The 55,967-nt window shown below is 64.5% G+C and carries 56 protein-coding genes (1 of these 56 running past the window's edge); 32 read left to right on the top strand and 24 right to left on the bottom strand.

What is annotated here, in order from left to right:
• Positions 1-306 carry the 5' end (the start) of an FAD-binding oxidoreductase gene (locus FFS45_RS22965; RefSeq protein WP_137956924.1) on the bottom strand. Its footprint begins 1,017 nt before the window's first position, so 306 of the gene's 1,323 nt are visible here — the first part of the coding sequence; it begins with the start codon at positions 304-306; the stop codon falls past the left edge of the window.
• A 139-nt stretch (positions 307-445) separates the two neighbouring features.
• Here FFS45_RS22965 and FFS45_RS22960 point away from each other — a divergent pair, with 139 nt between their 5' ends.
• The gene (locus tag FFS45_RS22960; protein ID WP_137956923.1) at positions 446-1,348 is read left to right on the top strand and encodes a LysR substrate-binding domain-containing protein; all 903 of its coding nucleotides are present in this window, start codon (positions 446-448) and stop codon (positions 1,346-1,348) included.
• Between the two features lie 5 nt (positions 1,349-1,353).
• Here FFS45_RS22960 and FFS45_RS22955 read toward each other — a convergent pair whose 3' ends face one another.
• The 3 genes from FFS45_RS22955 to FFS45_RS22945 are packed head-to-tail and all read right to left on the bottom strand — an operon-like array spanning position 1,354 to position 4,491.
• Positions 1,354-2,397, bottom strand: a complete 1,044-nt coding sequence (locus FFS45_RS22955) for an alpha/beta hydrolase (protein ID WP_137956922.1) — start codon at positions 2,395-2,397, stop codon at positions 1,354-1,356.
• A 37-nt stretch (positions 2,398-2,434) separates the two neighbouring features.
• Entirely contained in the window at positions 2,435-3,754 is a 1,320-nt protein-coding gene (locus tag FFS45_RS22950; protein ID WP_137956921.1) for a HAMP domain-containing sensor histidine kinase, read from the bottom strand.
• Positions 3,751-4,491, bottom strand: coding sequence for a response regulator (locus FFS45_RS22945; protein WP_137956920.1), 741 nt, complete (start codon positions 4,489-4,491; stop codon positions 3,751-3,753). Before FFS45_RS22945 ends, FFS45_RS22950 begins: the two co-directional genes overlap by 4 nt.
• A 381-nt stretch (positions 4,492-4,872) precedes the next feature.
• Here FFS45_RS22945 and FFS45_RS22940 point away from each other — a divergent pair, with 381 nt between their 5' ends.
• The 3 genes from FFS45_RS22940 (at position 4,873) to FFS45_RS22930 (ending at position 6,435) form a co-directional block, all read left to right on the top strand.
• Positions 4,873-5,454, top strand: coding sequence for a thioredoxin family protein (locus tag FFS45_RS22940; protein WP_137956919.1), 582 nt, complete (start codon positions 4,873-4,875; stop codon positions 5,452-5,454).
• A 208-nt stretch (positions 5,455-5,662) separates the two neighbouring features.
• The gene (locus FFS45_RS22935) at positions 5,663-5,899 is read left to right on the top strand and encodes a DUF4148 domain-containing protein (protein ID WP_137956918.1); all 237 of its coding nucleotides are present in this window, start codon (positions 5,663-5,665) and stop codon (positions 5,897-5,899) included.
• 119 nt (positions 5,900-6,018) lie between these two features.
• The gene (locus FFS45_RS22930) at positions 6,019-6,435 is read left to right on the top strand and encodes an organic hydroperoxide resistance protein (RefSeq protein WP_137956917.1); all 417 of its coding nucleotides are present in this window, start codon (positions 6,019-6,021) and stop codon (positions 6,433-6,435) included.
• Here FFS45_RS22930 and FFS45_RS22925 read toward each other — a convergent pair.
• Positions 6,428-7,246 (bottom strand): DUF2182 domain-containing protein, encoded by an 819-nt coding sequence (locus FFS45_RS22925; RefSeq protein WP_137956916.1) that lies wholly within the window; start codon positions 7,244-7,246, stop codon positions 6,428-6,430. The genes FFS45_RS22930 and FFS45_RS22925 overlap by 8 nt on opposite strands.
• Positions 7,247-7,254: 8 nt before the next feature.
• Complete coding sequence (locus tag FFS45_RS22920; RefSeq protein WP_137956915.1) at positions 7,255-8,022, bottom strand: DUF899 domain-containing protein; 768 nt, start codon at positions 8,020-8,022, stop codon at positions 7,255-7,257.
• A 130-nt stretch (positions 8,023-8,152) separates the two neighbouring features.
• Here FFS45_RS22920 and FFS45_RS22915 point away from each other — a divergent pair, with 130 nt between their 5' ends.
• From FFS45_RS22915 to FFS45_RS22905, 3 genes are all read left to right on the top strand, one after another.
• Positions 8,153-9,373 (top strand): helix-turn-helix domain-containing protein, encoded by a 1,221-nt coding sequence (locus FFS45_RS22915; protein ID WP_137956914.1) that lies wholly within the window; start codon positions 8,153-8,155, stop codon positions 9,371-9,373.
• Positions 9,374-9,405: 32 nt separating this feature from the next.
• Complete coding sequence (locus FFS45_RS22910) at positions 9,406-10,044, top strand: PQQ-binding-like beta-propeller repeat protein (protein ID WP_137956913.1); 639 nt, start codon at positions 9,406-9,408, stop codon at positions 10,042-10,044.
• 67 nt (positions 10,045-10,111) lie between these two features.
• Positions 10,112-11,359 carry an SGNH/GDSL hydrolase family protein gene (locus tag FFS45_RS22905; protein ID WP_249362896.1) on the top strand — a complete coding sequence of 416 codons (1,248 nt, stop codon included), beginning with the start codon at positions 10,112-10,114 and terminating at the stop codon, positions 11,357-11,359.
• Positions 11,360-11,423: 64 nt separating this feature from the next.
• On the opposite strand, the gene FFS45_RS22900 is transcribed toward FFS45_RS22905, so the two are convergent.
• Genes FFS45_RS22900 through FFS45_RS22890 form a run of 3 tightly spaced genes read right to left on the bottom strand, consistent with a single transcriptional unit; the run spans position 11,424 to position 15,078 of the window.
• On the bottom strand, positions 11,424-12,485 hold the full coding sequence (locus FFS45_RS22900; protein WP_137956912.1) for a glycosyltransferase: 1,062 nt from the start codon (positions 12,483-12,485) through the stop codon (positions 11,424-11,426).
• 41 nt (positions 12,486-12,526) lie between these two features.
• Positions 12,527-13,840, bottom strand: a complete 1,314-nt coding sequence (locus FFS45_RS22895; protein ID WP_137956911.1) for a glycosyltransferase family 87 protein — start codon at positions 13,838-13,840, stop codon at positions 12,527-12,529.
• Entirely contained in the window at positions 13,837-15,078 is a 1,242-nt protein-coding gene (locus FFS45_RS22890) for a glycosyltransferase family 87 protein (protein ID WP_137956966.1), read from the bottom strand. Before FFS45_RS22890 ends, FFS45_RS22895 begins: the two co-directional genes overlap by 4 nt.
• 627 nt (positions 15,079-15,705) lie before the next feature.
• Here FFS45_RS22890 and FFS45_RS22885 point away from each other — a divergent pair.
• The 14 genes from FFS45_RS22885 to FFS45_RS22820 all read left to right on the top strand — a co-directional run bounded on the left by FFS45_RS22885 (position 15,706) and on the right by FFS45_RS22820 (position 27,381).
• Positions 15,706-15,981: a hypothetical protein gene (locus FFS45_RS22885; protein WP_137956910.1), complete on the top strand. Its 276-nt coding sequence runs from the start codon at positions 15,706-15,708 to the stop codon at positions 15,979-15,981.
• A 106-nt stretch (positions 15,982-16,087) separates the two neighbouring features.
• Positions 16,088-16,258 (top strand): Flp family type IVb pilin, encoded by a 171-nt coding sequence (locus tag FFS45_RS22880; RefSeq protein WP_137956909.1) that lies wholly within the window; start codon positions 16,088-16,090, stop codon positions 16,256-16,258.
• 167 nt (positions 16,259-16,425) lie between these two features.
• Complete coding sequence (locus FFS45_RS22875; protein WP_137956965.1) at positions 16,426-16,584, top strand: Flp family type IVb pilin; 159 nt, start codon at positions 16,426-16,428, stop codon at positions 16,582-16,584.
• A 17-nt stretch (positions 16,585-16,601) separates the two neighbouring features.
• Positions 16,602-17,147 (top strand): prepilin peptidase, encoded by a 546-nt coding sequence (locus FFS45_RS22870; RefSeq protein ID WP_137956908.1) that lies wholly within the window; start codon positions 16,602-16,604, stop codon positions 17,145-17,147.
• Positions 17,148-17,210: 63 nt separating this feature from the next.
• Positions 17,211-18,041, top strand: a complete 831-nt coding sequence (gene cpaB / locus FFS45_RS22865) for a Flp pilus assembly protein CpaB (RefSeq protein WP_137956907.1) — start codon at positions 17,211-17,213, stop codon at positions 18,039-18,041.
• Between the two features lie 120 nt (positions 18,042-18,161).
• Complete coding sequence (locus FFS45_RS22860; protein WP_137956906.1) at positions 18,162-19,943, top strand: type II and III secretion system protein family protein; 1,782 nt, start codon at positions 18,162-18,164, stop codon at positions 19,941-19,943.
• A 21-nt stretch (positions 19,944-19,964) separates the two neighbouring features.
• Entirely contained in the window at positions 19,965-20,282 is a 318-nt protein-coding gene (locus FFS45_RS22855; RefSeq protein WP_137956905.1) for a hypothetical protein, read from the top strand.
• Positions 20,283-20,308: 26 nt separating this feature from the next.
• Entirely contained in the window at positions 20,309-21,550 is a 1,242-nt protein-coding gene (locus FFS45_RS22850; RefSeq protein ID WP_137956904.1) for an AAA family ATPase, read from the top strand.
• Positions 21,537-22,904 carry a CpaF family protein gene (locus tag FFS45_RS22845; protein ID WP_137956903.1) on the top strand — a complete coding sequence of 456 codons (1,368 nt, stop codon included), beginning with the start codon at positions 21,537-21,539 and terminating at the stop codon, positions 22,902-22,904. The genes FFS45_RS22850 and FFS45_RS22845 overlap by 14 nt, the downstream gene beginning before the upstream one ends.
• 49 nt (positions 22,905-22,953) lie before the next feature.
• Positions 22,954-23,931, top strand: a complete 978-nt coding sequence (locus FFS45_RS22840) for a type II secretion system F family protein (protein ID WP_137956902.1) — start codon at positions 22,954-22,956, stop codon at positions 23,929-23,931.
• 59 nt (positions 23,932-23,990) lie between these two features.
• Entirely contained in the window at positions 23,991-24,962 is a 972-nt protein-coding gene (locus FFS45_RS22835; RefSeq protein WP_137956901.1) for a type II secretion system F family protein, read from the top strand.
• Positions 24,963-25,013: 51 nt separating this feature from the next.
• Positions 25,014-25,490 (top strand): TadE/TadG family type IV pilus assembly protein, encoded by a 477-nt coding sequence (locus FFS45_RS22830; protein WP_171029722.1) that lies wholly within the window; start codon positions 25,014-25,016, stop codon positions 25,488-25,490.
• Positions 25,487-26,008, top strand: coding sequence for a TadE/TadG family type IV pilus assembly protein (locus FFS45_RS22825; RefSeq protein WP_137956899.1), 522 nt, complete (start codon positions 25,487-25,489; stop codon positions 26,006-26,008). The genes FFS45_RS22830 and FFS45_RS22825 overlap by 4 nt, the downstream gene beginning before the upstream one ends.
• A gap of 35 nt (positions 26,009-26,043) precedes the next feature.
• A complete protein-coding gene (locus FFS45_RS22820) occupies positions 26,044-27,381 on the top strand; it encodes a vWA domain-containing protein (RefSeq protein WP_171029721.1) in 1,338 nt (445 codons plus the stop codon).
• On the opposite strand, the gene FFS45_RS22815 is transcribed toward FFS45_RS22820, so the two are convergent.
• Both FFS45_RS22815 and FFS45_RS22810 read right to left on the bottom strand, forming a co-directional pair.
• The gene (locus FFS45_RS22815; RefSeq protein ID WP_137956897.1) at positions 27,361-28,710 is read right to left on the bottom strand and encodes a hypothetical protein; all 1,350 of its coding nucleotides are present in this window, start codon (positions 28,708-28,710) and stop codon (positions 27,361-27,363) included. The two genes, FFS45_RS22820 and FFS45_RS22815, sit on opposite strands and share 21 nt — an antisense overlap.
• Before the next feature lie 67 nt (positions 28,711-28,777).
• On the bottom strand, positions 28,778-29,776 hold the full coding sequence (locus FFS45_RS22810) for a glycosyltransferase family 9 protein (protein ID WP_249362895.1): 999 nt from the start codon (positions 29,774-29,776) through the stop codon (positions 28,778-28,780).
• A gap of 321 nt (positions 29,777-30,097) precedes the next feature.
• Between FFS45_RS22810 and FFS45_RS22805 the strand changes: the two genes are divergently transcribed.
• Complete coding sequence (locus tag FFS45_RS22805) at positions 30,098-30,433, top strand: transposase (protein ID WP_249362894.1); 336 nt, start codon at positions 30,098-30,100, stop codon at positions 30,431-30,433.
• Between the two features lie 93 nt (positions 30,434-30,526).
• On the opposite strand, the gene FFS45_RS22800 is transcribed toward FFS45_RS22805, so the two are convergent.
• Entirely contained in the window at positions 30,527-30,847 is a 321-nt protein-coding gene (locus tag FFS45_RS22800; protein ID WP_137956896.1) for a hypothetical protein, read from the bottom strand.
• Between the two features lie 703 nt (positions 30,848-31,550).
• Here FFS45_RS22800 and FFS45_RS22795 point away from each other — a divergent pair.
• Complete coding sequence (locus tag FFS45_RS22795; RefSeq protein ID WP_137956895.1) at positions 31,551-31,748, top strand: DUF3311 domain-containing protein; 198 nt, start codon at positions 31,551-31,553, stop codon at positions 31,746-31,748.
• Positions 31,745-33,223, top strand: a complete 1,479-nt coding sequence (locus FFS45_RS22790; RefSeq protein WP_137956894.1) for a monocarboxylate uptake permease MctP — start codon at positions 31,745-31,747, stop codon at positions 33,221-33,223. The genes FFS45_RS22795 and FFS45_RS22790 overlap by 4 nt, the downstream gene beginning before the upstream one ends.
• Before the next feature lie 134 nt (positions 33,224-33,357).
• Here FFS45_RS22790 and FFS45_RS22785 read toward each other — a convergent pair whose 3' ends face one another.
• The 4 genes from FFS45_RS22785 to FFS45_RS22775 all read right to left on the bottom strand — a co-directional run bounded on the left by FFS45_RS22785 (position 33,358) and on the right by FFS45_RS22775 (position 38,829).
• Positions 33,358-35,544 (bottom strand): prolyl oligopeptidase family serine peptidase, encoded by a 2,187-nt coding sequence (locus FFS45_RS22785; protein WP_137956893.1) that lies wholly within the window; start codon positions 35,542-35,544, stop codon positions 33,358-33,360.
• A gap of 86 nt (positions 35,545-35,630) precedes the next feature.
• Entirely contained in the window at positions 35,631-37,829 is a 2,199-nt protein-coding gene (locus tag FFS45_RS22780) for a prolyl oligopeptidase family serine peptidase (RefSeq protein ID WP_171029720.1), read from the bottom strand.
• Between the two features lie 87 nt (positions 37,830-37,916).
• Positions 37,917-38,081 carry a hypothetical protein gene (locus tag FFS45_RS41815; RefSeq protein WP_171029719.1) on the bottom strand — a complete coding sequence of 55 codons (165 nt, stop codon included), beginning with the start codon at positions 38,079-38,081 and terminating at the stop codon, positions 37,917-37,919.
• 100 nt (positions 38,082-38,181) lie between these two features.
• Entirely contained in the window at positions 38,182-38,829 is a 648-nt protein-coding gene (locus tag FFS45_RS22775) for a glutathione S-transferase family protein (protein WP_137956891.1), read from the bottom strand.
• A 291-nt stretch (positions 38,830-39,120) separates the two neighbouring features.
• Here FFS45_RS22775 and FFS45_RS22770 point away from each other — a divergent pair, with 291 nt between their 5' ends.
• Entirely contained in the window at positions 39,121-40,344 is a 1,224-nt protein-coding gene (locus FFS45_RS22770) for a LanC-like protein (RefSeq protein WP_137956890.1), read from the top strand.
• Between the two features lie 103 nt (positions 40,345-40,447).
• Here FFS45_RS22770 and FFS45_RS22765 read toward each other — a convergent pair whose 3' ends face one another.
• The gene (locus FFS45_RS22765) at positions 40,448-41,386 is read right to left on the bottom strand and encodes a DMT family transporter (protein WP_137956889.1); all 939 of its coding nucleotides are present in this window, start codon (positions 41,384-41,386) and stop codon (positions 40,448-40,450) included.
• A 102-nt stretch (positions 41,387-41,488) separates the two neighbouring features.
• Between FFS45_RS22765 and FFS45_RS22760 the strand changes: the two genes are divergently transcribed.
• On the top strand, positions 41,489-42,397 hold the full coding sequence (locus tag FFS45_RS22760; protein WP_137956888.1) for a LysR substrate-binding domain-containing protein: 909 nt from the start codon (positions 41,489-41,491) through the stop codon (positions 42,395-42,397).
• Positions 42,398-42,711: 314 nt separating this feature from the next.
• A complete protein-coding gene (locus FFS45_RS22755) occupies positions 42,712-42,939 on the top strand; it encodes a hypothetical protein (protein WP_137956887.1) in 228 nt (75 codons plus the stop codon).
• A 187-nt stretch (positions 42,940-43,126) separates the two neighbouring features.
• On the opposite strand, the gene FFS45_RS22750 is transcribed toward FFS45_RS22755, so the two are convergent.
• The 4 genes from FFS45_RS22750 to FFS45_RS22735 all read right to left on the bottom strand — a co-directional run bounded on the left by FFS45_RS22750 (position 43,127) and on the right by FFS45_RS22735 (position 49,179).
• Positions 43,127-45,355, bottom strand: a complete 2,229-nt coding sequence (locus FFS45_RS22750) for an NADP-dependent isocitrate dehydrogenase (protein ID WP_137956886.1) — start codon at positions 45,353-45,355, stop codon at positions 43,127-43,129.
• A gap of 693 nt (positions 45,356-46,048) precedes the next feature.
• Positions 46,049-48,112: a M3 family metallopeptidase gene (locus FFS45_RS22745; RefSeq protein WP_137956885.1), complete on the bottom strand. Its 2,064-nt coding sequence runs from the start codon at positions 48,110-48,112 to the stop codon at positions 46,049-46,051.
• A 30-nt stretch (positions 48,113-48,142) separates the two neighbouring features.
• Complete coding sequence (locus FFS45_RS22740) at positions 48,143-48,643, bottom strand: GNAT family N-acetyltransferase (RefSeq protein ID WP_137956884.1); 501 nt, start codon at positions 48,641-48,643, stop codon at positions 48,143-48,145.
• Between the two features lie 29 nt (positions 48,644-48,672).
• A complete protein-coding gene (locus FFS45_RS22735) occupies positions 48,673-49,179 on the bottom strand; it encodes a cupin domain-containing protein (protein WP_137956883.1) in 507 nt (168 codons plus the stop codon).
• A 361-nt stretch (positions 49,180-49,540) separates the two neighbouring features.
• Between FFS45_RS22735 and FFS45_RS22730 the strand changes: the two genes are divergently transcribed.
• From FFS45_RS22730 to FFS45_RS22720, 3 genes are all read left to right on the top strand, one after another.
• Entirely contained in the window at positions 49,541-49,855 is a 315-nt protein-coding gene (locus FFS45_RS22730) for a hypothetical protein (protein WP_249362898.1), read from the top strand.
• Positions 49,856-49,878: 23 nt separating this feature from the next.
• Entirely contained in the window at positions 49,879-50,229 is a 351-nt protein-coding gene (locus FFS45_RS22725) for a hypothetical protein (protein ID WP_137956881.1), read from the top strand.
• Between the two features lie 202 nt (positions 50,230-50,431).
• Positions 50,432-50,944 (top strand): lytic transglycosylase domain-containing protein, encoded by a 513-nt coding sequence (locus tag FFS45_RS22720; RefSeq protein WP_249362892.1) that lies wholly within the window; start codon positions 50,432-50,434, stop codon positions 50,942-50,944.
• A gap of 111 nt (positions 50,945-51,055) precedes the next feature.
• On the opposite strand, the gene FFS45_RS22715 is transcribed toward FFS45_RS22720, so the two are convergent.
• Complete coding sequence (locus tag FFS45_RS22715; protein ID WP_137956879.1) at positions 51,056-52,462, bottom strand: hypothetical protein; 1,407 nt, start codon at positions 52,460-52,462, stop codon at positions 51,056-51,058.
• Positions 52,463-52,826: 364 nt separating this feature from the next.
• On the opposite strand from FFS45_RS22715, the gene FFS45_RS22710 reads away from it, so the two are divergent.
• Both FFS45_RS22710 and FFS45_RS22705 read left to right on the top strand, forming a co-directional pair.
• Positions 52,827-53,462, top strand: coding sequence for a LysE family transporter (locus FFS45_RS22710; protein ID WP_137956878.1), 636 nt, complete (start codon positions 52,827-52,829; stop codon positions 53,460-53,462).
• 183 nt (positions 53,463-53,645) lie between these two features.
• Complete coding sequence (locus tag FFS45_RS22705) at positions 53,646-54,434, top strand: sulfite exporter TauE/SafE family protein (RefSeq protein WP_137956877.1); 789 nt, start codon at positions 53,646-53,648, stop codon at positions 54,432-54,434.
• Positions 54,435-54,543: 109 nt separating this feature from the next.
• Here FFS45_RS22705 and FFS45_RS22700 read toward each other — a convergent pair whose 3' ends face one another.
• Both FFS45_RS22700 and FFS45_RS22695 read right to left on the bottom strand, forming a co-directional pair.
• Complete coding sequence (locus tag FFS45_RS22700; RefSeq protein WP_137956876.1) at positions 54,544-54,798, bottom strand: hypothetical protein; 255 nt, start codon at positions 54,796-54,798, stop codon at positions 54,544-54,546.
• Positions 54,799-55,172: 374 nt separating this feature from the next.
• Complete coding sequence (locus FFS45_RS22695; protein ID WP_137956875.1) at positions 55,173-55,529, bottom strand: BON domain-containing protein; 357 nt, start codon at positions 55,527-55,529, stop codon at positions 55,173-55,175.
• Positions 55,530-55,967: the final 438 nt, after the last annotated feature.

Here is a 55,967-nt window from a genome sequence, read left to right as displayed (position 1 = left end):
CCGTTCCAGTCTTTCTGCCGGGACACCACGGATCGCGTTGGTCAGCGCCAGCTTTTGGCCGCTCGACACCATGCCGCCGCTGCGCGTGCTGCCGCCCGCGCCAATTTCCGCGGCATCGAGCACGGCGACGCTCGCGCCGAGCCGCGCTGCTTCCGCGGCCGCCGACAAGCCGCAATAACCGCTGCCGACAATCACCACATCGGCGCGGGCAGGCAGCGCGTCGCGCACCGTCTCGGGCGGCGCGGCGTCCCACCAGTATGGGGCCACGCGGAAATCGTCATGAAACAGCAGGGTATCGGAACGCATCGTGCACCGCCGGTGACAGGATGCAAGCCAGTCTAGGTTTTTGCCGCCCATCCGGTCAAATACGACCAAAAACGCCTGCCATTCAATTTTGATATGGCAAGCTGAGACTCGGAGCAACGAAATCACGCGAGGCGGGCGGATGAATCAACGGCAAATCGAAGCGTTCCGGCTGGTCATGTTGCGCGGCTCGATGACCGCTGCGGCCGAGGAGCTCGGCACGTCGCAGCCGAGCGTGAGCCGCCTGATTGCGGAGCTGGAGACGTCGACCGGACTGGCGCTCTTCACGCGCAACGGCGGGCGCATTCAGGCCACCGACGCAGGCAGCGCGTTCTATCGCGAAGTCGACCGGAGTTTTGTGGGCCTCGAAAAACTCGCCCATTCCGCGCGGGAAATCCGCCAGTTCGGCAGTGGCCGTCTGCGGCTCGTCGCCGCGCCCGTGCTGGCATTGTCGTTCGTGCCGATGGTGATCGAGCGCTTTCTCGCTGCGTATCCGCGCATTGCGATATCGCTGGAGATGCGCAGCGAAGGCACCATCCAGCGCTGGGCTTCGTCGGCCTATTGCGATATCGGCTTCGCTACGACGACGCCTGATGCATTCGGTGTGACGAGTACCGAGCTATACCGCTTGCCCGGCGTTTGTGCGCTGCCGGCCGGACACCGGCTGGCAGCGCACAAACGCATCCATGCACGCGATCTGCGCGGCGAAAACCTGATCCTGCCGTCGTATGCGGACGACACCCGTTCATCGCTGGATCGCGTGTTGCGCCAGGCGGAAGTCAAGCAGGTGCCGGCTATCGAAACGCCCTACGGCGCAACCATCTGCGCGATTGTGTCGCGCGGCCTGGGCGTCGGCATCGTCAATCCCCTTGCGACTTTCGATGCCAATCCGGCGAAGATCCAGTTCCGGCCGTTTTCGCCGGATATCCTGTTTCGCGGCTTCACGGTATGTCCTCAGCAGCAACATACGACGCCGATCGTCGACAGCTTTCTGGAGATCGCTAACGACACGATGGCGCTTGAGGCGAAACGCTGGGGGAAATAGCCGCTTTAGAGGCGGACCACATCGACGATAGCATCGGCAAACGCCTTCGGCGCCTCTTGCGGCAGGTTATGCCCAATGCCCCCGTCGATATTCCGGTGTTGATACTTGCCGGTAAACTTCTTCGCATAGGCCGCCGGTTCGGGATGTGGTGCGCCGTTGGCATCGCCCTCCATGGTGATGGTCGGAACCGAAATGGCCGGCGCCGTCGCCAGACGCGCTTCGAGCCCGTCGTATTGCGGCTCACCCTTTACGAGGCCTAGCCGCCAGCGGTAGTTGTGAATCACCACCGCGACATGATCCGGATTGTCGAACGTCTGGGCCGAACGCTCGTACGTCGCGTCATCGAAATTCCATTTAGGCGAAGCGAGACGCCAGATCAGCTTGTTGAAGTCGTGGCGGTTCGCCGCATAGCCGGCCTCGCCGCGCTCGGTGGCGAAATAGAACTGATACCACCACGCCAGTTCGGCCTTCGGCGGCAGCGGCGCCTTGTTAGCCTGCTGGCTGCCGATCAGATACCCGCTTACCGACACCATCGCCTTGCAGCGCTGCGGCCACAGCGCCGCAATGATATTGGCCGTGCGCGCGCCCCAATCGAAAGCGCCAAAGATCGCCTGATCGATCTTCAGGGCGTCCATCAACGCAATGATGTCGACCGCAACCACGGCCTGCTGGCCATTGCGCGGCGTATCCGCGGACAGGAAGCGCGTCGAACCATACCCTCGCAGATACGGCACGATCACCCGATAACCGGCGGACACCAGCAAGGGCGTCACTTCGGCGAAGCTATAGATATCGTAAGGCCATCCATGCAGCAGGATGACGACCGGCCCGTTCTGCGGACCGGCTTCCGCATAGCCGACATTGAGGGTTCCGGCGTCTATCTGGCGAATGGTATCGAACGAAGCAACCCGCGCCGCAGGCTGCGAGCCAGTTGTCGCGCCATTCGACTGCGCCTGTGCAAGTCCGCTCAGACCCAGCTCCATCAAGCTAAGGCCAGCCACAGTCGTGCCAAGCAGACGGCGGCGTCGAATATTGATCTGGTCCGGCATTGAAAACTCCTTGAATACATTGATTAGCTATCCGAATCTAACTGCTCACCTTTAACGACAATCGGGCTTCCAGACCGCCACCTGGGCGGTTATGCAACGACAATGTCGCGTCCATCGCCAGCGCAAGTTGCCGCGCAATTGCAAGGCCCAGCCCGGTGCCGCCCGTTCCGCGATTGCGCGACCCTTCCAGCCGGTAGAACGGCTCGAACACCGCTTCCAGCGATTCAGCCGGAATCCCGGGCCCGCGATCGAGCACGCAGACCGAAACCTGCCCGTCGTGCGCGGCGGCAACCTGTATCTCAGCCGACCCGCCAAACTTCAGCGCGTTATCCACGAGATTGCCGACGATGCGCCGCAACGCCTGCGGGCGCGTCACCAGCGCCGCGCCGATTCGCCCGTGCAGCGAGACGTCCTTGTCCGCATCCACATAGTCGAGCACGAGGCTGTCGAACAGCGCGTCCGGATCGATCCGCAGCGGCGCCTCGCTGGCGCCGTGCATGGTGCGCGCGTAGGTGACGCCTTCCTTGACCATGGTTTCCATTTCCCGCAGATCCTGTTGCAGTTTTGCGCCCTGGGCGCTGTCGTCCATCACGTCGACGCGCAGACGCATGCGGGTGATCGGCGTTTGCAGATCGTGCGAGATCGCCGCGAGAATCTGCAGGCGCTCGGTCATGTACATCCGGATGCGGTCCTGCATGGCGTTGAAAGCACGTGCGGCCCGCGCCACTTCATCCGGCCCGTCCTCGGGCAAGCGCTCCGCCTTCAGGTCAGGGCCCAGCGTGTCGGCCGCCCGCGCCAACTGGCTCAACGGGCGCGTGGCGAGCCGCACCGCCACCCAGCAGCACGCGGCCAGCACGACCAGTTGCAGCACCAGCACGCACGACAGCCACGGCGAGAGCGGCGCGCCCGGCATGGGGTGGTAATCGATCGTCAGCGGTGTGCCGTCGCTCAGCTGCAAATGCACCTGCAGCCGGTCCGGGTCGCCCGGCACCGCGTTGGCCGTGAGCGGATAGCGCTTGCCGATGCCATCTGCGATGGACTGCGCCACCCGTGCCGAGAGCTTCGCATCCGGTGGCATGCCGGCGACACCCGGGCCCAGAACAAACGTGTAGGTGCGCCGCGCGAGCCGCGGCAGCCACTCGGCACGTTCGTCGGCCGGCAGATGGTCGAGCAGCGCGACAGAACTGCTGACCTCACGCTCGATGTAGCCCATCATCACGTTCGCCATGGTCTGGTCCCGTTCGGTCATGGTGAGCCATACCGACAGCGTTTGCACCAGCGCGAGGCTGACAAAGAGAATCAGGGCAAGCCTCGCGAACAGCGTGCGCGGCCAATGCAGCAATGCATTCTGTTTCATGAGTCGCCTTCAATCATGGTGACGGCCGCGGAAAATACATAGCCTTCGCTGCGCAGCGTCTTGATGTAACGGGGCTCGCGCGCCACATCCTGAAGGCGCTGCCGCAAGCGGCTCACCAGCAGATCGATCGAGCGGTCGAACGGATCGGCCTGGCGGCCCTGGGTCAGATTGAGCAGTTGATCCCGTGTCAGCACGCGCTGCGGATGATCGAGGAACACCCGCAGCAAGCGGTACTCCGCGCCGCTCAAGGCCACCATGGTGCCCTCGGCGTCGAGCAGATGGCGCGCCGTGGTGTCGAGGCGCCAGTCGCCGAAGCCGATCATCGACGCGGTTTCCGTCACCTGCATGCCCGGCGGCAGCATGCGGGTGCGGCGCAGCACGGAACGGATGCGCGCCAGCAGCTCGCGCACGGCAAACGGCTTGGCGAGGTAGTCGTCAGCACCCATTTCCAGCCCGACGATGCGATCCGTCTCCTCGCTGCGGGCCGTCAGCATCAAGACCGGCACCGTACGAAACTTGCTCGCGCGCAGTTCGCGGCACAGCACAAGACCGTCTTCGCCGGGCAGCATCAGGTCGAGCACGATCAGATCGGGCGCGCCCTGTTCGAGGACGCTGCGCATCTGGCGGCCGTTGGCGGCCAGCGACACGCGCATGCCATTCTTCTCGAGGTAGGTGGCAATCAGTTCGCGAATGCCGCGATCGTCATCGACGATCAGCACGTGATCGGTGTTTTCCATCAACGGTTCAATCCTTCCGACGATTCACGCGCACCCGGTTCACGTTGAGCAGCGAACAGTGCACCGGGTGCGCCATTTCCGCGGCCAGCCCGCCTGCGAGGAAGGCGAGGATCGACATGAGCCGTCTCATGCGTCCTCCACGAGGGACAGGACTTGCAGCAGTTCCGGTACTCATAGCGCTCTCCGCGTTAGCAATGGCTGCTTTATAGCCCAGTACGCGCGGCGCTTTGTATCTCAGTGTATCTGGGCGCGCCCGTGACACAAAACATTGCACCCGGCCGCCCCGGGGACACAAGCCAGATACGAACGGGCGTTCCAATACGGCCATGCGCGGCGATCAGACGCCCGCTCTCCTCCCCTCTCCTTCGAAAGGACGCTGACATGCCATCCCGACTCAAAACCACTACCTCCGTCGCCCTGCTTGCCGCAGTCATAGCAGGCAGCGCGGCGGCCATCGCCAGTCTCGTTGCATTGCCTGCGGCCGGCGCCGACACGGCTCCGGTTGCAAACCCGGTCAGCGGCGGCAACAGCGCGCCGGAGTTCACCGGCATCGACAAATGGCTCAATAGCGATCCGCTCACCATGCAGCAGTTGCGCGGCAAGGTCGTGCTGGTCGATTTCTGGACCTACACCTGTATCAACTGCATCCATGTGCTGCCCTACGTCAAGACATGGAACCAGAAATACAAGGACCAGGGCCTGGTGGTGGTCGGGGTCCACACGCCCGAGTATCCGTTCGAGCGCAACACGGACAACGTCAAGGCCGCCATCAAGCGCTTCGACATTACCTTCCCCGTTGCGCAGGACAACCGTTATGCCACCTGGGGGGCCTACAACAACCAGTACTGGCCCGCGTTCTATCTGGTCGACAAGAAGGGGCACGTGGTCTACACGCACTTCGGCGAAGGCGATTACGACGAGACCGAGGCGAAGATCAAGGCCTTGCTCGCGGAAAACCCGTGATTTGTATCGCCATGTATCTGGATCTCGAGGCGATACACAACATTGCAAACAACCGCTCTTTCGACACAAGCCAGATACGTTCGCCGGTTTAAATGCATCAACGCCGGATGCCGGAGGCAAGCAACACCGCAGAGCACGATTGATTGGCCTGCCTTGCACCCCGATACGCCGACGCCTTTTTCCATTTTTCTAGTACACGGAGAATCACATGAAAACCTCAATGATCGCTTTGGCCTTCGCTGCTTTCGCCACGACTGGCTTCGCCCACGCCGCCGACGCTCCCGCAACCAGCGGCACGCAACTGAGCCCCGCGCAAATCCAGCAATGGAATCCGGGCACGGCTGGCGCGGCACAGAAGACGCGCGCTGAAGTGCGCCATGAACTGGTGCAGGCCGAGCACGATGGCCAGATCGCTTACCTGAACAAGCTGTATCGCGGCGGCTGATCGTCCAGACGCCACAGGATTGCTTGCCGATTTCAATACCTTAAGCAATCCTTTTTATTAAACACTGTGCCATTTCGACAAACGAATCTTCCACAACCGAATTCATACAGGCTGACATCATGACCCAACTGGAAAAAGTGCTGTACACGGGCAAGACCCATACCACCGGCGGACGCAACGGAGCCTCGCGCAGTTCCGACGGCCGGCTCGACGTCAAGCTCTCGGTTCCCGGCTCAGCAGGCACGGGCACCAATCCTGAACAGATGCTGGCGGCCGGCTGGTCGGCCTGCTTTATCGGCGCAATGGGAAAGGCGGCGGCAAAAATGAACGTCGCACTGCCGGCCGACACCGCCGTCGACGCCGAAGTGGACCTGGGCACCACCAACGACGCCTACTTCCTGCAGGCCCGCCTGAATGTGAGCCTGCCAGGCCTCGATCGGGAGATCGCTCAGGCAGTGATCGAGGCGGCACACCAGACCTGCCCGTACTCGAAGGCAACGCGCGGCAACATCGGCGTTTCGATCACGGTCATCTGAGGCGCGCAATCAGCAGCACCGCTAGCGCGATCAGGGCTACCCCAACGCATCGCGCAGCGCGTTCGCCGCCGGGCGCCAGGCGCTCGGCGGTCATGGCTGCGGTCACGCCCGTCATGACCCGCAGATCCATGACCCCAAGTACGAGCAGGGTCGCCGTCAGTCCAACACAGGCATAGCTGCAACGTAGGCCGAGGCGCAAACCGTATCGCCAGGCCGAGGCCATGCCGCCGGACAATGCCGTGCCGCACCCCGGCGCCTCGTGACAGCGCGCGAGGCAGCGCGCCTTCCAGCGGGTGAACTGGAGCACCCCCGCGCCGAGGACAACCAGGCCGGCCGTAAGCGGCACGGCGCGCGCCACGGCCGGCAACCGCAACTCCAGCGTTGTCAGCACCGCCCCCGCCCCGAAGGCGATCAGCCCTGACCCGGTCCAGACAAGGAAATACCCCACGCCCACCAGCAAGGTCAGGCGCCCAAGACGCATTCCGCCTGCCCTCGCCGCCACAGCCTGACGGTACCGCCATAGCGCGGGTACAAGTGACGGCATCATCATCGCCACCATCATCACGACCCACATGCCGACGAACGACGCCGCCACGCTGGCCCAGGTCCGCCCGCACATCGGCTTCCACGCCGCGGAGACACCCCAAGCGCCGGGCATCGGCGTCTCGCCCATGGCGGACATGGACATGCACCAGACCACCGTCGCTGCCACACAGGCCACGAACAGCAGCCCGGCGACACACAGGAAGCCCAGTTGGGAGACCCCATGTCGCGGGATCTCCCGCCGCGAGGCTGCACCAGGCGCATTCATGTCACACCTCAGCGCACGCCGTACTCGTCGTGGCGCTTCCACCAGATGCCCGATTCGTTGCGCCCCTTGGGAGCCCGGTCGAGCCACTGGTACATGCCCCAGATACCATCCACGCCGCGCGCATAGGTGGAGTACGTGTGATACACCACGCCATCCTCGAGCACGAACGCGCTGAGCCCTGGCCGGTCGAGTGCGTAGGTCTGCGGGTCGGTTCCGCAGGTCGCGGCGAACTGGACAACCGGCTCGGGCGCCGGCACTGCGTCCATCGCATGACGGCCGCGTTCGTAGTTGTATTCGACCTCGCCCTCGCGCTGCTGCGCCTGCGTGAACGAGATATTGAAGTCGAAGTTGAAATCGCTCTCGTACGAAGACGCCCAGGGAAACGTCCACCCCATGCGCCGCTGGTATTCCTGCAGCTTCGCGAGCGGCGCCCGTGACACCGCCGTCAGCGTCACGTCGTGATTCGCCAGATGAACGACGATGCCGTCGAACCCATCCGCGATCGCGGAGCACGAGGGGCAACCCGCCTTGTAGTCAGGCCCGAACATGAAGTGGTAGACCAGCAGTTGCGAGCGCCCCTGGAACAGATCGGCGAACGTGGCGCTGCCTTGGGCGGTCTCGAACCGGTAATCCTTGTCGATCCGAACCCATGGCAGCGCCTGGCGCTGCCGCGCCACTTCGTCGCTGCGCCGCGTCAATTCCTTCTCCGCCTTGAGCAGGTCGAGCCGTGCGGCCAGCCATGCTTCGCGGCTGCCGGTGCTATGTGTCGTAGTCATGTTCGCCTCCATCAGGTGTCCTGTGCCGCTCGCCGGGTTGGCGAGACGTCGGACGGGTGGTTGGTCGTGATAGATTAGTTCTGGGCACCCAACGGCGGGAGTGACAAGTGTGGCGGGATTCGCGTAGACCATGGACTCACTAGTCACGGCGGCGGCCCGTGCGCTCGCGGCGGGCGATCCGCTTGGCGCGCTGAACCGGATCGCGTTACGCGACGATGCGGCGGCGCTCGCGTTACGCGGCATCGCCATGGCGCAGCTTGGCGACCTCGTGCGCGCCAGGGCGCTGGTGCGCAGCGCGGCGCGCGCCTTCGGTCCCAGGGAGTCGGTGGCCCGTGCGCGCTGTGTCGTCGCCGAGGCCGAAATCGCGCTTGTGTCACGCGACCTCAAATGGCCCGCCAAAGCGCTCGGCGCGGCCCGCGCAACGCTCGAAGCGCACGGCGACCACGCGAACGCCGCACATGCACGCTATCTCGAGCTGCGGCGCCTGCTGCTGATCGGACAGCTCGACGAAGCCGAGCGCCTGCTCGACGGATTCGACCCGTCGCCCTTCCCGCCTGCCTTGCGCGCCGCCCACGAACTGGTCGTGGCGGGCCTCGCCATGCGCCGCCTGCACACCCAGGCGGCACGCGCCGCGCTTGCCCGGGCCGGACACGCCGCGCGCCACGCCGGAATCCCGGCGCTCAGCGCGGAAGTCAGCAGCGCGTCGCACGTCCTGAATACGCCTGCTGCCCGTCTGATCGCACGCGGCGAAGAACGGCTCCTGCTGCTCGACGAAGTGGAAGCCCTGCTGGCATCGAACGCGCTGGTTGTCGATGCTTGCCGCTATGCCGCAAGCGAAGCCGGTACCGTCGTTTCGCTGGCACGCCGTCCGGTGTTGTTCACGCTGCTGCGCACGCTGGCCGAGGCATGGCCCGCAGATGTGCCGAGGGACACGCTGGTAGCGCGCGCCTTCCGTGCAAAACACGCCGACGAATCGCATCGCGCCCGCTTGCGTGTCGAGATCGGGCGGCTGCGCACCATGTTGAGGGCCGTGGCGGACATCAGGGCGACACGCCCAGGCTTTGCGCTGCTGCCGCATGGCGCGAGCGAAGTGGCCGTGCTGGCGCGGCCTCTTGAAGAGAAGCATGCGGCCGTGCTCGCCTTCCTCTCCGACGGCGAGTCGTGGTCCAGCTCCGGTCTCGCGCTGGCGCTCGGCGCGAGCCAGCGCAACGTGCAGCGCGCCCTCGATTCGCTCGCGGCAGCCGGCAAGGTGCAGCCGTTCGGCCGCGGCCGTGCGCGGCGCTGGATGACGCCACCCGTGGCCGGTTTCACGACGACCTTGTTACTCCCCACTCCCTTGCCGCCTGAGTAGGATGGAATCCAACCAATCACCGCGAGGCAATCATGAAACGAGCAGCAGCCGAAATCATCCGTGAATATGGTCCTTTTCCGGGCGTCGACCAGGTGGGCGGGGTCACCTACGACGGCGAGCGGGTCTGGTTTGCCAGCGGCGGGACCTTGAACGCCATGGACCCCGTGAGCGGCCAGCCAGTGCGCTCGCTCGATGTGGCCGCGCACGCCGGCACGGCCTTCGACGGCGAGCATCTGTTTCAGATCGTCGAGGACCGCATCCAGAAGCTCGATCCGCAGACCGGCAAGGTGCTCGCCACCATCCCGGCCCCTGGCGGCGGCGCGGATTCCGGTCTCGCCTGGGCTGAAGGGACGCTCTGGGTGGGCCAGTACCGGGAGCGGAAAATCCATCAGGTCGATCCGCACACGGGGACGGTTCTGCGCACCATCGAGTCCAATCGCTTCGTCACCGGTGTCACGTGGGTCGACGGCGAACTCTGGCACGGCACATGGGAAGGTGACGAGAGCGCGCTGCGGCGAATCGATCCGAACAATGGCGACGTGCTGGAGCAGCTCGAGATGCCCTCCGGGATCGGTGTATCAGGACTAGAATGCGACGGCGCCGGTCAGTTTTTCTGCGGCGGCGGCAGCAGCGGGAAGGTGCGCGCCGTGCGGCGGCCGGGGCATGGCTAACGGGCCGGAAGGACGCCGCGAGCCTGGCCGCGAGCCTGGCCATGACCCAAACCAATCAGGCAAGCTAATGAGAAGATCCGCACTGCGGCACGTCACCTTGGCACTCTGGCTGTCCGCGCTGGCCGCTAGCGCCTGCGCGAGTCTCGCGCCCGACGCTTCCACAGCTCATCCTCACTGGGTCGACGGCTGGGCAGCGTCGCCCGATTCGGCTGGGCCGCCGCTCGCGGCCAGCACCGTGCGTCAGGTGGTGCGGATCAGCATCGGCGGAGCGGGTGTGCGCGTTCGCCTGTCCAACCTCTATGGCAGCGGGCCGATCACCCTCGGCCCTGTGCACATCGCGAGCTATGCCGGCGGTTCTGCGATCCGCCCGGGTACCGGCCGCGCCCTGACTTTCGGCGGCAAAACCACGGTGACGATCGCCAAAGGCGCCGACGTCCTCAGCGATCCAGCCGCGTTTCCAGTAAGCGCTCTCGAAGAGCTGGCGGTGACGCTGTACGTCGCATCTGGCGCCGGCGCATCGACCACCCATCTGCTGGGCCAGCAAACCGCGTTCATCGCGTCGGGCGTCGACGCCACCACGGCAATCTCCCTGCCAAAGGCAAAGCCCGACGATAGCCGCTACTTTCTGACCGACGTCCAGGTTGCCGCGGCGCCGGAAGCGCACACGCTCGTCGCGCTCGGCGATTCCATCACCGACGGCGCGGGCTCGACAGAAAACCGCAACGCCCGCTGGCCGGATGCGCTCGCTGCTCGCCTGCACGCCGATCCGGCGTTCTCGACGGTGGCCGTCGTCGATGCGGGCATCGCCGGCAACCGTATCCTGCACGACGGCGCCGATCCCTTCCTTGGGCCGAGCGCGCTGTCGCGTTTTGAGCGCGACGCCGTCGACGCCTCAGGCGTGCAATGGGTCCTGCTGCTCGAAGGCATCAACGACATCGCCGCCGCCGACGTGCTGAAAACACCGGAGGCCAACGTCTCGGCGCAACAGATTATCGACGGCATGAAAGCGCTGATCGCTCGCGCCCACGCGAAACATCTGAAAATCTGGGGCGCCACGCTGACACCCTTTGCGGGCGCCGAAGCGCCGTTCTACACGGCGGCGGGCGAAGCGAAACGCGCGGCGGTCAACCGCTGGATCCGCACCGGCGGCGCGTTCGACGCGGTGGTCGACTTCGATCAGGCGGTACGTGATCCCGCTCACCCCGAGCGGCTGCTGCCGGCCTTTGACAGCGGCGACCATGTGCATCCAAACGACGCCGGCTACAAGGCGCTGGCGGCTGCAATCGATCCGCATCTGTTCACCGCGAATCAATAAGCCTAAGCGCCATGACGCCAGGCCCAGCGCTGTTCCGGGCCACGGCGAGACGCACGCAACGCCCCTATCGCGCCGCCACCCGCATCCGCGGCGCCGCGCGCTTGCGCGCCGCTTCGAAGCGCACCGGCGCCGCCGCCTGCGCCACGCCTCCACGCACGGGCAGCGCGCTCACCTTGCTGCGCGCCTGATAGCGGCGGCGCACCAGATACACCGGCCGCTCCTTCGACTCGTAGTAGATGCGTCCAACGTACTCGCCTACCACGCCGATGCCGATCAGCTCGATTCCGCCCATGAACAGCAGCACGCACAGCAGCGACGCGTAGCCCGGCACCGGGTTGCCGAACAGCAGCGTGCGCCCGATCATGAAGCCGCCGTACCCGAAGGCAAGCGCCGCGATCACGAGACCGATATAGGTCCAGCAGCGCAGCGGCACCGTACTGAAGCTGGTAATGCCTTCGAGCGCGAAATTCCACAGCCGCCAGCCCGAGAATTTCGAATGCCCGGCGCTGCGCGCCTCGCGTTGATACTCGACGATCACGGTGCGATAGCCGACCCACGCGAACAGCCCCTTCATGAAGCGGCGGCGCTCCGGCAAGCGCTTGAGTGCATTGACCACCTGGCGGTCCATGAGCCGGAAGTCGCCCACGTTCTCCGGCAGTTTCAGGTCGGAGAGCGCATTGTGGACGCGGTAGTACAGCGCGGCGGCGGTCCGCTTCGCGAACGAGTCGCATGCGCGGTTTGCGCGTTTGGCGGCGACCACATCGGCGCCGGCGCGCCAGTGATCGATCATCACCGGGATCAGGCTGGGCGGATCCTGGAGGTCGGCATCGATCGGGATCACGGCGTCGCCGAGCGCTTCGTCGAGGCCCGCGGTCAACGCAGCCTCCTTGCCGAAGTTGCGCGTGAGGTCCACCACCCGTACGCGCGCGTCCTTCGCACTGAAGGCGATCAGCTGCTCGAGGGTGGTGTCCTTGCTGCCGTCGTTCACGCAGACGATCTCAAAGCAGATCCCTTCGATCGCTTCGAGCACCGGTACGATCTGCGCAAAGAAATGGCCGACCGCAGCGCCTTCGTTGTAGAACGGCACGACCAGCGAAATCAGATTTCTGGTGTTATGTGTGGACATGTTACCCCCTTCCCTTTCGACTCAATTGTTTTGATCCGCGCTTACCGATGCGCGGCGTGCTGCGGCAACCACGCCGCAGACACTTCCCCGATATCGTCCTGCAACACGACAGGCGCCCGCCGCTCCTGCGCAATGCGCCGCGTCAGCATCCACAGCGTCGCAACGGTGACGAGCGGCATGAACTGGAACTTCAGTTGCATCACCACGAAGACCCCCGCAACGGGTATGAACCACAACCCCACCAGCCACTCGCGATCGTAGCGCTTCCAGCCGCGAGCAAGGCCATGCCGCGCATACCACGCGATCAGCACGCCCAGCCAGGTCAGGTCGTAGTCGAACAGATAGGGGCTGACGAGCAGGCTGGCGCAGACCAGCACGGCGGCGCGCAGCGCGAAGGCACAATCGCGCCCCCAGGCATAGCAGACCGCGGCTGCGGCGATCCATGCCGAGATGCCCTGCGCGGCGTAAGCCCATGCCCGCGGCACATGTGCGAGCGTTGCCATCGCGAACACGGTGGGCATGCGTGCGAGCGACGCCCGGCCGGACTCGACGAGACCGCTGATAAATCCCGCGTTATGCAGAAACGCCAGCAGCGTTCCCGTGCCGAACAACAGCACGGACAGCGCGAGCAGCCCCGCCGCGCTCAGCGCCATTGCACCGAGCGCACGCCACGAGCGCGAGCACAAAAGCGCGAGCGGCAGCAGCACGGCAAGATGCGGCTTGATACATAGCAATCCAAAGCATATGCCGGCCAGAACGGGACGGCTCCTGAGCAGAACCAGACCCAGCCCCACCAGCGAGGCGGTCAGCAAGCCGTTTTGCCCGCACACCAGCACCAGCGCCGCACCCGGAAACGCCAGCGCCAGCAGCATGGTTTGCCGGCCGGGGACGATCACGCGGATCACGCTGACGAAGAACGCCAGCGTGCCGCTGAGGAACGCGAGCGCGGCAATCTTGAACGGCAGCAGCGCGAGCGGATACACGACCAGCAGGAAAGTCGGCGGATAGAGCCACGGCAGGATGCCGGGGGAACGCGAGATGGCGTCGGTCTCGACTGCGGTCAGCGCAACGAGGTTGTACGCATCGAGCGCATGGCGATGCAATGCCAGCCACGACGCACTCCAGAAAGGCAGAAAGTCCAGTGCCAGCGGCCCGAAGTCCGGACGGTGCTGCCACTCGGTACGGTACAGGTAGACGGCGAGGAACATTCCATAACAGGCAAGCGCCGCCAGCGCGTAGGTCCGCAGCCGCTCGCCGCCGAGCCAATGTGGCCGGTCCGCAGTGTGGGCCGCGCGGTAGGCACGCGGCGCCCGGCGCCCGCTGAGCCGCACTGCAGTCGATGAGATCGGGTTCATTGCACACTCCCTGCGTCGCTGCGCACACGTTGCACGATCATCAGGACCACCAGCAACAGCACGACCGGTCCGATCTGCGGCCATTCCGACACGCGGTTGAAGAACTCGTAAAGCGGCAGCATCCATGCAAGCACCAACACCGTCTGCTCGCCGCGCAACCAGCCGCGGCGCAAGCCGGCTGCAGCCATAAAGGCAAGCGCAATGCCGAGCCATGCCAGTTCGTAGTGCCAGACGTAGGGATTGGCGATCAGCGTCGCCACCGCCAGAATCGCGGCACGCGCGCCGCTGTCCGAGGTGCGCCGCCATACGTCATAGGCGGCCGCGGCCGCAACCAGCGCCACTCCCGCTTGCGCGAGATAGGCCGGCGTCAGGTCGAGGCCGGCCAGCCTGAACGCGGCGAACGGCGTGGGTGAAGCAAGCCAGAAACGCACGCCGGACTCCAGCGTGATGCCGCGCGCAAGTTCCGCGGCGGCGAAAAACAGATGCAGCGACTGCGGCCCGCACACCAGTACGCTGAGCAAGGTGAACAGCAGTGCGGTGAGCGCTGCCGCCGCCATCGCGCGCCACGCCCGTGCCGCAATCAGCACCAGCGGAAACAGCAGCGCCATCTGCGGCTTGGCGACCAGCAGGCCAATGCACAGACCTGCGCGCAGCGGATGGCGGTCCACCCAGCGGACCGAGAAAGCGGCTAGCGCGGCAGTCAACATCGAGTTCTGGCCAAACGTCGCGCACACGAAGACGCAGGGAAACGTCGCCACAACGAAGGCCGCCAGCTTCGCGTCACCCACTGCCTTGTCGAGCCCCGCAACGCGCAATACGCCGAGGCAAAAGAGCACCACGCTCGCCACCACAAACACAAAAAATGCCGGCCAGAACGGCAGCAGCGCAAGCGGCGTGACGAGCAGGAGGAACATCGGCGGGTATAGCCACGGCAGAAAGTCGCCGTGCTGGTAGCCACCCATCAGGAGCCGCTCGAGTCTGCCGAACGCGACATAGTCGTAGACCTGTACCGGCACGCCGTGCAGGATGACGTGAGAGCCGACCCAGAAGACCGAGAAGTCGGTACCGGGCCGGTGGCCGCCAGTCAATGTGAAGCCGTGGCTGCTCCACGCCCACAAGGCGAAGATCGCCGCCTCGATCAGAAGCGCAAAGCCGCTATACACGACCAGCCGGTCGCGTGTCACCCAGTCATAGATGCGGCGCTCTGCGCGGTGCAATCCCCGTACCAGACTTTCCATCATCCCCGCCTTATGTGTGCGCCGGAGGTCAGTCGGCGCTTTTCAAACAGTCTTTTTGTTTCGATTCCTAATCTTCCTAAGCATGCGATAGATACATCGTCGCCTTACCGGTCGATTCATTGTTGTAGGAAAACAATTGAAGTTTCAAGTCCCGCATTTGGACACGCGGACGATCGCCGGCACCCGAACGGCCGCGGCTGTCGAAAACGCCGCGTCTTATGTGGCTTAGCCCACACAGCAGCCTCACACCTGAGACACCTTGTGCGAGCCGGCCATCCGGAACAGGCCGGTTTCTCGCGAAAACGGCCTCACACCGCACTCATGGAAAGTCCCTGGGCCGAAGCCGATATGCAGGCTGCGTGCGCCTTTGCGGAGGGTTGAACGGTCTCGCGTCCCCCTCGATTCGTCTCAAGGTTGCGACAAACCGGGCACGGGCCACGTGCCAAAAGCCCCTGGCGGCGCGCGCGTCCCGTATTTGCGCGGTTTTGCGCGAGCTGGCCCATGCCTTGCATAGGAGTGAGCGCGGCAGTCGAGGACGTAGCGTCCAGAAACAGAACCGGACACCGCAGACAGGAGTTCTGACCAGACTCCATGCCATAGATAAGCAGCTGAACACGGGGATTGAACATGAAGAACCCTACATCCGGGCGTACCATCGCACGCCCCAGGCACGAAGCGCTGAACTGGAAGCCGCTCGCTGCCGCACCGAAGCTTCCCGGCGAGCCGACCCACCGTGCCGCCTTCGTTTCACTGCCGGCATGGCCCGGCTACCGCGACGCGCTTGCAACTGCCGCCATGACTGCCGCGAACGTTGCTGCCTGCCAGCAGCTTTCCCTGTCTGCTCCTGCCCATACGAGCGCAGATGACGACGCGGATACCGATCTGCCTCAGCACAGAAGCTAACCCGATTCGCTTTTCCCCGCAGTACCGCTTTGCTGTAACCGTAGTCCCTTCCCGAGGCCAATTCCGGCGCAGGGTTATATCCGTAGTAGTCCTATTGGAGATCGTCATGCAAACCATCCTCACGCAAGCCAAGCGTTTCCTCCGCGACGAAGACGGCGTCACCGCCATCGAGTACGGCCTGATCGCAGCGCTGATTGCCATCGTCATCATCGGTTCGGTGAAGACGCTCGGCACCAACCTGAACTCGGTGTTCAGCGACGTCGCCGCTTCGGTCTGAACGTCCCGGCGGCGGACGACCACGCGGCACCCGTCGTCCGTCCCGTCCGATCTTGCAGTTGGGGTCCGCGCCGGCCCGGCACCAAGGAGTCAACCGTGAATACAGCTCGTTCCGTTTCCCGACTCGCAGCGTCGCAGCCGGTCGCGCCGACCCGCTTTTTCCGAACCATCGCGAGGCTTCAGCTTCTTCTCGACGATGAGAGCGGTGTCACATCCATTGAATACGCGTTGCTCGCCTTCCTGATTGCGATCGTGATCATCGGCGCCGTACGCACGGCCGGTACCAATCTGAATCTGCTGTTCAGCGACGTTGCCGCGTCGGTCTGACCTACCTAACGAGGTTCATGATGCCAGGCTTTCCGCTTCCGCCTCACCCGATACCCGCCTGCGTGGTGCTGCTCGCGATCGTCACCGCGAGCACGGACATCGTGAGCCGGCGCATCCCCAACCCGATCATCGCCACGGGACTGATCGCCGCGCTGCTGGTGCAGGGCTGGCTGCATGGGCCGCTCGCCGGCAGCGCCACATGGCTCGCCGGTGCGCTCACCGGCTTTGCCCTGCTGCTGCCGTTTTATCTGCTGCGCGGCATGGCCGCCGGCGACGTCAAGCTGCTGATGATGATCGGCGCATGGCTGGGCGCCTGGCCGACCGTGCAGATCGCACTTGCGACGTTTGTGATCGGCGGTATCTGGTCGCTGGCGCTGGTTGCACAGCGGCGCGCCGCCGGACAACTGCTCGGCAACCTGCTGTGCATGGTGACAAGCGCCGCACAGCGCGGCACGCAGGCTGCCGCAGACAAACCGGCGCCGCTCGCCTCGGTCGGCTCGCTGCCCTACGGGGTCGCGATTGCCGCCGGAACCCTGGGCGTGCTGTTCGCGAACGCGACATGAACACCTCACGTCCTGCCTTGCCAGCCATTCATTCGCTTCACTCGTTTTACGAGGAGTAACGTCATGAAGAACAGTCGTGCATTCATCATGCTGGCGATTGCCATGCTGGCGGGCCTTTCCGCCGTGGTATTCGCCTCCCGGTGGCTCGTGCAGACCTCGTCGGGCGCCGTCACCCAGGTGGCGGTCGCCTCCGACGACATCAGCCTCGGCGAGCCGCTCAGCGCAGCCATGGTTCATACGGTCAGCTGGCCGACCGGCAGCATCCCGCCCGGCGCCTTCAGCGACCCGAAGGCGCTTGACGGCCGCGTGCTGCGAGCCAGCCTGCAGCGCGGCGAGCCGGTGCTCGAATCGAAGCTCGCGCCGGTCGGCACCAAGGGCGGCCTGTCCGCGGTGATCGGCGAAGGCCGCCGCGCGATTACGGTGCGCGTCAACGACGTGGTCGGCGTGGCCGGCTTCGCACTGCCTGGCAACTACGTCGACGTGATCGTCAATACGCAGGAACCCACGGTCAAAAACGACACGCAGCAAAGCATTTCGAAGATCGTGCTGGAAAAAATTCTCGTGCTGGCGGTGGCCCAACAGGTCAATCGCGACGACACGGCGCCCAAGGTGGTCAACGCCGTGACGCTCGAGGTCACGCCCGATCAGGCCGAGAAGCTCGATCTTGCGCGCAGCGTCGGCACGCTCTCGCTGGTGCTGCGCAACCAGGTGGATGCCGACACGCTGGCCACCGCCGGCGCCACCAAGATGACCCTGCTTGGCGCCTCCGCCCCGGTGGCCGCTTCCGCCCCGGCCCCTCAGCCCACGCGCGTGAAGTATGTGAGCCGTGCGCCGGTCAGGCGCGACTGCATCGGCGTGCTCTCGGGCGTGAGCGGCAGCCAGGAATGCTTTTGACGAAAGCGGCGGAGCCGGAGCACGAGACCACCCGGTGATAACGCCGCCAGCGGGCCAAACCCAGACCCACACCAGACAACGAACGCGATCGACAGGATCCAGCAACGGGGGCACCACAACATGACTACCAAACCTGATTTCCCGTCCGGCCGTACGCCGCGACGCACGAGGGCAAGCCACGCGGTATGGGTCGCGTGGCTCGCCACCGGTCTGCTGCTCGGTCAGCTCGCGCTCGGCCAGGCCGCACTGGCCCAGCCCGCCTCGGACAACGGCACGGCCACCAAGGCGAGCGTTAACACGGGAGCAAGCGCGGGAACAAGCGCAAACACCAGCGCCACCCTGCCGATGGGCCGCGGACCGCTGCAGATGACCATCAGCATGGCCCCCGCCCCTGCCAGCGCCGCCGGCGCCGCAATGGCCACCGCGCCGCTGCACGGCCCGAACTGCACCGGTTCGATTCGCGGCGAAAACACCGTATTCGTGCCGGTCGGCAAATCCGTCCTCGTGCCGGTCGACGAACCGGTGCGCAACCGCACGCTCGGCAACCCCGCCATCGCCCAGGCCACCATGGTGTCGCCACAAACGCTCTACGTACTAGGCGAATCGGTCGGCAGCACCAACATGATCGTGCAGGGCCGCAGCGGCGCATGCCAGATGATCGATGTCGTCGTCAATGTGGACTCGGGCGGTCTGCAAGCCTCGCTCACGCAGCTGATGCCCGAAGAACGCGGCATTCGCGTTTCCACCGCTGCCGACAATCTGGTGCTGGCGGGCCACGTATCGAGCGCACAGGCGGCCGCGCAGGCGGTCGAAATCGCCACGGTCTACAGCAGTCACAGCAGCGCCGACGGCGCGGCCAAGGGCGGCGGCGTGCTCAACATGCTGAGCGTGGATTCGCCGCAGCAGGTCATGCTTGAAGTGAAAGTGGCGGAGGTCGACAAGACGCTGATGAACCAGTTGGGCGCGTCGGTGAACATTCAGGGCGGCTTCGGCTCATGGACCGGCGCACTGGTGAGCAGCCTGCTCGCGGGTGTGTCGAGCGGCATCTCTGTCAACAAGGCTAACAATCTGCCCTTCCAGGTTTCGGTCGATGCGCAGAAAACCGACAACCTCGTGAAGATTCTCGCCGAGCCGAATCTGGTGACGATCAGCGGCCAGGAAGCGACCTTCCTCGCCGGCGGCGAAGTGTTTATTCCGGTGCCGCAAAGCAGCAGCACAGGTGCGACCACGATCGTGCTGCAGCAGGAAGACTTCGGGGTGGGCCTCAAATTCACCCCAACGGTGCTGGGCAACGGCCGCATCAACCTGAAGGTTGCCCCTGAGGTATCCGAACTCTCGCCGACCGGCGTCACGCTCAGCGCGACCAACGTCAGCGGCGCGACCATCCTGCCGCTCATCACCACACGGCGGGCTTCGACCACCGTGCAGATGAACGACGGCGAAAGCTTCGCGATAGGCGGGCTGATCAGCAACAACGTCACCGGTGCGCTGAAGGCGTTGCCGGGGATCGGCGAGGTGCCCGTGCTCGGGGCCCTGTTTCGCAGTACGTCGTTCCAGCAGGACCGCACGGAGCTGGTCTTCATCATCACGCCGCACCTCGTGCGGCCGCAGCGCACCGCCAACGTGCCGCTGCCCACCGACAGCTTCACGCAACCGAAGGACGCCGACATCTACGCGACCGGCAACATGGAAGGCCGCGCCGCCGCGCACAAGCCTGACACGGGCGCACCTGCGGCCGGCAACGCAGCGACACCCGCGCCGCTTCCCGCTCCAGCCCCGCTGCCCGCTCCCACTCCCGCGCCGCAGGCGCCGGTGAGCACCAGCGAGGCGCCGCCGAGCCCGCGCGACGCCCAGCAGGACATTGCAACCACGAGCGGCGCCCACACCGCGCTCGACCATTGATGTGATGGACAGGGGAATCCCATGAAACTCGCAACCCTTCTCTTCGCGGCGCGCGCCGCACTGAGCGTCACGGTGTTCATCGCACTGGGCGGCTGCATGACCAGCACGCCGATCTGGGACGCGCATTTCGGCGAGGCCGAAAGAGCCGCCACCCAGGCGCAGATCATCGATCCGCTGGCGGCCGAGCACGCGCCCTCGGCCGACGGCATCGACGGCAAGGCCGCTGCCTCCGCCATGACCCAGTACGACAAGTCGTTCGCGCAACCGGCCACCAACGTCAATCCCTTCGTGATCGGCATCAGTAATGGCGGAAGCAGCGGCGGCAGCAGCGGCCAATAACCTTCGACAACGTGGCGCAGACGATCATGATCGACATTCTCATCACCTCGAAAGACGCGACGCGCCTGTCGCAGATCGTGCACGTCCTCGGCGAATGCGGCGACTACCGCACCACCCGTGCGGCGGACAGTCCGTCGCTGCTGCTCGAGCGCGGCGACAGCCTCGATGCTTTCGACGTGCTGATCGTCGACGCCGCCACGAGCGAGGACGCCCAGTTGCCGGTGGTGGCGCAGTTGTGCCAGAAGCACAAGCACCTGTCCTGCATTTTGCTGACGCCGGATGTCTCGCCGCAAAGCCTGATCGCCGCCATGCGCGCCGGCTTTCGCGACGTGCTCAACTGGCCGCTCGAGCGCCGCGCGCTCGCCGATGCGCTCGTGCGTCTCGAAGCGCAATGCCTGCAGACGAACAGGCACACCACCGAGATCGTCTCGTTCATGTCGTGCAAGGGCGGTGTGGGCACCAGCTTCATCGCCGCCAACGTGGCGGACACGATTGCCGGCAAGCAGCGCAAGCGCGTGCTGATGATCGACCTCAACCAGCTCTTCGCCGACGCGGCCTTCCTCGTGACGAACGAAACGCCGCCGTCGACACTGCCGCAACTGTGCTCGCAGATCGACCGTATGGACCATGCGTTCTTCGACGCCAGCGTGCTGCACGTGAGCGACACCTTCCATATCCTCGCCGGCGCCGGTGACCCGGTGAAGGCCGCCGAGATCAAGGAAGACCGGCTCGAATGGATTCTCGGCGTCGCCGCGCCGCGCTACGACTTCGTGATCTTCGACCTCGGCCAGACGCTCAATCCGAACTCGATGCTCGCGCTCGATCGCAGCAACCAGATTCACCTCGTGCTGCAGGCGAGCATGCCGCACGTGCGCGCCGGGCGCCGGCTGCAGGAAATCCTCGCCTCGCTCGGCTATGCCGCCGAGCGCACGCGGCTCCTGCTCAACCGCTATGCGCGCCACGAGGAACGGGCCCGCGCGGCGATGGAGCAGGTGCTTGGCATGCGCCCGTACCAGGTGATACCGGAGGACGCCGCTGCGGTCTCCGAGGCCATCAATCAGGGCTTGCCGATTTCGAAGACAGGCCATAAGAGCGGCGTGTCGCGCAGCTTGCAGACGCTTGCCGCCAACATCGCCGGCCGGGCCGCCGCGGCCGTACCCGAACGCGCCAGGGGCGAGTCGCTGCTGGCGCGCATGCTCGGCCGCCAGGCGGCGCCGAAGCTCGAGATGCACTTGGACCAACAGGGGAAACATCATGTCGCTTCGTGAGCAGATCTCAGCCCAACGCGTGCAGCCTTTCGTCGAACGCTCCGAGGCGGGCGGCACGCCGGCCACGATGGTGCGCGCGGCCTACCAGAAGCTCAAACGCGAGATCCACCAGGCGGTGCTCGACCGCGTCGAACTGGAACGCCTGTCGCGCCTGCCGCCCGACCAGGTGCGCCAGGACATCGCCGCGCTGATCGGCCGCATTCTCGACGAGCAAAAGGCGCCGGCCAACGATCTCGAACGCAAGCAGCTCGTGGTCGACGTGCACGACGAAATGTTCGGCTTCGGTCCGCTCGAACTGTTGCTGCGCGACCCAACCGTCTCCGACATCCTAGTCAACACGTACCAGCATACCTATGTCGAACGCAGGGGCCGGCTCGAAGCCACCGACGTCACGTTCTACGACGACGCGCACCTGATGAAGGTGATCGAGAAGATCGTCTCGCGGGTCGGCCGGCGCATCGACGAATCGTGCCCGATGGTCGACGCGCGCCTGCCCGACGGTTCGCGCGTCAACGCAATCATTCCACCGTCCGCCGTCGACGGACCGCTGCTCTCGATCCGGCGTTTCGCGGTCAATCCGCTGCAGGTCGCGGACCTGGTGGAACTGAAAACGCTCACGCCGCCGATGGCGGAAGTGCTCGACGGACTCGTGCGCGCCAAGGTCAATATCCTCATCTCGGGCGGCACCGGCAGCGGCAAGACCACGCTGCTGAACATCCTGTCGGCCTTCATTCCGGCCGAGGAGCGCATTGTCACAATCGAAGACGCCGCCGAGCTGCAACTGCGCCAGCAGCACGTGCTGCGCCTCGAAACCCGGCCGCCCAATATCGAAGGGCGTGGCGAGATCACCCAGCGCACGCTGGTGCGCAACTCGCTGCGCATGCGCCCCGACCGGATCATTCTCGGCGAAGTGCGCGGCGACGAAGCGCTCGACATGCTCAATGCCATGAACACGGGCCACGAAGGTTCGCTCGCCACGATCCACGCAAACACGCCGCGCGACGCGCTCACGCGCCTCGAAAACATGATCAGCCTGGGCGGCCTGTCCTTGCCGACCAAAACGATGCGTCAACAGATCTCATCGGCGATCTCGGTGGTCGTGCAGGCTGCGCGCCTGACCGACGGCCGCCGCAAGATCACCAGCATTTCCGAGCTGACCGGCATGGAGGGCGACATGATCAACATGCAGGAAATTTTCACGTTCCGGCGCTCCGGAGTCGATGCAAATGGCAACGTGCGCGGCCACTTCTGCGCGACCGGCGTGCGGCCGAAGTTCGCCGAGCGCCTGCAGGCTTTCGGCGTCGTGCTGCCTGAGCGCATCTACGACCCGGAGCGCCACTTCGAAACCGCCTGAACCGCGCGGGCGTGACAACCGCCCGCACCCTTAGTGTCTGGAGACTGGCATGGCCCCGATCTTCTATGCAGCCATCGTGCTTCTGTTCGCCGCCGTCGTGTTGTCGATCGAGGGCGTGTACGAATGGTGGAACAGCCGTCACGGCCCAGCGGCCCAGCGGGTCGAGTCGCGAATCCGCGCGGTCTCGGCGGGCGGCCAACTGGGCAGCGCGCGCCTGAGCATCCTCAAGCAGCGTCTCTTAAGCGAATCGTCGCTGCTCGACAAGGGGCTGCTGTACCTGCCGCGCGTACACGCCATCGACCTGTTTCTGCAGCAGTCCGGCGTATCCTGGACGGTGGCGCGCCTGTTCGGCACCTGCGCCATCCTGCCGCCGCTCGCGCTGGTGATCCTGCTGTTCGCGGGCGCGCCGCTACTGCCCGCTCTTGGCGCGGCCCTGCTGAGCGCCGTGCTGCCATGGCTGTACGTGCGCTATCGGCGCGGGCGCCGCCTGCGCAAGCTCGACCGCCAGTTTCCCGACGTGTGCGACATGCTGGCCCGCGCGCTGCGCTCGGGGCACGCATTCACCGGCGCGATCGGGATGGTCGGCAGCGAGTTCGCCGAACCGATGAGCGGCGAGTTCCGCATCACCTTCGACGAAATCAATTACGGCATCTCGCTGAACGAAGCGCTGATGAATCTCGCCACTCGCGTACCGATCCGCGACCTGCGCTATCTGGTGATTGCCGTGCTGATCCAGCGCGAGACCGGCGGCAATCTCGCCGAGCTGCTCGACGGCATTACGTCGCTGATCCGCGAGCGCTTCAAGCTGTTCGACAAGGTTCGCGTGCTGTCGGCCGAGGGGAAGCTCTCGGCGTGGATCCTGGCGCTATTGCCGTTCGGCACCGCCGGCGTGATGGTGACGATCAATCCAGGCTTCCTCGACGTGCTGTGGCAGGACCCCGCCGGCGTGAATCTGCTCTGGACCGTGCTCGGTTCGATGGTGTTCGGCGTGTTCTGGATGCGACACATCGTCAAGATGCGCGTGTAGCGCCGCATCGTACATATCATCCATATCGCACTGCTTGACATTGATAAGAAGAGGATGCCATGCCAACGCCAGATTCGATGCACATGCTGATCCTGCTGGGCGTATTCGCCGTTGTGTTCGCTGTGGCGTTCGGCGCGATGCATACCTTTGTGCCGCGCGACATGCGCCGCCGGATCGAGCAGGCAGGCGGCATCAATGGGGCGTCCAGCCCCACGCCCGCCCCGGCTGCCGAGCAAAACGGCAGCGAATGGCTCGAAAAGCTCGCCGATATCTCGCGGCCGATCTCCCGGCTGTCGATCCCGAAGGAAGGCTGGGAACGCTCGTCGCTGCGCGTGCGGCTGATGAACGCGGGCTGGCGCTCGCCGAACGCCGCGCCGGTCTACTTCGCCGCGAAGACCGCACTCGCCGTCGTCATGCCGCTCTCGGCGATGCTGTGGCTGCTGCACGGTTCGGCGGAACAGGACACCTACGAACTCTCGCTGATCCTGTTCACGCTGGGCGGCATCGGCTACTACCTGCCGAACCTCGTACTCGGGCGCCGGGTCGCGTGGCGCAAGCGCAAGCTGTTCGAAGACTTCCCCGATGCGCTCGATCTGCTCACTGTGTGCGTCGAAGCGGGCCTGAGTCTCGATGCGGCTCTGCTGAAGGTGTCCGGTGAAATCCGCATCAGCAGCGCGGTGGTCGCGAGCGAACTCGACCTGATGCTGCTCGAAATGCGCTCGGGCTTCACGAAGGAAAAGGCACTGCGCAATTTCTCCTTGCGCACAGGCGTCGACGATATCGACTCGTTCTCGACGCTGCTGATCCAGGCCGAGCGCTTCGGCACCAGCATTGGCGCGTCGCTGCGCGTGCTGTCCGACACGTTGCGCACACGGCGGCGCATGCGCGCCGAAGAACAGGCCGCGAAAATCGGACTGAAGCTGCTGTTTCCGCTGATGTTCTGCATTTTTCCGGCGCTGCTCGTGGTGCTGCTCGGACCGGCTTTCATCCATATCTACCGGATCCTGCTGCCGGGCATGGCAGGGGCGTGAGGAAACGGAGGGGCTATGAAAGCGGCTATAAAACTGGCCATGGAACGGACCATGAAGCGGACCGTGAAGCGGGCTACAAGGCGGAATCGCGAGGACGGGGCCGCGGTCGTCGAGTTCGCACTCGTCTTGCCGGTCCTGTTCCTTGTGATATTCGGCGCAGTGCAGCTCGGCTGGCTGATCAACAACTATCTGCTGCTCACCGATGCGGCTTCGGTAGGCGCACACCTGCTCGCTTCCGAGCGCGGCTATGCCACGCCGTACAGCGATACCGAGCAAGCCATCCTCTCCGCCACCTCGACGCTGAAGAACACCTTGACGATCACCCTCAGCGTCGGCGGCACAACCTGCACGAGCGACACCGCCTGCGCCAGTGCGCTTGGCACCCAGACCCAGCCGCCCGCCGCGGGAACCCAGGCGAGCGTATCGCTCAGCTATGCGTTCAGCGCGCCCTTCAAAGGCGCTTTATACAGCCTCAAGTCGATGATGCCGTCGTCCCTGAGCGCCACCATGTCGGAGCTCGTGCAATGAAGGCCAGCCCACTCTCCCACACCACCAGCACGCCGTTGCGCAAGCCGTTGCCGGGCCTGCGCAGATTCGGAGCGGCGCAGGGTCCGAAGCGGCAACGCGGCATCGCCGCGATCGAATTCGCCCTGCTCGCGCCGCCGTTGCTCGCCGTTGCTCTCGGCATGGCGCAGTTCGGCTGGCTGCTCGGTAACTATGTGATGGTGGCAAACAGCGCCTCGTCGGCCGCGCGCTATTTCGCGTCGCAGCGCGGCACCACCACACCGTATAGCTCGACCAAGACCCAGGTGAATAGCTCGGCCTCGTACCTGAGCACGGGCAATCTCTCGATCACCACCTCGGTGAACGGCACGCAATGCACCAGCGATGCGGATTGCGCCACCGCGCTCGCGAGCGCAGCGGGCGACCCGGCGACGGTCACAGTCACCTACAGCTCGTTTTCTCCGCTCTTCAAGGGCACGCTGGCCGGGCTGGCCGGCGTGCCCTCTTCGTTGAACTCAACGATGGTGGAGCGCGTGCAATGAACACGCTTCGTCAATTGCCAGGCAGGAGGCCCTTTATGAACCAGAACCTTGCGCAACGCCGCTCGCGCGCCGGACAACGCGGCTCCATCTCGGTGATCGTCGCCCTGTCGCTGGTGGCGCTGCTGACGTTCGCGGCGATTGCCGTCGACGTCGGCTACCTGATGTTCAGCCAGCGGCGCCTGCAGGCCGCCACCGATGCCGCCGCCCTCGCCGGCGCGACGGACCTGTGGACCAAGAGCTGGGCGACCGCGCAGACCGATGCGCAGAACTACGCGGCCGGGCAAACCGCCAGCACCAGCAACACATTGCCCGGCAGTGTCAGCGTGACCAGCACGAATATCCAGGGGCTCAAGCTGGCGAGCGTCACCTTGCCGTATGGACAAGCGGCCTCGGGCTACAACGGTATCGAAGTGACGCAGCAGGCGAGCGTGCCCACATTCTTCGCGCGCGCTATCGGCATCAAGTCGTCGACCATCACGGCCTCCTCGAAAGCGGGCGCCGGCGGCGGCACCCAGGCCGCGCAATACAACGTGATGATCATCCTCGACACGACCTACTCGATGAACTCGATCGACAGCAACTGCACGAATTCCTCCGGCACCGCGCTCAGCCGCGAAGATTGCGCCAAGGCCGGCGCGCTGCAGTTGTTGACCGGGCTGACCAACGCGGGAGACAACGTCGGCCTGATGGTGTTCCCGCCCATGTCGTCGACCTACACGTACTCCTGTTCGAAGACCCAGCCCGGCACGGGAAGCAGCTACTCCGCCGTTGCGTCCGGCGCCAGTTCGACGCTGGGCGGCTACGAGATTTCGTCGCCCGCCAGCGGCTTTCTGACCAGCAGCGGCGCGGTCAATACCAGCGCGTCGGTGATCCAGGCGCTGGGCGGCGGCAGTTGCAACGGCCTGTCCGCAATCGGCGGCCTCGGCACGTTCTTTGGCGATGCGATCACCCAGGCACAAAGCGCCCTGAGCACGCTGTCGGCGTCACAGAGCCCGCCGGGACAGAATGTCATCGTGCTGCTGAGCGACGGCGATGCGAGCTCGAGCCAGAAGCAGCTGGGCAGCACGTTCAGCAGCACATACAACCAGGAGTGCCAGACCGCCATCAACGATGCGGCCACGGCAAAGGCTGCCGGGACGGAAATCTACACGGTCGCCTACATCGGCGGCGAGTCGTCCTCCGCGACCTGCAGTGACGGTACGGACAGCCTGTCGCCATGCACCACGATGCTCGACATCGCCACCAGCTCCGCGTACTTTTACTCGGACACCTGCAGCAATGCGGCGGGCGGAACCGCCGGACTGAACACGCTCTTCAAGCAGATTACCTACACGCTGACCAAGCCGCGGCTGCTACCGGCGGGCGCTACCTGAAGGCGGGGGCGAGTGAAATGGCGCTTTGCCCGCAGGCGGCCTCGTGCCGCGTCGAGCCCGGCGGAACAGTTTCGGAGCACGCAGCGTGCGCACGCGTTTCATCAGGCGCCACAGCGTCGAGTTGTGCACGCATGCCAGTTCGCTTTTAACCTCGGCGAGCGCAGCCCGCGTCGCGGCGAGCTCGGCATGCAGAATCGCATCGATACCCTCGCCGTCTATAAGCGCCACATCCACCATGCGCGTGGCGCGGCCCGCCGGGACCTGCGGCTGCGGCCAGTTCGCCGCCGCGCCGAACGCCATCACCTGGGTGGCCTGCGCCAGCTTGCTGGTCCACAGCACCAGTGCATCCGCCGCAACGCCGCCATTGGCCGCGAGCAGACGCGCAAAGCGCAGCGCGTCCAGGTGCACCTGCAAGCCCTCGAGCGGCTCGAAACCATGCCGGCGCTCGGCAGCGGGTTCGCGCTGCGCGCTGCCGAACGAAGGGCGAAGGCCGGTCAGCTCGTGAATCCAGCGCTCGGCGCCTTCGAGATACGCCGGCGAATGGCCCGCCAGATCGCAGTCGAACAGGGCATCGGCATGCGTTGCTGCGTCTCTTAGCGTCAGCAGCCAATGCGCGAGGAACACCCGGTAAGCCTGCAAAGGCGCGATCGTCGCGACATGCGCCTTGTAAAACGTCAGGTACGACTCGACCCTCTGCGGCCCGGCACCCGCGGGCGGCTCCGGCAACTTCACCTGCAGCGCCTCCATGGTCTGCTGAACCAGCGGCACGTGCCGGTTCAGCGCCAGCACCGCAAACGGCACGGCGACAAAATGCGCATTCCGGTGCGCCGCGAAAAGCTGCCAGCAGGACTGCCACTGCGAAATCGGGTTTTTCTCGACCACGATGTGCACCGCTTCCGGGAAAGTGGCGCGGAACCACGCCAGCCGCCCGAGCGAGCGGCAAAATTTCAGTACCGGAACACGGCCCTGCCGGTGCGCGCTGTCGAGCAGGCCGCGCACGTAACGCTCGAGCCGCTCGGCGTCCGGTGGCGCCTCGTTATCGAAACGGTCGACGGCAAACCCCTCCTCATAGCCGGCAATGCCGCTCGCGCCGGGGTCGAGCATGTGCGCGAACTCGGCGAAGTATGGCGCTTCGAGCACCGGATGACCGGAACGCCAACTGTCGGCGGTGCTGCTCGCGAGCTTGAGGGGATCGATCGTGGCCAGCATTTCGTGCAGCGGCTCGTAGTAGGCGGTGACCTCGTCGAGCTTGCGAAAGCACGACCACAGCCACGTACCCGCCGTCCTGTATCCGGTATGCAGAAAGACGGCCTGGCGTTTTGAATTCATGGAAGCGGCGCAAGAATGATGAAGGGACGCGTGCATCGCCGCGCCGGCCGGTCATGTGGCGCGGATCTCATGCGAAGCGGAAGCTGGTGCGCAGTTGCTCGAACGCGCGCGAGACCTGCCTGACTGACAACATGTACTTCCAGTAGCGCTCTTTCAGGAACCCGGTCGGCAGATAGGTGCTGCCGATCAGGACTTGCCCCGCCCCCCAGCCGGGCCGCCAGGTGCGGGCAATCCCACTGCGCATGAACAGCGACAGTGTCGGAATATGCAGGCTCGATGCCAGGTGGCCGATTCCCGAGTCGTTGCCGATGAACCAGCCCGATTCATAGATCCATGCGGCGACGTTATCGAGCGAGCCGAGATCCGGCAGCGCAAGCCCGAGACGTTCGATGTGAAGCCAGTCGGCGCGCTCCTGCGGCGCGACGACAAACTCCGGGCTGAAGCCCAGCTTGCGCAACTGCAGGGCGAGGCGGATGAAACGCGACGCCAGCCAGCATTTGTCGGCCGTGCTGGCGGTAGGGTGAATCGCCACGCGAAGCGGGTGCTTGCGATACAGCAACCCGGCCGGCGCGGTCATGCCATTGCTCTTGTGCGCGCTCGCCAGACCCAGCTCGTCCAGACAGAAGCGCGACAGCCGGTCCGCCATGGACTGCGGCGAGCGGACCCGGCACAGGTGATCGAGAAAGATCACCCTTGGGTGAGAACGTTCGAGGCCGATGAACGGCCTGTTCCGATGCATCTGCAATACGCAGTCGAAGCCGGACAGTCTGGGTGCCAGATCGCGAGGTACCGGGATGCCTGGCGCCCGAGGGTCGAGCAGCGGAAGGCCGGCGCCCGGATGGCCGGCCCCCGGAAGCCCGGCCCCCGGATGGCCGGCCCCCAGATACTCCTGGGTATCGACACCCGGGAACCAGTTCCGCAAAGAATGGATATGCGCGCCGAACACGGTGACTTCGACGCCGTTATGACGGAGATTTCGCGCAATCGTCATCATCAGCAGTGAATCGCCGATTGCTGGCGAAAGAACCAGCGCTACGCGGGAGATTGGCTGAACGGCCGGCCACATGGATCAATCCGGATGACGCGCCTACGGATGGGAGAACGCTTGCCCGCTCGGAACCACACGACCGCGCTCCGAACCAGCAGCAGTCTAGAACCGGTGCGTATTTTTATAGTTACAGGTTCGTTTACAAACGTTTACCGGACGAAAACGTTACCAAGGGGTGAACCTGCGCAACAGGTTCATCTGTGACGTCAAATTCACTTGACTGCGCAGCGCTCGCGCTGAAAGAATGAAAACCGCCCAATGAGAGTAAGGCGAGCTGCGCTATCGCTATACCGGCGCAGTCATTTAGTAATATTAATTATATTGTTGCGGGAAAATTTTATGGCTATGCCGGCTCCAGACGGCGCGTCTGCCGTACCATTTTGGTCCACGCTCCCCGAACCAGCGCGACTCTCCGATCAGGAGTGGTTTCGCGTCCAGCACCTCTTTTCGAATCACGACATCAAGCGCGGGCGCCCACGCCGCCCCGATCGCGAGATACTCGACGCCATCCTGTGGGTCGAGGCGAACGACAACAAGTGGCACCGGCTGCCCTGCTCCTATCCGCCTGCCCAGACCTGCTATGCGAAATATGTCGTCTGGCGGCGCGACGGCTTGCTCGGGCGGGTCAAGGACCTGCTGGCGTGCACGGTCGACGGAGCGCAGAAGTGCGCTTGATCCGCGGCGTTGGGGTTTGCTGAAAAGCACGCCGCAGCCGGGAGCGCGCAGCCTCAGGCGGCGACGGGTGAAGCGCGATCCCGGCCGCCTGGGTCAGGCGTCGCCACTGCCCAGCAGGTCGCCATGCTTGACAACGGCAGCGATCCAGTTGTTCAGCTCGTGGCGCTCCATGCCCAGCAGAAGCTCGGGCAGGCCCGGCGCGTCCGCCGCGCCCAGCACGTTATGCAAGGCAAGGAATGCCTTGGTTTGCGAGTACATCACGTGAGCGAGGCGCTTGCGCGCTTCGGGATGCGCCACGCCGGCCGCGTGCGTATCAATGATCGCGTGCGACAGCTTTTCGCTGACATAGCTCAGGGGTACGCCCTGGCGGATTTCGCGAGAAACGTATGCGGGACCATTGGATGACAGGTTCAAGCTCACATCCAACCCTCAAATGATTGCAGATACATCGAATTCGCTTTATCGGCATGCCTAATTACACGTGCATGCCGTTCGGCCCGCGCCGGAATATGCCCAGGTTCGATCTTCCTGGCCCCGTCATGTAACAGAAAGCGCTACAAGAAAACGATATGCGGTACCGATAAGCACGGATCGTAAACCGAATGACCGGAACGATCTGTGGATCGTTCGTCTATATTTGTGTCGTTTTGTCACTGAGGCAACGCCGGCAAGCCGCCGGTCTTGCCACCGGCCTCCCCCGCCTGGTTATTCTGCCTGCATAACCAAGGCGCCGATACGCTCCCGCACCCTTAGGCCAGCGGGTGAGTCAGCCCATCCACACTGCGATTCCGCGGGGCTTGGCCGTGGTCAGACCAATCAGCGGGTCCGCGCAAACGTTTCCGGATTCTCGATGGGCCGCTCGTAGACCGCTCACGGCAAGGAGACCGGAAACTGCCGCAAATGGCGAAGACCGTAAGATTCATCAGCGGAAATATACCGGCTCTATGCGCTCACGCGCCAGAGGCTGAATCCCGGCGCGGCTGCCCGGTTACGAGCATCGTGCGAAAAATTCCTGGATAATGCGCGCTGGCGCCGCTGACACGGACGCAGGATGAGTGCTGCGGCGGCGCGACAGCACCCGACGCTCCGTTCCAACACACACAATCTAGGGGATCTCTTGGAAAATACCGCACCGGCCGGCCGTTCCTGGCTATGGCTCATCTTGCTGATTCCGTATATCGCGCTGCTCTGGCTGCCGTTCTATAACGACACGCGTCCGTCGTTCGCCGGCTTTCCGTTCTTCTACTGGTATCAGTTCCTGTGGGTGCCGCTCACGTCCCTGCTGATCTACGTTGTGTACCGGGGTCTCAAATGAGCGACGCGATCCCAGTCAATCCGGTCGCAATGGCCGTTTTCATTTTCTTCTTCGTACTCGTCACCGTAGTGGGTTTCTTCGCCGCACGCTGGAAGCGCGGCGACCTCACGCAGTTGCACGAGTGGGGCCTCGGCGGCCGGCAGTTCGGCGTGATCATCTCGTGGTTCCTCGTGGGCGGGGATTTCTACACCGCCTATACGGTGATCGCGGTGCCGGCGCTGGTGTATTCGGTCGGCGCCTATGGCTTCTTCGCGCTGCCTTATACGATCATCGTCTATCCGTTCGTATTCGCGGTGATGCCGAAGCTGTGGCAGATCGCCCATGCGAAAAATCACATCACCGCGGCCGACTACGTGCAGGGCGAGTACGGCGGCAAATGGTTCCCAGGCGCCGTCGCGCTGACCGGCATTGTTGCGACCATGCCGTATATCGCGCTGCAACTGGTGGGCATGCAGGTGGTGATCAAGGGGCTGGGCGTGAGCGGCGAGCTGCCGCTGATCGTCGCCTTCGTGATCCTTGCGCTCTACACCTACACGAGCGGCCTGCGCGCACCGGCCATGATCGCCTTTGTCAAGGACATCATGATCTACATTGTCGTGATCGCGGCAATCTGGCTGATTCCCTCGAAGCTCGGCGGCTACGGTCAGGTGTTCGATGCGGCCGATCATTACTTCAAGGCAAAGGGCGGCGCGACCGGCATCATTCTCAAGCCGACCCAGTTCACGGCCTATGCCTCGCTCGCACTTGGCTCGGCGCTGGCGGCGTTCATGTACCCGCATACGATGACGGCGGTGCTGTCGTCGTCGTCCTCGGCGACGGTGCGCAAGAATGCGATTTTCCTGCCGGCGTACACGCTGCTGCTGGGTCTGATCGCGCTGCTCGGCTATATGGCGATTGCCGCCGGCGTGCACGTGAAGTCGGCCTCGGATGTCGTGCCGGCGCTGTTCGGCACGCTGTTCCCGTCGTGGTTCGTCGGCTTTGCCGCGGCGGCGATCGCGATCAGCGCGCTGGTGCCGGCGGCCATCATGTCGATCGGCGCGGCCAACCTGTTCACCCGCAACCTGTGGCGTCCGATCGTGTCTCCGAACATGTCGTCCGCCGCGGAAGCCTCGACGGCGAAAGTCGTCTCGCTGGCGGTGAAGTTCGGCGCGCTGCTGTTTATCGTGTTCCTGCCCACGCAGTACGCGATCGATCTGCAATTGCTCGGCGGCGTGTGGATTCTGCAGATTTTCCCGGCTATCGTGTTCTCGCTGTACACGCGGCGCCTGAATACGCCGGGGCTGTTCCTCGGCTGGCTGGTGGGGATCGTGCTGGGCACCGGGCTGGCGATTTCGCAAGGCCTGAAGCCGGTGTTCGCCTTGCATCTGGGCGATGCGACCTATCCGCTGTATATCGGTCTGATCGCGCTGGCGGCGAATATCGTCGTGACGTTCGTGGTGTCGGTGGTGACGCCTAAACGCGTAGTAAGCGCGTAAGCGTTTAGTCTCCGCATGGCGGGTGCCCGATGCCTGGCACACGCCTGCTGGTTGCTCAATACTTTATTTGATCGAAACGGGAGCGGCCCGCGCAAGGCGAGCCGCTCCGGCGCGGCAAACCCGTCGCCGCCCTCTCAATGCTTCGGCTGGAAGCCCGGTTCGCCCATCTGCCATAGCGCGAATGCCCACTCGTCAGCCAGCATGTTGGCGCGCTGCGACATGCTCGACCCCATCCCATGACCCGCGTCGAAGTCGATGCGCAGCAGTACCGGATGCCCGCTGCTGGTGGCCGCCTGCATCCGCGCCGCCATCTTCAGCATGTGCCATGACGAGACGCGCGGATCGTTCGCGCCGGTCGTGAAGATGATCGCCGGGTAAGGGGTACCGTCGTGGATATGCGCATAGGCACTCATCGCATAGAGACCATGAAAGCCCGCTTCATCCGACGACGAACCCATCTCGGGCACGTTCGGCGGGCCATTCGGCTCCGTTTCGAAGCGTAAGGCATCGGACAGGCCCACATCGTCCATCACCACCCGGAACAGCCCCGGGTTGATCTCCATCGCACCGCCCATCACGATACCGCCCGCGCTGGCGCTGTTTGCCGCGAGATACTTCGACTGGGTGTAATGCTGATCGATCAGGTACTGCGCGCTGGCGTTGAAGTCGAGCATGGTGTTGATCTTGGTGAGCTTCTGGCCCGCGCGGTGCCAGGCATCGCCATACTCGCCGCCGCCGCGCATATGCGACACGGCGATAATGCCGCCGTGATCGAGCCACGCTTTCCATTGCGGACGGTATACCGGGTCCATCGACACACCGTAGCTGCCATACCCGAACACAATGGCCGGATGCGAGCCGTCACGCTTGACGCCCTTCTGCGCAATGATCGACACCGGAATGCGGGTACCGTCATAGCTGGTGGCAAACTCGTCGTGCGCCTCGATTTCGTCGGACTCCGTCTTCGACGGCGGAATCAGGCCGGTGTCGGTCGCGGCGTTGGTCTTCGGGTCATAGGCGAATTCGCGCGGCGCCTTCACCCAGCCCTGCATGCCGAACATCGCGCCCGGCTGGCGTGGATCGGCGATCAGGTCCACCACCGTACCGGCAAACGGCAGAGCGATATCCTGGGTTTGCTTGCCGTCGAACGACACACGCTTTAACTGGAAGCTCGCCCCGGCCCGCTCGCTGACATACATCGCGTCGCTGCCCAACGCGAAGGCGTCGATGACGTTCGGCCCTTCGGGCACGACCACGTCGGCATGCGCGAGATCGGGATGCTCAGCCGGCATCGAAAGAATCTGGAAGCGCGCAGCGCCCTTCTCCGACAGCAGATACAGCCGGTCGCCGTGCAGACGCACATCCGTCACCCCGTCTTCGGTCGCGGCAATCTTTTGCCACGGCGTGTCGGCGCCATGGATCTGATCCTGGCGCACGACATAGAAGATGTTGGGGTTATTGTCCATGTTGTGATTCACCACGGCGACGGCGTACGGCGAATCGGGCGACAACAGCACATAGGTGCCCTGGCCCTCGGCCACGTCGAGCTTCGGCGAGACACCGTGGCCGAACACGGCTTCGTCGCCGTCGCCGCTGGTGTTCTGGCCGAGCACATGGAGATACGTCGAGGCGTTGTACAGCATCTTCGACGGCGGCGTATCGGGGCCGGTCTTCGGATAGCGCAAATAGAAGAACGAGCGGTTGTCGTTGCGCCACGAGACGACGCTGTCTTCCGCGCGGTCGATGGTCTCGGCGAGATCGCTGCCGGTCTGCAAATCGATCACATGCAGCACGCTCTTTTCCGAGCCGCCTTCGGAGATGCCGTAGGCTACATAACGGCCGTCCCACGACGGCGAATACCAGTCGAGCGCAAAGTGATGGGCGCTGTCTTTGGCAAGCTTCGCCGGGTCGACGAGGACGTGCTCCTCGCCATTGATGCCGTCGCGATACGCGAGCTTGGGCAGATTGGCGCCCGGCTCCAGCACTTCATAGAAGATCCGGTCGCCGCGACGTTCGAACTCGCCGCGGTGCAGGTCGTTGCCCATCAGGCCTTCGATTTTCTGCGCCAGCTCCGCGCGGCCGGGAATGCCGTCCAGCACCTTGCGGGTATAAGCGGCCTGCTCCTTCATCCAGGTCTGGACTTCCGGATCCTTCAGGTTCTCCATGTAACGGTAGTTGTCGACTACCGGCGTACCGAAGTAGGTATCGGTGACCGGGCGCACTGGCGCGACCGGTTGCCCTTGCGCGGCCTGCGCCGCAGCCGAAGCGGCGAGCAAGGCGGCAGCGAACGTTACGGCCAGGAAAGACTTTGTTGGTTTCATTCGAGCTTCCAGAGAAACGAGGCGCCGCAAGATTACCGTGACTTGCGGCCAGCCGGCTAGGGGATCAATAAAGCGGGGCGAGTGCGCTACTGCTTCGGCTGAAAGCCCGGCTCACCCATCTGCCACAACGCGAACGACCACTGGTCGGCGAGTTCGCTGGCGGCTTGCGAGAGGCTGGAGCCGATTCCATGGCCGGCGTCGTAGTCGACCCGCAGCAATACCGGCCGCCCGCTGCTGGTAGCCGCCTGCACGCGGGCCGTCATCTTCAGCATGTGCCACGAGGCCACCCGCGGATCGTTGGCGCCGGTCGTGAACATCACGGCCGGATACGGTGTGCCGTCGTGCACGTGCGCATAAGAGCTCATCGCGTACAGGCCATGAAAGCCGCTTTCGGTCGAAGTCGAGCCGAACTCCGGCACGTTGGGCGGCCCGTTCGGCTCGGTTTCGGAACGCAGGGTGTCAGAATCGCCGACGTCGTCGAGCACCACGCGGAACAGGCCCGGGTCGATCTCCAGCGCGCCGCCCATCACGATGCCACCCGCGCTTGCGCTATTCGCCGCAAGAAGCTTTGGCTGCGTGTAGTGCTGGTCGACCATGTATTGTGCGGACGCAACAAAATCGAGCAGCGTGTTGATCTTCGTGAGCTTCTGCCCGGCACGGTGCCACGCGTCGCCGTACTCGCCGCCGCCGCGCATATGCGATACCGCGATGATGCCGCCGCGCTCGATCCACGCCAGCAAGGTGGGATCGTAGTACGGGTCCATCGAGGTGCCGTAGCTGGCGTAACCGGTCACGATGGTCGGATGCGAGCCGTCGCGCGTGACGCCCTTCTGCGCGATGATCGACACCGGTATGCGGGTGCCGTCATAGCTGACGGCAAACTCGTCGTGCGCCTCGATGTCGTCCGGCTCGGTCCGCGCCGGCGGAATCAGGCCGGTATCGGCGGCGGCGCCGCTCTTCGGGTCGTAGGCCAGCTCACGCGGCGCCTTGACCCAGCCCTGCAGGTTGAACATCAGGCCCGGCTCGCGCGGATCGGTGCTCAGGTCCGACACCGTGCCTGCAAACGGCAGCTCGATGTTCTGGCTATCCTTGCCGTCGAATGAGACGCGCCTGAGCTGGAAGCTCGGACCGGCACGCTCGCCAAGGTAGAGCGCGTCGCTCGCGAGATCGAACGAGTCGATCACATTCGGACCTTCGGGCACGACCACCTCAGCCTGGGCGAGATCCGGATGCGCCAGCGGCATCGAGAGAATCTGGTAGCGCGCGGCGCCCTTATCCGACATCAGGTAAGCACGATCGCCGCGCAAACGCACGCCGGTCACACCATCGGCGGGCGCGGCGATTTTTTGCCATGGTGTCTGTGCGCCGTTGATCTGCGAAAGCGGGACGATGTAAAACGAATTGGGCGCATCGTCCATGTTGTGGTTCGCGACCGCCACCGCATAGGGCGAACCGGGCGACAGCAACACGTAGGCGCCCTGCCCGTCAGGCACATCGACACTGGCCGACACGCCCTTGCCGAACACTGCGTCATCGCCGTCGCCATTGGGGTTCTGACCGAGCACGTGCAGGAAGCTCACGGCGTTGTACTCGGTCTGCGAGGGCGGCGTGTCGGGGCCGACCTTCGGATAGCGCATATAGAAGAACGAGCGGTTGTCGTCGCGCCAGGAAACGACGCTGTCGGAGGTGCGGTCGATGCGCTCGGCAAGCTGCTTGCCGGTGCTCAGATCGACGATGTGCAGCACGCTCTCTTCGGAGCCGCCTTCGGATATGCCGTAGACCACGTAACGGCCGTCCCATGACGGCGAGAACCAGTCGAGCGAGTAGTGATGCGCGCTATCCTTCGCCAGCTTCGCCGGGTCCACCAGAACGTGTTCCGCACCGTTGACGCCGTCGCGATACGCGAGCTTGGGGAGATTCGCGCCCGGGTCCATCAGCTCGTAAAAGAGCCGCTCGCCGCGGCGCTCAAACTGATCGCGGCGCAGATCGTTGCCGCCCAGCGAGAGGATGCGCTGGGCCAGCGCGGCACGTCCGGGAATGGCATCGAGCACCTTGCGCGTGTAGCGCGTCTGCGCCTTCATCCAGCGCTGCACTTCCGGATCTTTGAGGTTCTCCATGTAGCGGTAGTTGTCGACTACCGGCGTGCCGAAGTAGGTATCCGTGACCGGCCGCACCGGTGCGACCGGCGGACCTTCAGCCGCGCGGGCGCCGGCGGAGGCGGCGAGCAAGGCGGCGGCAAACGTGACAGCAGACGTGACGGCAAGGAAAGACTTTGTTGGTGTCATTCGCGCTTCCTGAGTAACGAGGCGCCGCAAGATTACCGCGACTCGAGACTCGCCGACTAGCGGATTCATCATTCCCGCGTGCCAGGCTTAGCGCCGCCAGCGCTTGCGGGTTGGGCCTGCGCGCTCGTGCGGCGGCGGCAGGCGCTCATCTTTAGCGTTCTCACGCGCTACCGTGCAAAATGCGTTCACTTTGATGGCGATGCTCGCAAGGATCGCGAGCGCGCCTAGCGTGTCGAGCAAAGCGGTGAACATGCGTCCCTCCTTTTGCGTGTGACTCGTGGCGCATAGGCATGCGTGCGTCGCGCGACACGGGGTGCCCATGCGCTCGCCAGGCGGCAACGCTCTCCCGATGTTAGCTCGGCGGGTTGCTCCAGTCGGTCAGGCCCTCTCTCGCGTTGAGTTCGATAAACGACGGCAGCGCGCGCAGCCTGACGATATAGGTCGCAAGGTGTGGCCAGGAGAGCGCCTTGCGCGGCTGGTTACGGGACCAGCGCATCAGCATCACAGCCAGAAAATCTGCTGTACTGAGTTTCCCGCCTACCAGGTAGTGACGGCCATCGGCCAGCAACGCGTCGAGCCGGTCCCAGCTCTGTTCGATGCGGCGCTCCGCGAGCGCGCGGACGCCTTGCGCGCCGGCCGGGTCGCCGTCTTCATCCGCGTAGAACCAGTCGCGCATGGCCGGCAGGACGGTGTTGGCCATGAATATCATCAGCTCCAGCCACTCGGCGCGCTCCGGCGAGCCCGGTGCAGGCGCGAGACCGGCAGCCGGGTGGCGCTCGGCGAGCAGCATCAGCAAGGCGGCGGACTCGTGGCGCGGCACGCCGTCGACGACCAGGGTCGGCACCCGTCCAGCGGGATTCAGGCGTAGATACTCGGGGTCGTGTTGCGCGCCGTGGTCGATGTGGATCAGCCGTGTCTCGAAGGGAATCTGCGCTTCGATCAGCAGCCAGTGAACCGCCATGCTCGCCGCGCCCGGCGAGTAGTAGAGCGTGTACGTCATCCATTCACTCCATTGGGTTGATTCATGTTGTCATGTTGAGCGGTGCGGCGTGCAGCGCGAACCGATGTGCGCCGCCTGCGTGTGCCCGCTTCTATTGGTCATGCGTCGTGCACCTTTCGACAATGCTCGCATCCTCAGGCATCATCGGTGCCGGCTAGATGATCGGGCAGCGTCGCGAGATTCGCAAGCGCTGCGCCGCCCGGCGGTGCGCGAGCTGCGGGCGCCATCCTCCGCGCATACCGCCCGTTTGTTTCCGCACGCTTCGCTCATCCAAACGAACCCGAGGTACCCATGCTTTTCGATCCGGCACGTCATGAGCCACTGCAAGCACTGGAGTGGGATGAGACTCGCGCAAGAGATTGCATTGGCCGGATTGCCAGCGATACCGAAGCACGCATGAGCGCGGACGGACGCTGGCCAGTCCATCCACGCGACTGCGATGCAGGCGGGAGTCCGCCCTCGCCGCTCACGCCGCTTTACTTCGGCGCGTGCGGTGTCGTGTGGGCGCTCGATTATCTCCGGGCAGTCGGCGCGGTAAAGCTGCAGCGCGACCCGTTGGCGCATATCGATACCCTGCGCGAAGCGAATCGCACCTGGCTCGAACAGAACGACAGCACGTTTTTCGCTTCATGGATGATGGGCGAGACGCCCTGGCTGATGCTCGAGTACGGGCATGCGCCGAGTGCCGCGCTCGCCGACCGGCTTGCCGCACTGATCCGCAGCAATCTCGGCAACCCCACCCGCGAACTGATGTGGGGCTCGCCCGGCACGCTGCTCGCTGCGTCGCTGCTCCATGAGCGCACCCAGGACGAGCGCTGGGCCGAGCTGTTTCGCGAGACCGCGCAGCAACTCGCCTCCGGGCTGAAGTGGTCGGAACAGCATGCCTGCCACTACTGGACCCAGGAGATGTACGGCAAGGAGTCGACCTACCTCGACGGTGTGCACGGCTTTGTCGGCACCGCGCTGCCGCTGATACGCGGCCGGCATCTGCTCGACGCGGCCAGCTGGAGCGAGTGGGAGCAGCGCATCGTCAACACGATACGGCGGACCGTCACGCTCGAAAATGGCGAGGCGAACTGGCGCGCCTTCCTCGATACGCCCGAAGGGCGGACGCCGCGCATGCTTATGCAGTTGTGCCACGGGGCGCCGGGTTTTATCGTCTGCCTCGCGCATCTGCCGAGCCGCGAACTGGACCCGCTTCTGCTCGCGGGCGGCGAAGCGGTCTGGCGCGCGGGACCGCTCACGAAGGGTTCGAACCTGTGTCACGGCACAGGCGGCAACGGCTACGCGTTTCTGGTCCTCTACCAGCGCACAGGGGACATCAAGTGGCTTGAGCGCGCCAGAGCTTTCGCCATGCATGGCATCGCCCAGACCGAGGCCGATGAGGCGGCCTATGGACAACTGCGCTATTCGCTGTGGACCGGCGATCCCGGTTTTGCCATCTATCTATGGGACTGCCTGCGCGGCGCGGCGGCCTTTCCCACTCTGGACGTGTTCTACGGCGCAACGGCCTGACGCGTCTGCTCAGGCCGGCTAACACCGCGGCCGCACCCAAGCTGCCTGCGTTCGAACCGGCAGCGCGCGCTCGCTCGCCGTTGCCCCCAGGGCGCTCGCCACGTCAGTGACTGGCGTCTGCCTGGAAACGGCTGGCGGGCTGCGCACCACGCGCCGCCGGCAACGGCGGCCGCCGCCCGCTTTGCAACAGATAGACGCCGCCGAGGATGCATGCCATCGCCAGCAGATGCAGCGGCCGCAACGGCTCGCCGGCGAAGACGAGTCCCACCAGCAAGGCAACGACGGGCGGAATATAGGTCACACTCGATGCCGCGAGCGCGCCGAGCCGCTGCACGATGAAGTAGTAGAGCATATAGGCGACGCCCGTCCCGAGCAGCCCGAGACCCAGCACCAGACCGGCGAGGGCCGCAGGATGAGCGGCAATCCGGCCGATGCCATGAAAGTCGGTCACGCAACTGATGGTGAGCAGTGCGAAGCCGATTTGCCAGGTCGAGAGCGCGAGCGGCGAAAGGTCCAGCCCGGTGAGAAAGCGGCGCGCGTAAGCAAACGAACAGCCCACGCTCAGCGACCCGGCCACCATATACAGCACGCCGGCCAGATTGACGCCGGTTCCCGCGCTGGTCCACGGATGAGCAATCAGCAGAACGCCGAGAAAACCGCAGAGCATGCCTGCGATCATGCGGCCACTGGGGCGTTCGTCACGCAGCAGCGCCCATGCGCAAATGAACGAGAACAGCGGAATCGCCCCGCTCAACATGCCGGCCACGCTCGAGAGCAACAACGCCGCGCCCTTCGCGAACGCGTAGTAGTAGGCCGTGGTCGCCAGCAACGACATCACGATGAAATGAGGCGCATGCCGCAGATGACGCCATTTGAGCGCCCGCGTGGCCAGCGCGAAGACGAGGAGCGGAATAAAGCCAAACAGCACGCGCAGAAACACGATCTGGGCAGGGGAAATCCAGACGCTAGCCAGCTTCATGAAGAGGAAGTTGCTGCCCCAGATGAAACCGAGCAACGTAAAGGCGAGGTAGGCGGGATTCATGGCAAGCGCTCTCGGAAAACAATTTCAGTGTTCCGATTGTCTCGGCGCAGCCACTGCGGTACAAATGATTAAATTTCGCCGATGAGATAGCAAAACTATTCCATGCGCCCGATCCCTCCCCTCAAAGCCTTGGTAGCCCTTGAGGCCGCCATGCGTCTTGGCAGTTTTACTTTAGCGGCAGAAGAGCTGAGCGTCACGCCCGGTGCGGTCGGCCAGCAGATCCAGAAGCTGGAGGAATGGCTGGGGATTGCGCTATTCGTCCGGCAGATCCGGCAGGTCACGCCAACGGCGGAAGGCCGCGCCTACTGCGCGCAAATCCAGCCCGCGCTCGCGCGGATCGTAGAAGCAAGCCGGCGGGTGCGCGAAGCCCGCAACAACGGCGTGCGGCTCTCGATGCCGCCCAGTTTCGCCGCCAAATGGTTCGCGCCGCGCATGACGGACTTCCTGGTCGCGCATCCGGGCATTGCGCTGAACCTCAGCACATCGACCTCGTTTGTCGACTTCGAATTCGATGCGGTCGATCTGGCCGTGCGCTATTTCAACGGTATCGACGCGGCGCTCTCGGTAGACCTGCTCTACGCCGACGCCGCGCATATCTATTGCAGCCCGGCCTACGCAAAGCGGTTAAAGCTGAAACACCCCGACGATCTGCAACGCGCCACGCTGCTGCATAACACCTTGCATCCGCACTGGGACACCTGGCTCAGGACCTTCAGCAAGCTAGGCGAGGCGCAGATCGGCAGCATCGCCGGTCTGCACGTCGACCAGTCCTTGATCGCCATTGAAGCCGCCGTGCGCGGGCAAGGCGTGGTGCTCACCAGCTCGCTGCTCACACAGGCCGAAGTGGCCAGCGGCGCGCTGATCGAGCCGTTCGAACTGGCGCTCCCGCTAAGCAGTGGCTATTACCTCGTGCATCCGCGCAGCGGCGAGTTGCAGGCCGGCACGCAGATGCTCAAGGCGTGGTTGCTCGAAACTTGTGCAAATACCGGGAAATTTCACGATGCGGAATGAACCGTTGCACTACAAAAAATCGTGGTGCATGGCACAAATCGGCCGTTTCGCAATGCCGTCCCACATTCCACAATCCGGAATAAAATCAATAAGCGATTGTTTTTAATAACTATTTTTTAATCGAACGATCTCACTAACGATGCTTTTGCCGCGGCTCGCTGACGTAGACTCTTTTACATGAGCAGGCGTTCTGGATGACCGGATCAAGCGGGCAACAACAACCGCCCCGCGAGTACCGCTCCAGAACCGGCCCGCGTCCCGCACGCAGGTCAGCCGCGAAACCGCTTTTTTTAATGATGATCGGGAGAGAAAAAATGGAAGGCTTTCGCTTTGGTTCGACGGAAGGATCGTTCTACATTTTGCCCGGCAAGGACGGCTGGGAAGCATCGTTCGGCAATGAGAAGCTTGGCCAGTTCGCCAGCCCTCAGCATGCCGCGGACGACCTCGCACGAGGCGTGTGCTGCCCGCATCTGTCCGAAGCCGACACCTCGACGCTCGAAATACCGGAGAAGATTTCCGACTGGGAAATCGTTCACGTTTAAGCGCGTAACACCGGCGCTCGGGGACAACCCCTGACGCACCCGCCCCCGCACCGCTCGCGCGTGGTGGTTCGCCATCACGCCCGCCAAGTGCAACGGGCGGGCTGTACGGCACGTCATGATTGACGTTGCCGTACAGCCCGCCCGCGGCGTTCGTTGCGTTTGCTACTGACCTTCAGCTAGCCTGCGCTCAGGCCACCGAGTCCACGATCTGGTTGAGCGTGGCGCTCGGACGCATGGCCTTGCTGGTCAGGTCAGTGTTCGGACGGTAGTAACCGCCGATATCCACCGGCTTGCCTTGTGCCGCGCCCAGTTCTTCAACGATCTTCGCTTCGTTCTCGACCAGCGCCTTCGCCACACCGGCGAACTGCGCCTTCAGTTGCGCGTCGTCGTCCTGGGCGGCCAGTGCTTCGGCCCAGTACGTCGCCAGGTAGAAGTGGCTGCCGCGGTTGTCGATGCCACCCACCTTGCGGGCCGGCGACTTGTCGTTGTCGAGGAACTTGCCGGTGGCCTGGTCGAGCGTCTTGGCCAGCACCTGCGCTTTCGGGTTGTGATACGCGTTGCTCAGGTGTTCGAGCGAAGCGGCCAGCGCGAGGAATTCACCCAGCGAGTCCCAACGCAGGAAACCTTCTTCGACCAGCTGCTGCACGTGCTTCGGCGCCGAACCGCCTGCGCCGGTTTCGAACAGGCCGCCACCTTCCATCAGCGGGACGATCGACAGCATCTTCGCGCTGGTGCCCAGTTCCATGATCGGGAACAGGTCGGTCAGGTAGTCGCGCAGCACGTTGCCGGTGACCGAAATCGTGTCCTTGCCGGCACGAATGCGTTCGATCGAGAACTTCGTCGCTTCGACCGGCGTCAGGATGCGGATATCCAGACCGCTCGTGTCGTGGTCCTTCAGGTACTGCTCGACCTTCTTGATGATCTGGGCGTCGTGCGCGCGAGCCGCATCCAGCCAGAACACGGCCGGCGTATTGGTGGCGCGGGCACGGTTCACGGCCAGCTTGACCCAGTCCTGAATCGGCGCGTCCTTGGTCTGGCACATGCGGAAGATGTCGCCCTCTTCCACGTTCTGCTCGAGCAGGACGTTGCCGGCTTCGTCGCTCACGCGGACCACGCCGTTCGCCTTGATCTGGAACGTCTTGTCGTGTGAACCGTATTCTTCAGCCGCTTGCGCCATCAGGCCGACGTTGGGCACGCTGCCCATCGTGACCGGATCGAACGCGCCGTGCTTCTTGCAGTCTTCGATCACAGCCTGGTAGACATCCGCGTAGCAGCGGTCCGGAATCACGGCCTTGGCGTCGTGCAGCGCGCCGTCGGCGCCCCACATCTTGCCGGACTCGCGGATCATGGCGGGCATCGATGCGTCGACGATCACGTCGCTCGGCACGTGCAGGCTGGTGATGCCCTTGTCCGAGTTGACCATCGCCAGATGCGGGCGTTGTTCGTACTGGGCCTTCATGTCCGCTTCGATCGCGTCGCGCGTTTGCTCGGGCAGATCTTTCAGGCGCGCGTACAGGTCGCCGATACCGTTGTTCGGATTGAAGCCCACCTTGGCCAGCGCGTCCGCGTGCTTGGTCAGCACATCCTTATAGAACACCGAGACCACCTGACCGAAGATGATCGGGTCCGAGACCTTCATCATGGTGGCCTTCAGGTGCACCGAGAACAGCACGTTGTTGGCCTTGGCGTCGGCGATCTGCGCTTCGATGAAGCTGCGCAGCGCGTTCTTGCTGAGCACCGATGCGTCGATGATTTCACCGGCCTTCACAGCCGTCTTTTCTTTCAGGACCGTCTTGCTGCCGTCGGCGGCGGTCAGTTCGATCCTGACGTTGCCGGCCGTGCCGATCAGCGCCGATTTTTCGCTACCGTAGAAATCGCCGCCGCTCATGTGCGCCACGTGCGACTTCGAATCCGCACTCCATGCACCCATTTTGTGCGGATGCTTGCGTGCGTAGTTCTTGACCGACAACGGCGCGCGGCGGTCCGAATTGCCTTCGCGCAGCACCGGGTTCACGGCGCTGCCCTTGATCTTGTCGTAGCGAGCCTTGACGTCTTTTTCTTCGTCGGTCGTGGCGGCATCCGGGTAGGCCGGCAGCTTGTAGCCCTGGTCGCGCAGTTCGGCAATGGCGGCCTTCAGTTGCGGCACCGAGGCGCTGATGTTCGGCAGCTTGATGATGTTGGCTTCCGGACGGGTGGTGAGCGCACCCAGTTCGGCGAGATCGTCAGGTCCCTTTTGCTCCGCAGTCAGATAATCCGGGAACGCGGCGATGATACGGCCAGCCAGCGAGATGTCGCGCGTTTCGACGGCGACGTCCGATGAGCGCGTGAAAGCCTTCACGATCGGCAGCAGCGAGTAGGTTGCCAGAGCCGGCGCTTCGTCGGTGAGGGTGTAGATGATCTTCGGCGATGTAGACATATCTGATGCTTTGCGTGATGAAATGAAAGACAGAGCGTTGGTGGCGCTGAGCCGACGAGGTTGCACCGTAATAAACAGCGTACAAATTCGCACCGGACTGCAGCGCGGCCCAGAGTACGACTTTTAAGGCGCGCCCGTGAGTATAGGCGTGTTTACCAGAATACGCCTCCTGAGCTTGACATCCGGGCCGGGATTCGGGTGGATTCCGCGCGTGCGATCGGGCGGGCTTTGGGTCCGCTTATGGTCCGCTGCTGGTCCACTTATGGTCCACTTATGGTCCGCTTATGGCCGGTTTGCGGCGCGCCAAGCCCCCCGTAGCGCCCGCTGAGAGCACCGTATGACGGGGCTTGGCGGGCAATCCGCCGTAACGCGTCATTCGCACAATGGCCCCGGACGGCCCCCGGCGGCGGATCTCGCCGCAGACGGCGGCAGTTCGTCAAGCGCGGAAACATACCGTTGCTCAAGGCGACCGCAATCGAGCGCAGACAACCGGCGATAAACAGGCAATAAACAGGCGATAGCTTGCCGCGGCCACCGGCGCCGAGCCCATGCCGAAGTACAGGAAACGGACGGGGTACGAATTTGAACACGACAAATTTCGCCGTGCAGGTTTGACGACGCAGGCCAGCGAAACGCCCTGCCAGGCGCACGCCCATGCGCCCGGCAGGTTCTAGCTTCCCGTTACTGCGCGAATCACCCGCGTGCAGGCGCAGCCAGCAAGCCGCGCTTCTCCAGCATCGGCTCGACCGCCGGCTCGCGCCCGCGGAAGGTCCTGAAGGCCGTCGCCGGATCGATCGAATTGCCTGCGCTGTAAATCCACGTCAGCAGGCGCTCGGCGGTGCCGCGGTCGAACGGGTCGCCCGCTTCCGTGAAAGCGGCGTAACCGTCCGCTTCCAGCACCTCGGCCCACATATAGACGTAGTAGCCCGCCGCGTAGTCGTCCCCCGCGAACAGGTGCTGGAAATGCGGCAGATAATGGCGCATGCCGATATCGTCAGGGACGCCGAGCTTCGCCGCCTCGTCTGCCTGGAATTGCGCAATGTCCACCGGCGCGGTGTCGGTGCGCGCGTGCAGGGCCATGTCGATCAATGCCGGTCCAACATACTGCACCGTCGTGAAAGCCTGATCGAAACGGCTTGCCGCATCCAGACGCTCGAGCAGTTCCGCCGGAATCGCCTCGCCGGTTTCGACGTGGCGCGCGTGGCGCAACAGCACCTCGCGCTCCTGCGCCCAGTTCTCGAACAACTGCGACGGCAGCTCCACGAAGTCCGCGAGCACGTTGGTGCCCGCCAGCCGCTCGTACTGCACATTCGACATCAGACCATGCAGCCCATGACCGAACTCGTGGAACAGCGTACGGATATCGTCGAAGCTCAGGAGCGTCGGCGAACCCTTCGCGAAGTTGTTGTTGTTCAGCACGATCGGCAAGGTGCCGCCGTCGCGGCCCGACTGCGAGCGCAGAATGCTCATCCAGGCGCCGCTGCGTTTGGTCTGGCGCGCGAAGTTGTCGCCAATGAACACGCCGATCAATTTTCCTTCGGAGTCCATCACTTCCCACACGCGGGCGTCGGGATGATAGAGCGCAATGCCGTGGCATTCCTTGAAACGCACACCGAAGAGCCGTGAAGCGCAATCGAACATCGCGGCCTGCATCGCGTCGAGCGAGAAATACGGCTTGATCTGGGCATCGTCGATGGCGAAACTCTTCTGCCGCACTTTCTCGGCCAGGTAGCGCCAGTCCCACGCGGCGATCGGCGTCGGCTGGCCGAGTTCGACTGCCAGCGCACTCAGGCGTTCGCGGTCGTGTCTGGCCATCTCGACAGCCGGCTTCCAGGCGCGCTGCAGCAGTTCGTCGACAGCCGCGACCGACGGCGCCATGCGATCGGCCAGCTTGTAGTCGGCGTAGGTCGCATAGCCCAGCAGCGCGGCCTGCTCCTGCCGCAACGCCACGATTCGCGCAGCGACCGGGCGGTTGTCGTGCTCGCCCGGATGCGCGCCGCGTTCGCCGCGCGCACGCCACACCTGCTCGCGCAGATCGCGGCGCTCGGAGAAGGTCAGGAAGGGCCCGGAGAGCGACGGCGACAGTGTGATCACATACGTGCCTTCCGGCATCCCGCGCTCGCGTCCCGCCTGCAAGGCCGCGTCAAGCACGAACGACGGCAGGCCGGCGCGCTCGTCCGGCGTGGCAAGCGTCAAGGCGAACGACGCTTCGTCGGCGAGGACGTTCTGGGCAAACTGGGTAGAGAGCGCCGCCAGCTCCTCGACGATCGCCGCGAAGCGGACTTTCTCCGCTGCGCCGAGCGTTGCGCCGGCCCGCTCGAAGTCCAGATGGAAGCGCTCCAGCAAGCGCACTTGTTCAGCCGTCAAACCGAGACTCGCGCGCCGCTCGTACAGCGCATGCAGACGCATGAACAATGCTTCGTTCTGGTAGACCGCGCTTTCGTGCGCTGCAATACGCGGCGCCATCTCACGCTCGACCGCCTGCAGGGCCGGTGAAGTCTCGCTCAGCGAGAGGTTGTCAAAGAGCATTCGAATGCGGCCCAGCAACTGGCCGCAGGCATCCAGCGCCGCGACCGTATTGCCGAAGCTCGGCGCCTCGGTGCGAGTGGCAATGGCGTCGATCTCGCGCTGACGCTCAAGCATCGCGGCATCGAATGCGGGGGTGAAATGCTCGGGGTGAATCCGTTCAAACGGCGGTAAGCCGTAGGGTGTATGCCAGTCTTCGAGTAGAGGATTGGCTTCTTGCGAGAGGGACATGGGTGGTTTCCTTAACGCGGGGTGCCAATTCTATTCCTCGGCGTCGGGCGTTGCGATAAATGTCATAGAGGCGCGGTTCAACGCGGCCTCGGGGTATTCATAGCCGAGATATTCGGCGCCCTCGCTCACACGCTGAAACCCGGCTGATTCGTAAAGAAACTGAGCCGGGTTGCCACGGAACACGCTCAACGTCAGCCTCGTGAAACCTTGTGCACGGGCATCGTCCATGTAGTGATCGAGCAGCAGGCGTCCCAGACCACGTTGGCGCAGTTCGGGCGCGACATGAATCGATGCGAGACACGCGGCGCCGTCGATGCTCTCCCAGAAGCAGTATCCGAGCGGCACACCATCCTGCTCGACGACGGACATCCGCTCGAGCGCAGCGGTCCATTGCCGCAAGTGTGCGTGCATCGCGTCTTTCCAGCGCTGCTCATGCTCGGGCTCGATCGTCCGGATGTAGTTCAGCTCACCCTTGTAGACCATCGGGAGATCGGTAGGCCGTGCTTTTCTGACCACATAGTCTGGATTCACTGCTGCACTCCTGTTGCGAAAGATCGTGTTCAAGGCTCGCCTTCCCAGTAATCGAGCGAATTCTCCTTGCGCTGAATGCCCACGAACAGCCGGCTGCTGGCATTGCCGCGCACGATGGCCTGGTACTTGTCCGAATCGGGATACTCGACCACCTCCGGGTCGTCACGCGTGCCGATAGAGAGGTACTTCAGAGGCGCAGCAGACGAGTTGATGATCTGATGCGGGTACTCCGGGCCCGGCGGAATGAAGATCACGTCGCCGCTGCGGATCGGCAGCAGTTCCCCCGCCACCCGCAAGGTGCCCTCGCCCTCGAGAACCACGAACATCTCTTCCTGGGCGTAATGAAAATGATAGGGGCACGAGCGCTTGCCCGCCGCCACGATATCGATCGACGCACCGAGCTTGGTGGCGGCCGTGCCCGTTGCGAGCCGCGTGCACAGCGTGTCGTAGAGGGGCGGGCGCGCTTCGGCCTGCAACTCGGCGTCGTTGAAATTTCTAATGAGCTTTGCCGCGAGCTCCTTGACCTTGTCGTTCATGTCTCGTCCACTCCCAGGCTGAGTTGAAACGGTTGCGTGTACACATATCAATTGACGGCAATTGTCTGATCTTTCTGGGCGCTGCGCCATCGCTCTTCTTCATACGAAAGGCAGGTTCGAAACTGCGTCATCGCACAGGGCAACTTCACTTCCGGACCGACGCAGAAAAGCCATTGCCCCACGTCTTGCCGCCAATATTGAGATACGTTTTCTTTTTTGCCAAACGTTTGCGTTTTGCATATCAAGTTCCCTCTCCGGCGTGCCGAAAACGCGTTCACAGCGTCGATGACACTTAAGGGAGCAACTTGTGAAGCAGCTGCTGTTTATCATCGCCGTCCTCGCATTGGCCGGATGTGCGCAAATGCCGGCGGTTAGCACCACGCAGCCGGCCAAGCCGCCGGTTTCGACCGACATCATGAGCTTCACGATTCCGCCGGATGCGCTGGGCGCACGCGATCCGCAGTTGACCGCCGTGCTCGCCAAGGTGGGCACGCTGGCCGCGGCGCAAAAGCAGCCGACGACGATCCTCGTGACCGCTCTCGGGCAGGATCTGCCGTACCTCAACCAGGCCATCTGGCGAGGCGTGCCTGCTCAGCATGCGGTGAAACTGAGTCTCGACAACCTGACAGCCGGCGCCAACCAGCCGTACAGCGTGTCGATCAAGCCAACGCCATAAAACGCCATAAGGAAGCCGAGTTTATGTATCGCCTACCCGTATTGGCAACGAGCCTGCTGCTGGCTACGCCTGCGTTCGCAGGCCAGCCCGCCAGCGCAGCGCAACCCGCTGCCGCTGCCACGGTCGCGCTCGCCATGCCTGCCGCACCTGCCGCGTCGGACAAGGTCTACCCGCCCCTGCCGACCCTGGCGATGCTGCCGCCGGCGAGCGATGACGACGACGATCCCTTGCCCAAGCCCACGCAAAGGAAAAAGAAAGGCCGCGTGCAGGAACGCAAATGTGTGATGCCGAGCGCCCACATGGTGGTATCGGATGCATCGCGCGCGTATCTCGGCGGCATCGAAAAGCAGCTCGATCTCGCTCTTGCGAAGTAACACTGGCCAGATAAGCCAGGCACGATCCGTCATTGCAGCAAACCCGGTAGTTTCCGCAAGTCCCGCAGTCCCGTCGCAGTTGCACTCGCAGTTGCACTCGCAGTTGCCCTTGCATTTGTCCTCGTATTTATCCTTTTACCCGCGAGCGCCCATGGATGACCGGGCGCCGTCGCAAGAACGCCAGCACACGGAGACATCGCTCGTGTCCAACGAACTTCTTATCGCCGCGGCGCCCGCGCACCGCCGTAGCAGCCGTCCCAGCCGCGCCCCGCGGCATGGATATGCAGCACTCGCGCTGACGCTGCTCTGCGGCGCGGCCCACGCGGACGATTGCTTTAACCAGGCAGCCGCTTACCAGGGCGTCAACCCGTCGGTGCTGCGCGCTGTAGCATGGTTCGAATCGAAGGGCGACGCCGCCGCGGTCAATCGCAATGCGAACGGCTCGGTCGATGTGGGCCAGTTGCAGATCAACTCGATCCACTTCGGTGACCTGGCCCGCCAGGGCGTACCGCATCGCGCGCTCACCGATCCGTGCGTGAACGTCTATGTGGCGGCGTGGCTCTTGAAGCAGAAGATGGTGAAGTACGGCAACACCTGGCGCGCCATAGGCGCCTACCATTCCGAATCGCCCAAACTGCGCGACGCCTACGCGCGCAGCATCCAGAAAATCCTCGTGACATGGGGCGAATTGCAGGTCGCGTCGGCTTCGCAATAAGCGTTCTCGCCAAGCCGCGGCAAGATCAGCGTAGAGCGGCCCGGTGATGACTCGCCGGGCACTTTCGCTCTGAAGCCGTCCGGCTCCATCCGATTAATTCGGATTCCTCTTTTAATGATGATATAGATCGGCGTGCGCCGGATCGGCCGGTGGCATTGGCGCCGCCTGAGCTTTGTCGATCTGCTCCTCATACATCGCTCTTGCAATAATCTGCCTCGCCTCCGCACTGCTCGAATCAAGCACAAGCGCGCTGCCGGCGCTGTGCCATGCACAGGTCCAGCGCCCGATGTTTTCGCAGCCCCGCGCCACATCGAGCGCCGTGTCGCGCTGTTGTTCCCGGTCGGTCAAATCTGCGTGCATGGCGAGTGCGTCGCGATTCTTCGGCTGCACAGTGAGGACGGCGGCCAGCCGCCCACCTGCTGCGGAGAGGTCGTTCCTTTGCAGCATCGCACGGGCGATTTGCAGATTCCTCTGCAGATTTGCTTGCTGGATTGCCTGCTGGCTTGTTTGCTGGTTCGCCAATAGGCCGGGGTGCGCCGGCGCCGGCGCGGCTTTCGTTTCATGTCTGGCAACGGGCGGCGGCACGGACGCGGTCCGCGGCGTTTGCGCCGTGGGCGCCGTTGGCGGTGCGGCAGGCCTCATCGGGACCTCCGGACTCGACGCTGGCGGTTTTGCTTCGACACGAGCCGGTGCCGGCGAATTCTGCGCAATCACTGCACCCGGACTTACCGGAGCCGGCGCACTGGCAGCCTGCACGGCCGGCGTCTTCGGCACATTTGTATTGGGCATGCTGAGCGCCGGCGCTGTCAGCCTCGCCACGGGCGGCGTCTGGACGGGCGGCGGCGGGAGGACGGGCGCTTTCTCGGCCGCGACAGCACTTGCTGGCGTGGACGGGTGCGCTGGCCGCGCCAGCGTGAGTGTGGGCACTGTGGGTACCGTGGATGCCTTGGGTATCGCGGACACCGCAGGCGCCGTGGACGCCATGGACACCACAGGCGCCTTGGGTACCGCGGACACCGCAGACGCCGTGAGCGCCATGGACACCGCAGGCGCCTTGGGTAGCACGGACACCACAGGCGCCTTGGATACCGTGGACGCCGCAGACGTCATGGGCACAGTGGGCACCGCACGCGCCACGACCGAGGGCCCAGCCTGCTGGGCCGTCACTGCACCGGACACCGCCTTCGGCGCCACCACGCTCACCTCGGTGGCAGGCCGAAGCACAAAATAGGCAGCCAGCGCGAAAGCCAGCAGGGCCACAGCCAGCGCCCCTACGACCCAGGCCCACCGGTACGACTTCGGCACACGCCACGGGTCGTGCTTCGCGTAGAAACGATCGTCCTCGACCCCGGCCGGCGTTTGCCACGCGGCGGGCGCCGCCAGTTGCGGCGTATTCGAACCAGGTGGGGGAGCAAGCCGGGCGCTGGCCGACCCGGCGGCGGGTGGATACCAGCCGAGCGGATCGAGCTGGCTTGCACCACAGGAAGGACAGGACGGCAAACGGGCGGCTAATGTCACACCACAGTGCCGGCACTGTGTCGAATCGTGTTGATCTGAAGTGATGTCGCTAAGCATTGGCCGTACCGCTAATCACGTTGCGAGAACAGGCGTGTGCGCATGCGCAATGTAAGGGCAATATGGTCCGCTTAGGCGCAAAGATCAATCGGCTATTTCAGCCAACTGGCGGATCGATGAGACTGGCGCGGAAAAACGCTGTGCGATAGCGCGCATTTGCAGGTGGATTTGCCAGCGCATTTGCCAGCGGATTTGCCGCCGCTTTTCGACACCGCTATGCTGACGACGCTGAAACCGAACCGTCCGCGCCAGCGAACGGCGGCATTGGGCTTAACGATTGTGAAACACTGAATAACAAGGAACCGGCATGTCGAGTACCGCTCTTTTCTTCACCGCCGCAGGCGTCGGGCTCGCGGTCGCGGCGCCCGTCGGACCGATGGGCATGCTGTGCATTCGCCGCACGCTGGCGGAAGGCCCGCAAGCGGGACTGGCGATCGGTTTCGGCATTGCCAGCGGCGACGCCGTCTACGGTCTGATTGCCGCACTGGGTCTGGTCGGCCTGTCGCACTTCATGCTCGCTTACGACCGGCCGCTGCATTTTGCCGCCGGCCTGTTCCTGCTCTACCTAGGCCTGCGCGCGTTGCTGCAGAAAGCGCCGGCCGGCGCCGAAGCGGCCGACAGCCCGCTCGAGCGCAAAGGGTACGCCGGCACCGTGCGCGCCTATGCCAGCGCACTGCTCCTGACACTGACGAACCCGCAGACCGTCATCATGTTCGCGGCGCTTTTCACTACACTCGCACCGCGCGGCGCGTTTTCCACGACGGTTGCGCTGACCACCGTGTCGGGCGTGTTCTGCGGTTCGATTGCATGGTGGTGCTGTCTCGTCAGCGCCGTCACGCTGGCTCGCCATGCGCTCGGCAGCAGGCTGCGCCGCCTGATCGACCGCGGCGTCGGCATGGGCCTCGCCCTGTTCGGCCTCGTCGAGATTCGCCGCGCGCTCTAACAGGACGCCGGACGTGCGGCAGTTCCGCACGCCCCGCAAGCGCCGCCCACGCTTCCTCCCGAGTTTTGCGACAATAGCCGCTTTGCCGCGCCCGTCCGCGCCACCGATCCCCGTTCACGACCAGACACACGGGGATAGGCGGCGCGCTTCGCAAACCTCACCCGACCGGCAGCGGTCTGCTCCATGTCACTCCCCCATATCGATCTTCTGTATTCGGTTTCCGGCCTGTTCGTGGGTTTCCTCGTCGGCCTGACCGGCGTCGGCGGCGGCTCGCTGATGACGCCGCTGCTAGTCCTGCTGTTCAAGGTGCACCCCGCAACCGCGGTCGGCACCGATCTGCTGTACGCCGCGGCCACTAAGGCGACGGGCACCCTCGTGCACGGCCTGAAGGGTTCGGTGGACTGGCAGGTGACCACGCGCCTCGCGGCCGGCAGCGTGCCCGCTGCGACCGTCACGCTGATCCTGCTGCACCGCTATGGGATGGATACGCCGGGCGCGGGCCGGCTGATCCAGGTCGTGCTCGGTGCGGCGTTGCTGATCACCGCATTGGCGCTGGTATTCCGCCCGCAACTGGCCAAGCTCGGCGCGGGCCGCCAGAGCGCGCTGACACAGGGCAGCACGCTCGGCTTGACCGTGCTGACAGGAGCGGTGCTGGGGGTGCTGGTGTCGCTGACGTCGGTCGGCGCCGGTGCGATCGGCGTGACCGTGCTGTTGCTGCTCTATCCGCGCCTGCCTACCACGCGGATCGTCGGCTCGGACATTGCGCATGCCGTGCCGCTCACGCTGCTGGCCGGCGCGGGCCACTGGCTGCTGGGCTCGATCAACTGGTCGATGCTGCTCTCGTTGCTGGTGGGTTCGCTGCCGGGCATCGCGATCGGCAGCTATCTGTCGGCGCGCGCCCCGGACACCCTGCTGCGCAACATCCTTGCCGCCACGCTGACGCTCGTCGGCGTCAAGCTGGTACTGGCCTGAGGCGGCTGCCGGCCACCCGCCGGCGGCGCGACGCATGAACCCGTGGGGTGGCGTGGCGCCGCCCCGCCCGCGCGGGCCGCGCCATGCGCGCCGGGCCAGCGCGGCTACCCTACTTGAAGAACCGGCAAGTCAGATCGGTTTCGAACTCGCGCACCCAATAGCCGGTTTCGTCGGCGCGATACGATTGCGCCCAGCCGCCACGCCTCACCGTCACCAGCCGTCCGTGGTGAGCGAGGTCGTCCGGGTCCGGCGATCCGGTGATTTCAAAGTGCGCCGGCGCAAAGCCGTGCCGCGCGCAGACCAGCTCGAAGGCTGCCCGATCGCCGATCGGCAAGTCCGTGTAGCGTTGAAAGGTCGTGTCCATTTCGGTTCACTCCGGGTTCACACCGCGAGTTCACAAAGTATTGTCTCCGGCGTTGCTCTGAATCCCAGCCTTTACATTACGCTTCCACAGGGAAATTTGTGTGTCACGGCACACCAGGGATTACGACGCCGCGCTACGTCCCACTGCGTCGTTCGCTCCACGCGCCTGCCCAAAAACAGAACGGGCCCCGGCGATTCGCCAAGACCCGTTCGGGGCGCCAGTGAGCGTAACGCTCAGGCGCTTTTTTCGATCATCAAACATACCGTGCCCACGCCTGCCGCATCCTCGCGGACCTGCAAGCGGGTCACGGCTGCCGTGGCGCGCGTTGTGCCGTCAAAGCCGGCCGGCCCTGACGGTCACGCGCGCGGCATCCGTTAGTTAGGCAGCACCACCGTCAGCTTGTTCGACACCGAGGTCACGCCGGCGACGCCTTGCGCGACTTCACCGGCCTTGTCGACCTGGCCCTGGTCCGGCACCGAACCCGTCAGCGTCACCGCGCCGCCGCGAGCGCGCACGGCGATGCTCGACACGTCGATACCTTGAGCCTTGGCGAGCGCACCGCGCACCTTGCGGCCCAGACTACGGTCCGCCTTCTTGACGGTCTTGGCGCTCGGGGCAGCCATTGCGCCGCTCGCCGTGCCCGTTGCATCGCTTGACTGGGCATACGTGTTGCATGCGACCACCACTGCCACCACACCACCCAGCACCTTCAGAAAATCGACCGATTTCATGATTTCTCCTTTTTACTTCGGTTATGACCGCGTGTATCAAGCGGTTTCGTTACGACTTCCGGCAGCCGAGGCGCCATCCGCAACAGAACGCGGCTAGGCGACGGCCGACAAAGGCTGCGACACGGAGTGCGAGAGGCGAGAGAGACCGGCCCGCGCGATCGTCCTGGATGCGTAGGCCAGCGTGCCGCGAAGTCCGCCAGCGCGCCCGGTTCTACTGTGTCGTGCCGGGTCACGCTGCGCAAACGTTGAAGCGCCGCAGCGATGCACAATTTAATCTACACGCGCGAGAAGCGCAAAGGGTTTAACGCGGGGTAGCGCGCCGGTGCGCGGGTTTCACGGTCGTTTCGCGAGGGTTTCATACGCGTTTCACACGGGTCTCACACGCGTCTCATGCTGGTTTCATGCGCGTTTCAGCCGCCTTTCACGTTTTGTTACGGG

It is taken from the genome of Burkholderia sp. 4M9327F10 (assembly GCF_005503145.1).
Classification (GTDB): Bacteria; Pseudomonadota; Gammaproteobacteria; order Burkholderiales; family Burkholderiaceae; genus Paraburkholderia.
This window is presented reverse-complemented; position numbering and strand designations above follow the sequence as displayed.

Coding starts and splice junctions, on each gene's coding strand:
- FFS45_RS22960 (WP_137956923.1), top strand. CDS start 446: ATGAATCAACGGCAAATCGAAGCGTTCCGGCTGGTCATGTTGCGCGGC.
- FFS45_RS22955 (WP_137956922.1), bottom strand. CDS start 2,397: ATGCCGGACCAGATCAATATTCGACGCCGCCGTCTGCTTGGCACGACT.
- FFS45_RS22950 (WP_137956921.1), bottom strand. CDS start 3,754: ATGAAACAGAATGCATTGCTGCATTGGCCGCGCACGCTGTTCGCGAGG.
- FFS45_RS22945 (WP_137956920.1), bottom strand. CDS start 4,491: ATGGAAAACACCGATCACGTGCTGATCGTCGATGACGATCGCGGCATT.
- FFS45_RS22940 (WP_137956919.1), top strand. CDS start 4,873: ATGCCATCCCGACTCAAAACCACTACCTCCGTCGCCCTGCTTGCCGCA.
- FFS45_RS22935 (WP_137956918.1), top strand. CDS start 5,663: ATGAAAACCTCAATGATCGCTTTGGCCTTCGCTGCTTTCGCCACGACT.
- FFS45_RS22930 (WP_137956917.1), top strand. CDS start 6,019: ATGACCCAACTGGAAAAAGTGCTGTACACGGGCAAGACCCATACCACC.
- FFS45_RS22925 (WP_137956916.1), bottom strand. CDS start 7,246: ATGAATGCGCCTGGTGCAGCCTCGCGGCGGGAGATCCCGCGACATGGG.
- FFS45_RS22920 (WP_137956915.1), bottom strand. CDS start 8,022: ATGACTACGACACATAGCACCGGCAGCCGCGAAGCATGGCTGGCCGCA.
- FFS45_RS22915 (WP_137956914.1), top strand. CDS start 8,153: ATGGACTCACTAGTCACGGCGGCGGCCCGTGCGCTCGCGGCGGGCGAT.
- FFS45_RS22910 (WP_137956913.1), top strand. CDS start 9,406: ATGAAACGAGCAGCAGCCGAAATCATCCGTGAATATGGTCCTTTTCCG.
- FFS45_RS22905 (WP_249362896.1), top strand. CDS start 10,112: ATGAGAAGATCCGCACTGCGGCACGTCACCTTGGCACTCTGGCTGTCC.
- FFS45_RS22900 (WP_137956912.1), bottom strand. CDS start 12,485: ATGTCCACACATAACACCAGAAATCTGATTTCGCTGGTCGTGCCGTTC.
- FFS45_RS22895 (WP_137956911.1), bottom strand. CDS start 13,840: ATGAACCCGATCTCATCGACTGCAGTGCGGCTCAGCGGGCGCCGGGCG.
- FFS45_RS22890 (WP_137956966.1), bottom strand. CDS start 15,078: ATGGAAAGTCTGGTACGGGGATTGCACCGCGCAGAGCGCCGCATCTAT.
- FFS45_RS22885 (WP_137956910.1), top strand. CDS start 15,706: ATGAAGAACCCTACATCCGGGCGTACCATCGCACGCCCCAGGCACGAA.
- FFS45_RS22880 (WP_137956909.1), top strand. CDS start 16,088: ATGCAAACCATCCTCACGCAAGCCAAGCGTTTCCTCCGCGACGAAGAC.
- FFS45_RS22870 (WP_137956908.1), top strand. CDS start 16,602: ATGATGCCAGGCTTTCCGCTTCCGCCTCACCCGATACCCGCCTGCGTG.
- cpaB (WP_137956907.1), top strand. CDS start 17,211: ATGAAGAACAGTCGTGCATTCATCATGCTGGCGATTGCCATGCTGGCG.
- FFS45_RS22860 (WP_137956906.1), top strand. CDS start 18,162: ATGACTACCAAACCTGATTTCCCGTCCGGCCGTACGCCGCGACGCACG.
- FFS45_RS22855 (WP_137956905.1), top strand. CDS start 19,965: ATGAAACTCGCAACCCTTCTCTTCGCGGCGCGCGCCGCACTGAGCGTC.
- FFS45_RS22850 (WP_137956904.1), top strand. CDS start 20,309: ATGATCGACATTCTCATCACCTCGAAAGACGCGACGCGCCTGTCGCAG.
- FFS45_RS22845 (WP_137956903.1), top strand. CDS start 21,537: ATGTCGCTTCGTGAGCAGATCTCAGCCCAACGCGTGCAGCCTTTCGTC.
- FFS45_RS22840 (WP_137956902.1), top strand. CDS start 22,954: ATGGCCCCGATCTTCTATGCAGCCATCGTGCTTCTGTTCGCCGCCGTC.
- FFS45_RS22835 (WP_137956901.1), top strand. CDS start 23,991: ATGCCAACGCCAGATTCGATGCACATGCTGATCCTGCTGGGCGTATTC.
- FFS45_RS22830 (WP_171029722.1), top strand. CDS start 25,014: ATGAAGCGGACCGTGAAGCGGGCTACAAGGCGGAATCGCGAGGACGGG.
- FFS45_RS22825 (WP_137956899.1), top strand. CDS start 25,487: ATGAAGGCCAGCCCACTCTCCCACACCACCAGCACGCCGTTGCGCAAG.
- FFS45_RS22820 (WP_171029721.1), top strand. CDS start 26,044: ATGAACCAGAACCTTGCGCAACGCCGCTCGCGCGCCGGACAACGCGGC.
- FFS45_RS22815 (WP_137956897.1), bottom strand. CDS start 28,710: ATGAATTCAAAACGCCAGGCCGTCTTTCTGCATACCGGATACAGGACG.
- FFS45_RS22810 (WP_249362895.1), bottom strand. CDS start 29,776: ATGTGGCCGGCCGTTCAGCCAATCTCCCGCGTAGCGCTGGTTCTTTCG.
- FFS45_RS22805 (WP_249362894.1), top strand. CDS start 30,098: ATGGCTATGCCGGCTCCAGACGGCGCGTCTGCCGTACCATTTTGGTCC.
- FFS45_RS22790 (WP_137956894.1), top strand. CDS start 31,745: ATGAGCGACGCGATCCCAGTCAATCCGGTCGCAATGGCCGTTTTCATT.
- FFS45_RS22785 (WP_137956893.1), bottom strand. CDS start 35,544: ATGAAACCAACAAAGTCTTTCCTGGCCGTAACGTTCGCTGCCGCCTTG.
- FFS45_RS22780 (WP_171029720.1), bottom strand. CDS start 37,829: ATGACACCAACAAAGTCTTTCCTTGCCGTCACGTCTGCTGTCACGTTT.
- FFS45_RS41815 (WP_171029719.1), bottom strand. CDS start 38,081: ATGTTCACCGCTTTGCTCGACACGCTAGGCGCGCTCGCGATCCTTGCG.
- FFS45_RS22775 (WP_137956891.1), bottom strand. CDS start 38,829: ATGACGTACACGCTCTACTACTCGCCGGGCGCGGCGAGCATGGCGGTT.
- FFS45_RS22770 (WP_137956890.1), top strand. CDS start 39,121: ATGCTTTTCGATCCGGCACGTCATGAGCCACTGCAAGCACTGGAGTGG.
- FFS45_RS22765 (WP_137956889.1), bottom strand. CDS start 41,386: ATGAATCCCGCCTACCTCGCCTTTACGTTGCTCGGTTTCATCTGGGGC.
- FFS45_RS22760 (WP_137956888.1), top strand. CDS start 41,489: ATGCGCCCGATCCCTCCCCTCAAAGCCTTGGTAGCCCTTGAGGCCGCC.
- FFS45_RS22755 (WP_137956887.1), top strand. CDS start 42,712: ATGGAAGGCTTTCGCTTTGGTTCGACGGAAGGATCGTTCTACATTTTG.
- FFS45_RS22750 (WP_137956886.1), bottom strand. CDS start 45,355: ATGTCTACATCGCCGAAGATCATCTACACCCTCACCGACGAAGCGCCG.
- FFS45_RS22745 (WP_137956885.1), bottom strand. CDS start 48,112: ATGTCCCTCTCGCAAGAAGCCAATCCTCTACTCGAAGACTGGCATACA.
- FFS45_RS22735 (WP_137956883.1), bottom strand. CDS start 49,179: ATGAACGACAAGGTCAAGGAGCTCGCGGCAAAGCTCATTAGAAATTTC.
- FFS45_RS22730 (WP_249362898.1), top strand. CDS start 49,541: ATGCCGGCGGTTAGCACCACGCAGCCGGCCAAGCCGCCGGTTTCGACC.
- FFS45_RS22725 (WP_137956881.1), top strand. CDS start 49,879: ATGTATCGCCTACCCGTATTGGCAACGAGCCTGCTGCTGGCTACGCCT.
- FFS45_RS22710 (WP_137956878.1), top strand. CDS start 52,827: ATGTCGAGTACCGCTCTTTTCTTCACCGCCGCAGGCGTCGGGCTCGCG.
- FFS45_RS22705 (WP_137956877.1), top strand. CDS start 53,646: ATGTCACTCCCCCATATCGATCTTCTGTATTCGGTTTCCGGCCTGTTC.
- FFS45_RS22700 (WP_137956876.1), bottom strand. CDS start 54,798: ATGGACACGACCTTTCAACGCTACACGGACTTGCCGATCGGCGATCGG.
- FFS45_RS22695 (WP_137956875.1), bottom strand. CDS start 55,529: ATGAAATCGGTCGATTTTCTGAAGGTGCTGGGTGGTGTGGTGGCAGTG.